This is a genomic window from Parcubacteria group bacterium (genome assembly GCA_016181765.1).
In the GTDB taxonomy this organism is placed as follows: Bacteria; Patescibacteriota; Patescibacteriia; order UBA2169; family UBA2169; genus CG10-46-32.
The window spans coordinates 281,725-334,869 of the sequence record JACOYR010000001.1 but is presented as its reverse complement, the minus strand read 5'-3'; the positions used below and the strand labels follow the sequence as shown (position 1 = coordinate 334,869).

Below are 53,145 nucleotides of genomic sequence, written 5' to 3'. Positions count from 1 at the left end.
AATTGTTTTCATACAGTGTAATAATAGCCGGTTGGGTTGCGGGTTGTCAATTTTATATACCACCCCCTAACCCCCTCCTTGATCAAGGAGGGGGAATGTTTAGTCAAGCCTTCCTTAAATCAAGGAGGGGGGAACCACCTATTCCGCAAATCAAGGAGGGGGATCAGCTATTCAGCCGGTTTCGTGAACTTGCATTCCTTACTGGAACACTTGTAGGTTCCCTTGGGGCCGAACACGAGCTGGCTTTTGCAGTCCGGGCACTTCTCGTTAATTGGTTTTGCGAAGAACGCGGTCTTGCAGTTTGGGTACTGGTTGCAGGCGTAAAACGTCCTGCCGGCCTTTGAGCGCTTTTCCACGATTTCGCCTTTGCCGCACGCGGGGCAGGCAACGCCCGTGCCTTTTTCTATGTTTTTGATTCCCTTGCAGTCCGGGTATTTGGTGCACCCAAGGAATGTGCCGAACTTGCCGTGCTTGACCTGCATGGGGGCGCCGCACTTCTCGCATTTCTCATCCGTGGTTTCCGGGGCTTCGGGCTCGCCATTGCCGTTTATGGGCTTGGTATTCTTACAGTCCGGGTACCCGGTGCACGCGAGGAAGCGGCCGAAGCGCCCGGTTTTAATGATCATGGGCTTGCCGCACTTTTCGCACTTCTCATCCGTCTTCTCCTCGGTGAGGTCTTTCTTGGACAGGGTTTCGGTTTTTTCCATAAGGTTCTTTTTAAAAGGCTCATAAAATTCCCTGATTGCTTTTTCCCAGTCAAGCGTGCCCTCCGCGATTTCATCAAGCTCATCCTCCATGCGAGCCGTGAACTGGTAATCCGTGATATTTGGGAAGTGCTCAACCAGGATGTCGTTCACCAGGAAGGCGATGTCAGTCGGCTTCAGCCTGCGGTTTTCAATGCGCTCCACATACCCGCGGTCAATGATGGTTGAAATGGTCGGGGCGTAGGTTGATGGCCTGCCAATGCCGTACTCTTCAAGCGCCTTCACAATAGACGCATCGCTGTACCGCGCCGGAGGTTCGGTGAAGTGCTGGTTCGGGGCCAGGGACGCGCAGTTGATTTTTTCCTTTTCCGCAAGCTCGGGCAGCATGTCTTCCCTCTGGGATTCTGGATATATTTTAAGAAATCCGTCAAACGTGATGACCTGCCCTGTTGCGCGGAACGTATACTGCGCATCTGTTTTGGCGCCAACGTCCACGGACGTCGCGTCTAAAATCGCTTCGGGCATCTGCGAGGCAAGGGCCCGCCGCCAGATGAGGTCATAGAGCTTGCGCTGCTGGCCGTCCAGAGCATTCGCGAGCGCGCTCGGGTCATCGGCCGCCTCTGTGGGCCTGATTGCTTCGTGCGCTTCCTGCGCTGCCTTTGCCTTGGTCTTAAAGACGCGGGCTTTTGCCAGGGCATACTCTTTGCCGAATGTTTTGGCCAGATACTCGTGCGCGTCTCCCAGGAATTTTTCGGACAAGTTTACGGAATCCGTGCGCATGTACGTGATGTGCCCCTCTTCGTAGAGCATCTGCGCTACGCGCATGGTTTGCTTTGCGGAAAAGTTGAGCTTGCGGTTCGCTTCCTGCTGGAGTGTTGAGGTGGTAAACGGCGGAGCCGGATTCTTTTTGGTTTCCTTTTTTTCCACACGCGTTATGGCGTACGCCGCGTTTTTGAGGTCGCTCTCAAGTTCATGGGCGTGGGTGGTGTCCTTGATTTCAAACTTATCAAGCGCCTGGCCGTTAATGGCCGCGAGCTTTGCGCTGAAAAACCCTTGGGGCAGTTGCTTGGGGTCCAAGGCGGAAGCGTCGAGGCCGGCTGCGCCGTCCACGCCGCTCTTGTTAAAGATTGCATCAATGGTCCAGTACTCCTGCGCCTCAAACTGCAGGATTTCGGTTTCCCGCTCCACAATCAATCGCACAGCCACGGACTGCACGCGGCCAGCGGAAAGCCCTCGGGCCACCTTTTTCCAGAGGAACGGGGAGAGCTCGTATCCCACCAAACGGTCCAGGATCCTGCGCGCCTGCTGGGCGTCCACGCGGTGCAGGTCAATGGCGCGCGGGTGCTTGAAGGATTCTTCAATCGCGGCCTTGGTGATCTCGTGGAACGTGATGCGCTTGATTCTCTCCGGCTCGGGCTTCAAAAGCTCCGCGAGGTGCCAGGCAATGGCTTCGCCTTCGCGATCCTCGTCCGTTGCGAAGTAGATGTATTTGGATTTTTTTGCGGCTTTTTTGAGCGCTTCAACCACTTTCTTTTTTTCCGCGTCTTCCACCACGTACGTGGGCTCAAAGTTGTTGTTGACGTCAATGCCCATGTCCTTTTTGGGCAAGTCGCGGATGTGGCCGTAGGATGATTGCACTATAAAGCCCTTGTCCAGGAATTTGGAAATGGTTTTGGCTTTGGTGGGGGATTCTACGATAACGAGGTCAGGCATGGTTTCGCTTGGTTAGTACGGTTCGCTCGCTGATCCAGTGTGTGCGGATAGCTCCGGCCAAGTAGAACGAGCCGGTGACAAGGAGCGCATCCTGGGGCTTAAGCTTGATAAGGATTGATGAGAGGGCGCGCTTCGGGTTTTTCTGTACGCGCTTCGGCAGTTTCGCCATGGCTGCGAGTTTTTTTGGCTCATAGAACGTGTGCCCGCTGCCATGCGGTTTAGTGAATATGAACTCATTCGCCACTTTCGCAAGTTGCCGCACCATCCGTTGCGCGTCTTTTGCGGAACTGCAGCCAAACATAGTATACAGTGTAGCATATGTCAAATGTTTGATGTTGTGGACAACGTTTTTAATCTTCATTGGATTGTGCGCGCCGTCCAGGATCACGAGCGGCTTTGTTTGCACTATTTCAAACCTGCAGGGCAGGGATGTGTTGCTGATTGCTTGATTGATGATGTCATTGCGGATTTTGAGATGCCGGGCGATTGCAGCTGCTAATGATATGTTGGTGGCTGATGCCAGGGCCGCAGGTGCTCCCGATTCAGCAGAGCACCCCGCACCAGCCGAGCCGTAACTCGGCTGTGCGTTCCCTGGGTGAATCGGGAGCACCTGCGGCCCTGGCTTTATGATATGGAGCTTCGTGTTTCTTTCTCGGCAGATTTTTTTGAAAAGCTTCAAAATGCTGGGACGCTTTTCCGTGGTGAACACATGCGAATTTTTGCGGATGATGCCTGCTTTTTCTTTGGCGATTTTTGGGATGGTTTTTCCCAGGAGCTGGGTGTGGTCTAGCCCGATGTTGGTGATGGCCGCGATTGCTTTGGGGAATATCATGCCCGCGTCATATTTCCCGCCGCAGCCGACCTCCAATACGATCCAGTCGCACCGCATCTTTTGGAAATACAGTAGGCTCGCTGCGAAAAAAATTTCAAAGTAGCTGGGGCGGCCGTACTCATACTCTTTCGCCATGCGTTCAACCACCGGCTTGATTCGCCCAACCAGCGCCGCAAATACGTTCGGGCCAATCAGCAAATCATTCACCTTGATTTTTTCAATGGACGTGGTGGCGTACGGCGAGGTGAATGAGCCGACCCTATGGCTTGCCTTGTAGAGGATGTTATGGAGATATGCCGTAGTTGTTCCTTTGCCCGCGGTGCCGGCAACATGAATAACCCGAACGCCTTGGCATGGGTTGCCAAGGCGTTTTACGAGTTCGCGGGTGCGCTCTACATATTGCTCCGGATGGTCGTTGCGGTTGTGCATGTACGCCTGGTCATGCTTGGAGGCTGCCAGGCGCTCCAGGTACCTTACTGCGCTATAATACTGTTTAAAAGAAGCCATAGCGTGGTTGTCACAAGATCCTTCGACTTCACTCATCACGCTTCGCGTGATGAGTTCCGCTCAGGATGACGAGCAGAGCGCAACCATGCGACGAGCGCGTACACGACTGGCGTAGAGAGGAGCGAGTACGCTATTTTTAGGAGCCAGTAGGGGATGATGAGCGAGAACAGGAACGCAACGTCAAACTTGGGCGTTACCTGGTAGAAGGCGATGAACATGAAGAGCGTGGTGTCCACGAACTGGCTCAAAAAGGTGGAGAGGTTCGTCCGCAGCCACAGGAATCTGTTGTGCGTTTTGCCTTTGATCCAGGCGAAGGAAAAAATGTCGGTCCGCTGGCTCAAGAAGAACGCGGCGAGGGACGCGGCAATGATGCGCAGGGAGTTGCTGAAGATGGCTGTGTACGCTTCGTTGTTGCTGAACCGTCCGGCCGGGGGCAGGACGAGGGCAAGCGCAAGGACGACAAAGACCATGGCCTGGGCCGCAATGGCGGCGTTCACCATGTGTCGGCTTCGCTCCTTGCCGTAGACCTCGGTGATGGTGTCATTAATCAGGAACGTCAGGGGATAGGCGAAGATGCCCACAGACGTTGAGACGCCGAGGATGGTGATGATCTTTACGCCCAAGAGGTTTGCGGATATGAGCGCGCCCACAAACAGGGCGAAGAGAATGGCGAATTTTTGTTCTGATGATGCGTGCATAGTTATCGGGCTAATGCATACTTCATGGCGCCGAGGTTTTTGATTTTACCCTTCATTTCCATTATGGCCAATGTTGCATTTATAGCCCGAATGGGCAAATTCGTCAAGCGCGCCAATTCATCAACATGGATTGGTTCGTGCCCAAGGTGCGCAAGCACTGCTTCTTCCTCCGGATTTTCGGGAATGATTTTTTGGGCTTCCAGGTAGTTGGTTGCTTGCTTGAGATTCAGGCTCTCCAGAATCTCACTTGCATCGGTTACGGGCCGCGCTCCCTGCTTAATCAAATTATTGGTTCCGACCGAACTTTCGCTGGTTGCGTTGCCCGGAACCGCAAACACGTCCCTATTCTGTTCCACTGCGTGCTGGGCTGTGATGAGGGCGCCTGACTTCTCCGCCGCTTCAACCACCAGCACGCCCAAAGAGAGCCCTGCGATGATGCGGTTGCGGCGCGGAAAGTTGCTTTTGTAGGGCGGGGTTCCCGGAGGGAATTCGGAGATGATGCACCCGCCGCGTTCAATAATGCGCTCCCCGAGCATGCGGTTGGAGGCAGGATAGATGTTGGACCGTTCAATGCCGCATCCGAGCACGCCGATGGTTTTAGTGTTTGATTCAAGCGCGGTTTCGTGCGCGATTCCGTCAATCCCCAAAGCCAGGCCGCTCACAATGGTCAGTTTGTTTTGGGCGAGCCCGCTTACCAGGCGCTGGGCCATTTGCTTGCCGTAGATTGAATATTTCCGGGAGCCTACCACGGCAATCAAAAATTCTTCCGGAGCCGGGAGTACCCCGCGGCAGTAGAGCAAAAACGGGGGATAGTAAATTTCCTTGAGCAGTTTGGGGTATTCCTCATCATCAACCGTTATCACTGAAATGTTTTCTCGTGCGAGCTTCTCAAGCTCTGCATCAAGATTGATTTCCCTGCGCACGCGGATGAATTCAGAGAGCGCGTTTTCCGTAAATCCGACCTCTTCAAGTTTTGACAAGGGGGCGTTCCAGGCCTGCTCCAGAGAGGGGAATGCTTTCCGCAGTTTGGAAAACCGCGCTGGACCAATGTTCTGCAGGTAGGTGAATCCTACCCAGTATTTAAGGTCGTTTTTGGTTAAACTTGACATTTTTTGTGTTTGTGGTATAATATAGTGTTACCAGCAAAAACCGTTCATCCACCCGTCTGGGGAGGCCATATGCTTGAGGTAGCGAAGAGGAACAATCCAGCCAGGACTCGCTGGATTGACCGCGTCTGCCAGGCTGTCCGGGACGATTACGAACTTCGCAGGAACTTCGCCATCACGAACATGGTGGTGTTCAGAACGTTCGTGCGGAGACGAGCCTTCGGCGAGATTCGGGGAGCTGCCTTAGTGCTTGAAGCAGGCAGAATCCCGGCCCTGCTCTACCACTGGCAGGGCCGGCAGTCTGGCCGCAAGCACTCTGATGAGGCGCCCGCGCTTCCGCGCCCTGCCAAGGGGAGCGAACAGCCGGATGGGCAGCTGCACCTGCTGCCGTTCTGGGCCGGGGTCCGTGAGTTCAAGTTCTGAACTCACCTGTAGTATATCACGAGGGGCGTCTGCGATGCTGTGGACGCCCCTTTTCTTTTTGCAAAAAAAAGAGGGCCACAGGTTCCTTGCGGATACCCGTGGCCCGATCGTGGTGCATCGTGCGCCGAGATCAGTGTACTACTTGTCTCGGACGCTACTGCGCTACCCCAGCCCCGACGTTGTCAGTTGAAGGGGTTGGGGTAGTTGTCGACGGCGTCGACATTCTCGGCGCGAGCGACGACCGACCTCCAGGCGGTCATGGTGTTGTCACCGTAGGCGGTCTCGGTCCGGCTGGCCGTGGACGTCGTCTGCCGGACGATGATGGCGCCCGTGGCTTCGGCGCCGGCGATGGTGCCTTCGGAGTGCGTCTTGACGACAGCCATCTCGATAGCGGCGAGGTTGGCCGTCGTTGCCAGGGTCACCAGCTCGCTGCCCGGCGGGTCGTGCGTCATCGGCGCCGTGGTGATGATCTGGTCCGTGCCCGTTGTGGCCGGAGCCAGGGCGTCGGTCGGCGTTGCCATGAAGCTCGCGGTGACCACGAGTGCCAGAGCCGCGAACATGGCGACGCGAACGACGGGGCTGCGGATACGGAACCGCATCTTGTCCTCCGTAGGTGAAGGGGTACCCGCGTGGTGCGTTGCAACTCTCCTTTGCTACCTCCTTTCCGGAGATTGTGAAATGAACTGCAAAAAATCCTCCCTATTAATAGGGTACTAGTATTCTAGTTTTCTGTCAAGCTGGCAATGCTCTTTTCCAGCTTTTCCTTCCAGTCGCTTCCCAGATCAGCCTTTTTGGCGCGCAGCTCTTCCTCGCTGTACAGCCAGTGCGGAGACGCGCCCAGCATAGCCGCGAAGCGCTTTGGTTGAATGGGTTTTTCGGTTTTGAGTATAAAAATCTGTTCGGATGAGGAGGGGTTGGCAACTGCCGTATCAATGGCGCGGATGCCTGCAGCCCGGCCGAGGAGCTTTAATTTCAAAATATAAAACAAATCAGAGAGCGCCTGGGGCAGGGCGCCTTGCTTTTGCAGTTCATCGCGCGTTTTTGCCAATTCATCAAGGGAATCAATCAGCGCCCACTCGTGGTAGAGCTCAATGCGCTTTTCGCGGTTTGGCTCAAAGAACTGCGGGATGCGCGCTTCAACAGGCAGATCAACCGAGATGTCGGAGAGCGTTTCCTGGGGCTTGCCGGATTTGATTTCTTCCACTGCGCTCGCAAGCAAGCGCACGTAAAGCCCAAGCCCTATTGATTTGACGTGCCCGTGCTGGGCTTTTCCGAGCACATTCCCGACTCCGCGGATTTCCATGTCCCGCTGGGCCAGGTCAAATCCACTGCCTAAAGCGCGCGCCTCTTCCAGGGCTTGCAGCCTCTTTTCCGCCTCGCCCGTCAATTTTTGCCGCTTAAAGAAAAAGTATGCGTATGCCTGGCGGTTGCCGCGTCCGATCCTGCCGCGGATTTGGTGCAGCTGGGAGAGCCCGAACAGCACTGCATTATCAACAATCAGAGTGTTTACGTTCGGCAGGTCAAGCCCGTTCTCAATGATCGTGGAGCACACGAGCACGTCAATCTCACGCGCGTCAAATTGGTGCATGACTTTGGCAATGGCTTCCTCGGGCAGCTGTCCGTGCAGCATGCCGAATTTGACTTTGGGCATGAGTGATTGGAGCTCCTGCAGCTTGACTTGCATGGTTTCCACGTTGTTGTAGAGGTAGTACACCTGTCCCTTGCGTTTAAGTTCAGCCTCTATGGCGGCTTGCACGTGCTTTTGGTTGTGCGGTTCAATAATAGTTTCAATGGGCTTTCTGCCTTCCGGAGGAGTGGTGATGACCGAGACCGCGCGTATGCCCGAGAGCCCCAGGTGCAGGGTGCGGGGAATGGGGGTCGCGGTCAGGGTCAGCACGTGCGCCTGGCTGCGGAGCTTCTTCAGCTGTTCCTTGTGCGAAACGCCGAACCGCTGTTCTTCATCAATGATGATGAGCCCGAGATTATGGAACACCACGTCGCTGGAGAGCATGCGGTGCGTGCCGATCACAATGTCAATAATTCCCTTGGCAATTCCCTCAAGGGTCCGGGCCTGTTCCCGCGCCGTCTCAAACCGCGAGAGCCCGGCCAGGGTTATGGGAAAGCCTTTGAGCCGTTCGGTGAACGTATCCACGTGCTGCTGCGTCAAAATGGTGGTCGGCGAGAGCACGGCAACCTGGAAACCGGACAGCGCGGCCTTTGCCGCGGCCCGGATCGCCACCTCGGTTTTGCCGAATCCCACGTCCCCGCAGACAAGGCGGTCCATGGGAGTTTCCTGGGAGAGGTCCTGGTAGATGGCTTTGATGACTGCTTTTTGGTCTTCGGTTTCTTTGTACGGGAAGCTCTCGGCAAGTTCCTTTTGCACTTTGACGGCGTTGGGAATGCTCGGCGCGGCCGAGAGCTGGCGCTTGGCCTGCGTGTTCAAAAGCTCGCGCGCGTGCGCCAAGGTCTCCAGGCTCGCTTTCTGCAGGACTTTGCTCCACCCGGAGCCCGAGAGCCTCGTGAGGCCGGGGTTCTGGTCGCCGATGTACTTTTCCATTTTTTCCGCGGCAGTCACCGGCAGAAACAGGGTGTCGCCCTCGGCATACGAGAGCTTGAAGTACTCGCGCATGATGCCATCCATGTTGTGCTGGACCATGCCGGAAAACTTGGCAATGCCGTGGTCCAGGTGCACCACAAAATCATCCACCTGCAGTTTTTTCAGGAACGCAGGCTTTGGTTTTTTGGCTTCTTCCGCGGGGAGAATTTCGGCTGACAGTTCCTGTATGTCGCGGTTGGCGAAGGAAAACGTTGCGTCCGGATTGGCGGGGAATGCGTCAAACAGGATTTGCTTGAGGCCGGGATTATAGTCAAATAAGGTTGCGCGCGCCTCCCGGTGGGAGAGCGAATAGGGGATAATGCGGATTGATTTCACCGGTGTACCCGCGGTAATGGATTCTATGGTTTCGTCGTCAAAATCAATGCGCACAGGCTGGTTCTGGTCCGGAGGGTATATGTCAACAATGCTCCCGCGCGAAGCAACAAGGCCGTGGCTTGCTGCGGCGCGCTCCTTGGTGTAGCCCGCTTCAATGAGCTGTTTGAGCAGCGCTTCGCGCTTCAAGGTCTGCCCGGCCGAGAGCGTGATGCAGCGCTTCTTAAAATCGGAAGCAGAGGGGAGCAGGGTATTGAGGTGCTCCGTGGTGAGCACCAGGAGGCATGCCCGGTTTGCGAGCACGTCAGACAGGGCCGCAGACAGTGTGTCCGTGTGTATGGCCACCTTTGTTTTGTACCGCGCAAGCCACAGCCGGAGATTCTGCACCAGGTTCAGCTGGGCGAACGAATCGCGCGCCACGACCAACACCGGCGACTCGGGAACATCGCTCTCTTTGATGATGTGCGCAAGCACAAAGCTCTGTGAAACCGGGTTCGTGGGCGTTTTTATGACCACGAGTAGCTTGCTTTTGAGTTTTTCCGCAATACCGCTAACATCCCCCGGCGCTAGCCGGGGCTCTGCGTCCTGCTCCATAGATGAGAGGGCTTGAATGTGGATTACCGTTTACGCGCAGCCCTGTGCGATTCACAAGTGTATGGTAGCGCATTTGCAGAGCCTTGACAAGGGAAGTGCGGCATGTTAAGGTTCTCATCCGTTCTTCCCACTAGTCTGCTTGTAGTCCGTTTGCGGCGGGAACCCCTCCTAACCTGCCGCGGACATTCAAGTAAGGATTCGGTCCTTTTGGTCCGAACCCTTCGCTACAAGCAGGCTCGTGGGAAGAATTTTTTTATAGGCTGACCGTGGTGTTCATGGCGCCGCCAATCCAACTCTCAACCATCTCCGGCACGAGCGCAAGAGATTTTTTGATGACTGCTTCTGCAGTTTTGCTTGGTGGCTTGAGCACGTAGTTTTCGGATGAGACTTTTTGCTTGCCCCCGAATTTTTCCGCGATGCCGATTTTGAGGCGCGCTATACTGTCAGTTTTCAGTGACGAGAGCACTGACTGCATGCCTTGGTGCCCGCCGCTTGAACCGCTCGGCCTTAGGCGAAGTACGCCGGCCACGAGGTCAATATCGTCATAGATGACGAGGATGTCTTCTTTTTTTATTTTGTAGAACCGCGCAAGCTTGCCGGCTGCCTGGCCGGAGTTGTTCATGAATGTTTGGGGCTTGGCGAGCAGGATTTTGGCTTTGCCGATTTTCACTTCAGCGATTTCCGCGCTGAATTTATCAGCCATCTTCCACTTATTTTTGCCCGCTAAAACATCAACAGCCATACATCCCGAATTGTGGCGGGTTTTTTCGTACTGTTTTCCTGGGTTGCCCAGGCCGATGATGAGTTTCATAATTGCGACGATAAGATTGCTTCGTCGGCGAGTACGCCTCCTCGCAATGACATTTAGTAGTGGTGGGGCCTGTGGGTCATGCGCTTTTTGCGCGGGCGCTCATCCCTGCGTAATTTCGGCGAGATCCCTCCACTCGCCTTCGGCTCGGTCGGGATGACAGTTTGCACTGTCAGTTTAATGGGAACGCCTTCAAAGTCAAATTTTTCGCGCAAGCTGTTCGTCAAATACTTTTGGTACGACTGCGCCAGGTCAGTCTTGGTCGGAATCTCCAATACAAACGACGGGGGATTGTGGGAAACCTGCTTCAGCGAAAGCAGGCGCGGGCGCCTGGTCCCTTTTCCTATGGTCGGCTTGCGTTTGGCAACAATCATCTTCAAAAATTTTGACAAGGCATTGTCCGTGATGCTCCGGTCAAGATTTTCCTTGATGTCGGCCGCAAGGGAGAGCATTTCTTTGGTGCGCTTGCCGTCAACCGCAGAAGTAAAGATAATCGGCACCCACGAGAGGTTAGGCAGCTCGCTTGCGAGGTACTCGGTGTAGCGCGCTATGGTGGCGCTGTCTTTTTCCGGAATTTGGTCCCACTTGTTCGCCACAATGAAGAGGCCGCAGTGGGCGTCCTCAATCTCGCGCGCCAACCGGTGGTCCTGGGACGTCAATTTTTCCGAAATATCAACCACCAAAGCGGCCACGTCCGAGCGCTGGATGGCTGACATGGATTTGTTGATGGAGAGGCGCTCAACCGCATCGCCTTCGCCTGTTTTGCGGCGGATGCCCGCAGTGTCAATGACTGTGTAGGTTTTGCCGCCGTACGCAATTGCCACATCCTGCGAATCGCGCGTGGTGTGCGGGATTTCGGAAACAATCATGCGCTCAAAGCCTGCAATGCTGTTGAGGAGGCTTGACTTGCCCACATTGGGCTTGCCAATGAGCGCGAGCGTTACATCGCTCGGTGCGGCCGCATCACCTGATTCCGGTGATTCCGGAAGTTTTTCAACGACTGCATCAAGCAAGTCCCCGATGCCGGATCCGTTTGAAGCTGAAATTTGGAAGCTGGGAAGATTGAATCGGGCGAACGCTGCCGCGTGCCTGCGGCGCTGGGCGTTGTCGCACTTGTTGATGGCAAGCAGAACCGGAACTCCGAGCGTCCGCAGGCATTTGGCGATGCGCGCTTCCTCATCCATGGGCCCCACGGCTACGTCAACCAAAAAGAGAATCATAGCAGCCTGCTTTTGGGCGGCCAGGGAATGCGCGATGATTGCCTCGCGGTACGTATCGCGCTTGCCTGGGTCAAGCCCGCCCGTATCAACGAGCGTAAACGCCCTGCCGCGCCAATGCACCCGGGTTTCAAGCACGTCGCGGGTGGTGCCGGCCTCGGGCAGCACCAACGCGCGCTGTGCGCCCGCAACCGCGTTGAACAGCGTTGACTTGCCAACATTGCTGCGCCCCACAATGACCACACGCGGGAGTTCCATAGGCATTAGGTTGACGAGTCCCCGCCCACAATAATCAGGACATCAGCGTCAATTTCTTGCGCGAACTCCGGCAGAAGGGGGGCAACGTTCGCGTTAAGGGTTTGCCGGATGAATTGGACGTCCTCTTCCGTGGTTTTGTCCGAAAGCCGGTAGATGACCGTCCGTTCAAAATCCCGCTTGGACGCGTTTGCCACCTCGGTTATGGTGTAGGATAATGCCCGGAGCTTTTGGGATGTTTGCGTTGCCAATCCTTCGTGGAGCGTGCCGTTCTGGATGGCAATCCGCACCTCTCTGTTCTGGCGGTACTGGTCCGGGGGGAGCGGGGCATCGCGATCCAGGAGGGACTGGGCCAGGTTTTGTATTTCCGTAAAGTCGCCATCGCCCAGCCGAGGCCGCAAGAGGTACGAACCCTCAACGTTCGTGTCCGCAACCAGGAGGCCGCCCTCCTCATTGCTTAAGACCACCTGGGTTACGGTTTCCGGGCGTATGGATTTTCCGAGCTCGTAGAGCCGCACGAGCTGCCAGAGCTCCATGTCCGTTTCTATGTGCGTTCCCACGATGTCCGAGAGCGCGAGCAGCTTGTTGGGGTTTAAGAGCGTGGAGAGCGCGCTCGCCCGCGCGAGCAAGGCCTCAAGCACCTGTTGCTGGCGGTTCGCGCGCGCAAAGTCCGTGCCCTGCTCTGCGGTTCCGTGGCGGCTTCGGACGTACTTAAGCGCCCGCGCGCCGTCCAGGTTTTGCCAGCCCGCGTCAAAGCCCACGGGCTCGTAGCCGTAGTTCTCGTCGGGGTACTCGTAATCCGTGAATGCAACCGGGACGTTGACGCGCACTCCGCCGAGCGCATCTACGGTTTTGGTGAATCCTTCAAAATCAAGTTTTATGTAGTAATGCAGACCGAGCCCAATCACCTGTTCTACGGTTTGGCGCGCGAGTTTTGCCCCGGCGCCCTGCGTATCCGGCTCTCGCGCCGCGCCGTACGCGTGCGCCGCGTTTATCTTCTGCCACCCCACGCCTGGTATGGGCGCCACCAAATCCCGCGGGATGGAGAGGAGCGCGAGCTTGCGCCCGTCCGGATCAATGCTCGCGACAATCATGGTGTCCGTGAGCTGTCCGCCCTCGTGCTCAAGGCCGCCGATGCCGAGGAGCAGGATGTTGATCCGCCCCTCGGTTTCGCCCGCAAGCGGCCGGTCTCCGGCAGTTGCCAGGTGCGCAAGCTGTTCAAGCACGCTCGCGGACCCCAGTTGCTGGGCGAGGCCGTTGCTTGAGATGACCGCTCTGGTGGTGTACGCGAGCGAGAGGACGAGCAGGAAGGCGAGCGCGGTCGGGGCCGCAGTTTTCCATCTAAAAAATTTTCTCCGCTTTTCGGGGGAGGAAAATTCTCGCACCAGCTCGCGTGCGCCCAAAAAATCAATGTGGTTGCGTTTGTCCATGGATGTTGCTAGTATGTACTGGAATTTGCGCCTCGGCAATGGTAGTATTATACAAGATTGGAGTCGTTAAGTAAATGCGATATATCGCTTGGGCTCGTAGCTCAGTTGGTTAGAGCGTACGGTTCACATCCGTAAGGTCAGAGGTTCAACTCCTCTCGGGCCCACCAATTGCAAATTATCAAAGATCTGGTATAATCACGGGGTTATGGACAGGAATGATTCGGAAAACCAAGAGCTTTCGGAGATGGACAAGATGATGCGGGAGGATCGCCCCGAGCCGTCCGGAGGGGTGTTGGCGTTTGTCGGCGAGCTCATTAAAATTACCCTGATCGCGCTCGCCATTATCGTGCCGGTGCGGTACTTTCTCATCAAGCCGTTTTACGTGAACGGCGCTTCCATGGAGCCCACGTACTACAACCGCGAGTACCTCATTGTAGACGAGCTCTCGTACCGCCTGAACGCGCCCCAGCGCGGGGACGTGGTGGTGTTTAAGTACCCGCTTGACGAGAGCCAATTTTTTATTAAGCGCATTATCGGGCTGCCGGGGGAGCGGATCGTGGTCCGCGATGAGGCAGTCACCGTTTACAACGGCGCGAATCCGCTCGGCACGGTACTTTCCGAGCCGTACCTTTCCGAGGATGCGGTCACGACCGACACCTCGGACGCAACGCTTGGGCCGGACGAGTATTTTGTGATGGGGGACAACCGGATGGCGAGCCTTGATTCGCGCCGGTTCGGGCCCTTGAAGCGGGACGAAATCGTGGGGCGCGCGTGGCTGCGCGGCTGGCCGTTTGACCGGCTTGGCGTGCTGGAACATTACGAATTTGGTTTTTAGGCGTTATGGCAGAAGACAAGAAAAAAAAGCGGTCCCCCAAAACCCCAACGCTCCTGCGGGGGTTTAAAGATATTTTACCCGAGGAAGCTCCCTACTGGCAGCGCGTCCGCGCAACTGCCCTGCCGTTGCTTGCGGATTACGGGTACGGCGAAATCCAGCTGCCGCTCTTGGAGGCAACGCCGCTTTTTAAGCGGACCATTGGCGAGCACACGGACATTGTTTCAAAAGAAATGTTCACGTTTACCGACCAGGGCGGGGAGTCCGTTACCTTGCGGCCGGAATTTACAGCCAGCATGGCGCGCGCGTACATTGAGCACGGCATGTTCAACCGGCCGCAGCCGGTAAAGCTGTACAGCACCGGCCCCGCGTTTCGGTACGAGCGCCCGCAGTCGGGCAGGTACCGGCAGCACCACCAGCTCTCCATAGAGCTCTTCGGCAACGAGCATCCGGTTGCTGACGCTGAAATTATTTTCCTCTCGCACCTCGTGTGCACGCACCTGGGGCTTGCTGCCACCATCCACATCAACAGCCTGGGTTCGGGCGAATCCCGGGACGCGTACGTGCGGCTCCTTAAGGACTACGTAAAACCCAAGCGCAGCCTTTTGTGCGAGGATTGCAAGAATCGGTTTGCCAAAAATCCCCTGCGCATGCTTGATTGCAAAGAGGAGGGGTGCCGCACACTCCTCGGGGAAGCGCCGCTCTTGGTTGATAACCTTGATGAGGATTCCAAAAAGCATTTTGTGGCGGTGCTTGAGCACCTGGACGAGAGCGGCGTTCCCTACGAGCTGGATCCCTACATTGTCCGCGGCCTTGATTACTACAACCGGACTACGTTTGAAATTGTGGCGTCTGTTGAGCGGGAAGGCGAAGAAGAAGGCGCTTCTCGGGACATGGTCATCGGCGGGGGCGGGCGGTACGACGGCCTGGTTGAGCTTTTGGGAGGCAGGGCAACGCCGGGCGTTGGCATGGCATTCGGTTTGGAGCGGGTGATTTTGGCGCTTAAGAAATCCGGCGCGCCGATTCCCGCCGAAAAAGCGCCGCAGGTGCTCCTGGCCCAGCTGGGAGAAGAGGCAACCAAACACGCCTTTGTGCTGTTTGAGACGCTGCGGAGCGCAGGACTCCCGGTCCGCGCGAACTTCGCAAAGCTCGGCCTTAAAGCCCAGCTTGAGCACGCGGACAAGTTGGGCGTCGTGTATGCGGTTATTCTTGGCCAAAAAGAGCTGTTGGACCAAACGGTCATCATCCGCGACATGGAGAACGGGATTCAGGAAGTTGTTGACCTCGCGAAAATCGTTGATGAGATTAAAAAGCGCCTTATCAAGAACCACTAGAGCGATTGACAGCCAAAGAAGTATTGTGGTATCCTCATTGTACCTATGCCTATCACCATCAAACGGAGAGACAACGAATCCAACGAGCGCCTGATCCGCCGTTTTTCGCGGAGGATCCAAACAAGCGGTTTATTGCTCCGGACCAAGCGGAGGGCGCATTTTGAGCGTGAAAAAAACGAGAGCCAGCAGAAGAAAGACGCGCTCCGCAGGCTCGCGGTCCGCGCCAAGGAGGAGTACTTGCGCAAGATCGGCGAGCTCTCGGAAGATGTGTTTGGCCGCTCCCGATTTTCACGCGGGGGCCCCGGGGGCGCTAAGAAGCGCGGCAGCCCCCAAAAAAAGAGAGTATAAACGCATAGGCTATGCCCCTGCTTTCCGAGCAGCTTGATACTGACTTTAAACAAGCGCTGAAATCGCGCGATGCTGAAACGCTTTCCGTGCTTCGTTTGGTCCGTTCCGGCATCAAGAATTTTGAAATAGAGAAGCGCGGCGCTGCCTCGGACGAGGACATCATCGCAATTCTCCAGCGTGAAATCAAGCAGCACAAGGAGTCCATAGAAGCGAACGAGAAAGCGGGCCGCCCCGAGGAAGCGGCGCGCCTCCAAAAGGAAGTTGCGTTCTTGTCCGCTTATTTGCCCGCACCGCTTACGGGCCAAGAGCTCAAGGACGTGGTAAAAGCCGCGCTTGCCGAAACCGGCGCGGAAAGCTTGGCGGACTTGGGAAAAGTCATGGGCCGCATCATGCCGCAGGTCCGCGGGCGCGCGAGCGGGGATGAGGTCGGACAAATGGTCCGCGAGCTTTTGGGGAACGGATAGTTCCTGCATTTATGAGGTAATAAAAATAAACATGGGAAAGTCAGGGAAATTTTTAGCCGGCGCGCTCCTGGGCGCGGCTGCGGCGGCGCTCCTCACTCCGGTGGCCGGGAAAAAAGCGCGCAAAAAGGTTGCCGAGGGCCTGGAAAAGGCCGGAGTTGATCGCGAGATGGTTGAGGAAACCTTGCGTGCGGCAGCCAAAAAGGGCTCGGATCTTTTGAAGCAGGCCCGAAAAGAGGTTGCTGCATCCAAAACCAAAACGAAAAGCAAATAATTCCAGAATGCGCACACCAGGCTCTACTTTTATTGGATTCCAGTCCAAGGCGCGTTTTGCGCATATCATTTTAGCATGCCTCTTTGCGGCGGCTTTTTTGTTTGCGCCGTTGCCGGATGCGTTCGCGCAAATAGCTGATCCCCGCGCTGAACGGTTCGGGCTTGACTCGGGATTTACCGAGGTTGGGGTGCAGACCGACCGGGACGTCAAGTCAATTGCGGCAACCATCATCAATGTGGCGTTCGGATTTTTAGGTATTGTTGCGGTGATTGTCATCATGTATGCGGGGTACCTGTGGATGACCGCGTCCGGCAACGAGGAGCAGATTAGCCGCGCTAAAAGTATTTTGCGCAATGCCGTGATCGGGCTTGTGATCATCTTGTCGTCCTGGGCCATTGCCGCGTTCGTCATAAGCCGCTTGAGCGGGGCCACGGGCGGGGGAGGCGATGGCGATGGCGGGACGGGCGGGGTCCTGCCGCCGGGAGGAGGCGTTGCGGAGTTTGTGGTTGATTCGTTTGAAACGGCCCACAACAGCACTGACCAAAGCCAAGACGTGCAGTTGTGCTCCAGCATCCAGGCGCAGTTCAACCACTGGCTCAATGCCGAGCCGTTTGAAACGCTCAAGAACGGAGACACGCTCACCATCAAGCGGGATGCGGGCGGCGGCACGTTTGTTGATGAGGGGACCATTCAAATTGAGAAGCGCAACAACGTGATCTCTTTTAAGCGCGTTGGCGGCGACGGAGCCCGGCTGGACTGGACGCAGAACACAACATACGAGGTTCGTTTGGACAGAACATTGCGCGATGCGCGCGGATTGGAGCTCTCGGGATGCAGCGATTGCGGGGGTACGCGGGATGACGGGGACGGCGAGTACCACTATTGGTCATTCACCACGGGCACGACCAAGGATTCAGTTGCTCCGGTTTTGGCTGCCGCATACCCGGGCAACGGGGACACCAATGTTCCGCGCAGCGTGCTCTTCAGCCTGGAGTTTTCCGAATCCATTGACGTGCTAAGCGTCATTACCGCCGCAGGGGAGCTTGATGCCGCCAATATTATGCTTACGGCGGTTGATTCCGGATTTCTGTTTCCGGCAAATGTTTTTGACGCTACACTGCAGGGGAACAGGCTGATATTCTCGCTGAATGAGGGTTATGTTGCCGTGTATGACAGCCTGCCGTATCTGGAACCATACACCGAATACCGCCTTACCATTCAAAACATTGCTGATTTGTGCGGGAATGAGCTTGCGCCTCCGGTTGAAATCACCTTTACCACAGGCGCGGACGCGCCCGGGGTCTCGTTCGTGCGCCCGAGCAACGGGTATGGCTATGCGTGCCCGGCAACCCCCGCGTTTCTGAAATTCAATACGTCCATGTACAACGTGCGCACCGGCAGCTGCGGGGTGGACGCGAATGGCAACGCGGGTTTGGTGCTCGGCGGTGAACTCGCTCCGGCCGGCATTGCATTGCGCAGCGTGCCGGAGGACAACTTTGCCGGGAGCGGCAATCCGAATGATTTTTGCAAAGAGTACCATTTTAATTTGGACCCGAATGACGCGGCAGATGATTTGATTCCCGGGACCGCGTATAACGCATCAGTCAGTTTTATTGGACCCGGGGATGAGGTCGCGGATGCGGCGCCCCATGCGTGGTCATTCACTGCCGCAGAAGCGTCCGCGTGCGCGCAAGAGCCGTACATCAGCTACGTATCCGGCTTGCGGCGCAACCAGGGCCAGTGGGAGCAGTGCCTGACTGTTGCGGGAAGGTACTTTGGCGATCCCAAAGCAGCGCAAAGCCGCGCGTACACCGCGCTCTCGCTTGATTCGCCATTGAATACGCTGAATGGGCCCATAGCTCCCAATGTCCAAACCGCGTGGGAGAATCATGCTGGCATTGCCATTGCTGGCCAGTCATGGAGTGATTCCTCAATTGCGGGAGATTTCATCAGCCCGCCGCAAGAGCCGATTCCCGTCCAGCCGGATGTTGATTTTGATATTGCGGTTGAAGTTGACCACGGCGGAAGCATTGGCAAGCTTCCGAGCAACAAGGTGCGGTTTACGGTTGATACCACGCACACGTTCAACGGCCCGTGTTTGTATTCAATCAGCCCGACAGCCGGGTACTGGGGCGACTCTGTTGCGCTTACCGGCAGAAATCTCGGTGGCGCGGTTGCGGATCAATTGACGTTCTACGATCTTAAGACGCAGGCCGTTCCCAGTATTATCAACGACGGGGGCGCGTGGAGCGCAATCAGAATCGCGGCGAATGTTCCAAACCAAGCCCAGAACAATCCTGCGGACGGGGAAGTTCATGTTACTGTTGCAGGGGTCCAGTCAAACAAGCTTGAGTTCAATCTTCGGGCAGGAGCCGGACAGTCGTGTTCCGCAATCGCCAACGCGTGCTCTCCGGATCCCGGGCTGTGCTCGCCCGGGCTTGAGTGCGCGCCGTCATCATGCACGTGCCAGGTTCCGGACCAGTTCCGCATCCAAAACACGCAGCCTTCCGCGTGCACGGATTCATGCACTACTGCCGTCATCAGCTTTGAGGCGAACATGGATATTGGTGATATCACCGGCGATCGCGTACAGCTCAAAAAATGCGCGGGCGCAACGCAATGTTCATGGGATGATCCGGCAGCCGCATTAGTCAACACCATCACGGCGCTTGATGGAACACAGCGCGTTACCATTGCTCCTTTTCCCGCGGGAACCATGCTTGATCGTGATTCATGGTACCTGGTCCGCGCGCTCGGGGGTTCAGGCGGCCTGCTTTCAGCTGACAACAAGCAGATTGCCAATCTCAACGCCGATACGGGCGGGACGCCGGGTCCGGACTCGTACGCCTGGTCGTTCAAAACCGGCTCAAGCGCGTGCGCCGTAAACCGCATTGAATTGAACCAATCACGCATCAGTTTGTATGAAGACGAGAGCGCGGACCTCGCGGCGCGCGCGTACAGTATCGGGAATTCGTGCGCGCCGAGCGGCCAAGAAATCATTCCTCCGGATAATTTTACCTGGAGGGCGTGCGAGTACCAGGTCGGAGATATCGCAGTTGAGTGCAACTCCGCTTGCGGCGCTGCGGAACTTCCCGGCGGAGATCCTATCCTCTCGGTTGCGGCGTCTCCTTCCGCCCAAACTTCAACGACGGCGCAGAACGGGCGCGCGGACGGTTCCGCAAAAGCATTAGTGTGCGCGCGCTACGATGACGGCGGCGTTTCGGTTAACGATGGCGCTGTTGCAACCGTATACGCGGCTTGTAATACAGACGCGGACTGCCAGCAAGGCAGCGCGTGCCCCGGGTCAGTGTGCTTGAGAGCCGACCCCAATAAGGGCAGGTGCACGCCGGACATTACCGGGTTCAGCCCTTCAAGCGGGGTGGCCGGAACCTGGGTTACGATCAACGGGTGCTATTTTGGCAATAGCCGCGGCATGGTTGACATTGGCGTGGATCCGGGCGGACAGCCGGCCCGGGCAGTTGCCCCGGATGTAAGCTGGTGCGGAGCTACGTGGAGCGATACGCAGGTTATTGCGGAGGTTGCGCCGGATGCAATTAACCAGGGGCAGGTGCGCGTGGAAAGGCCCGGATTTGATGCGGTTGACTCAACCGGATTGCCGGGCGGAGGCGTGTACACCCCGAACAGCGATACCCACCCGGGCATCTGCCGCCTCTCGCCGGCCCAAGGCAGGCCGGATGACGTTGCCGCCATCCGCGGGCAGGGTTTTGGCGCGGTTCCGGGCTCGGTTGTGTTCACCGTAGGCGCGGCTGCTATTCCAAGCGCTGATGTGGTTGTCCGGGCAGTGCGTTCAAGCTGTCCGGCAGACGGCTGGGAGAACAACGAGCTGTGCATCCGCGTAGCCCAGGCGCCGGTGGGAACCGGAACCGTAAAAGTCGCGGCTGGCGTTTCCGAGAGCAACGCGGTTTCATTTAGGGTCCTCGGAACCATACCTCCGGGTTCGGGAAATCCGAATAACTTGTCAGTCAGGTCATACCAGCCCGGGGACGGGGCATATGCCTGCCTCAACATGGTTGTGGAGGTCGTGCTCCGCGGGGAGGTGGCGCCCGAAAGCGTGGGGTTTGCGCCCGGAACCCATCTGGATGCGGCGAATGTTGCGGGAGCGAACTTCTATGTGCGCAGGACCAGCGACGGTTCGGTCGTGGCCGGGGTTGCGGACGCAGTGACGCGGGGCAGCCAGACCACGTTGCGGTTGTATCCGGATCCTCCGGTTCCACCGAATCCCGGTGAGCTCGTCGTACGCAACAACGCGCCGCCTCCTGATTACCAGATCGTGCTCAAAGGGGGCGTATCCGGCTTGCGCAGCACCACCGGCGGCATTTTGGCGACTGACGCGGTCTGTGATGGGTTTCCTACGGACGCGGATTGCGTGATCAATTTTGATACGGTCAACAACGCGCAGGACGACCAGTGCCGGCTCTCGCACTTTGAGATTGAGCCGGTTGCGCCGGTGTTTACGTGCGCGGGCCGCGATAATTGCGAGGGAGATGCAGAACCCAGCGTGGCCGGCCACCAGCGCGTTTTTGAGGCGTTTCCGATCAACAGAGCCGGTCAATCAGCAGTTATTGCGTCACCGCTTGAGTGGTCATCAAGCAATACAAGCATCCTTTCGGAAGCGGCCGCTTTCAGCGTTCCAGTAACGCCTTCGCAACAGGAGTTTAACGTGGGACCAACCGACGGTTCTCCGGCAGTCAACGGCTCAACCATAATTACGGTGCGCGCAGACATTGCGGGCGCGGACATTTCCGGCTCCACCGAGGCGCGCGTGTTCTTGTGCGCAAACCCGTGGCCTCCGGAAATGGCAGAAGACGGCCTGCCGTTCCACGACAAGAGCGGAGACGATTCGTTCACGCAGGCGCCCATCAAAACGAATTTTTCCACGTTCTACTGCAGGGATAGGGGGGAAGCCGGGCCCACGGACGATCTTCCCGAGATTCCGAAGCGTTGTTTTGACCCGAGCGCAGTTGATCTCAATAGGGAACCGTGCACGACAAATGCGCAGTGCCAGACCGGAGAAACGTGCAAGTACATTGAGTTCGGGTACAATGATCCCGGCAGGTCAAACGAACAGCTGCTGGCCGGCGAGCAGCTGTTAAAGGAGATATTCCTTTCAGCCCCGGAGCTTGAGAGCACCATTATCATTCAATCCCTCACTAATCTGCAAAATAGTTCAGCGTCCGAGTGGTACAGCCGGCAGAGCTATCGCGGCGATCCAAAGCCCCTTAGCGCGCCGCTTGACGGGTTTGAGGCAATCCAGGACCAGCGCACCATCTACGTTGGCGCGCTCAATGATACGCGCGGCGATTTGCCTTCCATCCACAACAACATTTACCGGATTGTGGTAAGCGACCAGGCGCCCCCGGACCTTATCTCCATTTTTAGCCAACTGGTTTCCAACTGGAGGTTTTTGGTGAACATTGGAGATGATGAACAAAAAGAAGCGCTTCGGCGGGACAGCCAGCGGATTAAGCATGCACACACACTGGCACGCTTGCTGGACGGCGCCAATCCGGCTCCAGCGCTTACCGATGGTTCGTTTTTATCGGGGTTAAGCTTGAGTACATGGCCCTCGTGGGATGACGCTCTTAAGTTTGATTTCGGAACATCGCTGCCGCGCGATCCAGATGAACGAATCCAGTGCGATGCCGCAGAGGGAGTGGTTGATTCGGGGACCTGCAGGACCGGAACCCCGAGTCCCGGGTATGTGTGCAATGCCGGAACAAACGCGTATATGTACGTCTACCGCAACCAGGGCGCTGGCGCGTCATTTTCCGTCAATTTGGAGTATGCGCCCCCAGCAAACTGGAACTGGCTTACGGGCGCTGCGTGGAACCTTGCTCCGGGCGAGGCCTGCATGGACAAAGGACTGCAGTACCGCAAGCCGTGATGCGGGCTTTTTCATCGCGCTGTTTTATGGTATACTTGGCACATGTTTGAAGGTCAACAGCAAAACCAAAATTTGACACAGTCCGCTCCCGTACAGCCCGCTCCTGCGGCGCCAGGCGGCGTTGAAGACATTTTTGCCTCAACGGACGAGACCTCGGCAAGCGCTTTGCGGGCTCAATCGGGAGCCCCATCCGCGCCAATCATACCCGGCCCGCCGACCGCGCTTGCGGGCGGCAAGCTCAAACCGCTTGCGGAGAGCGCGGCCGGCATTCCCGCGGGCCAGGCATCAAGCGCCGCTGGCGCCGGATTTCCGTTCAAGAAGCTGTCTATCATCGTGTTCGTAAGCCTGGGCATTATCGGCCTTGCCGCGGTCGCGTTTGCGGTACTGCAGGGACGGGCGAACGTTGCGGTTCCAGTACCCCAACCGGGCGCGCCCGAGGAGGCTGCTGCTCCGGATGCATCTTCGGCTTCGGCGGTTTCGGGGAATGCCGAGGATGCTGACCGCGCCGATGGCGTTGGCGCGCCGCCGGATACCGGCGGTATTTTGAGAAGTTTTCAGCAGGGCAGCATTGACCGCGCGCTGAACCCCATTCCCCAGGACCCGGCATCCATTGATACGGACCAGGATGGGCTCTCCGACGCGCAGGAGTTCGGCAACGGCACCAATCCGCGGCTGGTTGACTCTGACTCCGACGGCCTCTCGGATTGGGAAGAAATAGCCATTTTCGGGACTGATCCCCTGAACCGCGATTCTGATGCTGATTCGTACGCGGACGGGGAGGAGGTCCAGAACGGGTATAACCCCCTGGGGCAGGGAAAGCTTCTCAATGTTGAACAAACTAACCAGGGAGTGCAGTAATTATGTTTGGATTCGGAAAAAAGAAATCCGAAGAAAAGCAGAATGCGCCTGTCGGGCAGCCCGTGCCTGCGGCCGCGATTCCGGATGACAGATTCGTGGTCATGCCGGAGCAGTTTGTTCCGCGCGCCACCCGGACCCCGGGGGCGGGCATAAACAAAAAAGTACTGCTCCTTGCGCTTGGCGCGCTCCTTTTCCTTGGCGCGTTCGGCGCGGTGCTGTACACAGTGTTCCTTTCTCCGGAGGATGCTGTCCCGCAACCAGTCGCCGAGCAACCTGGCGGAGAGTCCGGCGAGGACGGGGCGCCGGTTGCCCCGGAGACTGCCGCACCCCCGGCACCAACCGAAACAATCGTCCAAGCACAGGCGTTTGACGCCCAAAGCCTGCTCATCGGCTCGCTTGCGGCGACTATTCCCGCGACCGTAGCACAACAATACGGGTCAGGGATCGGCATAACCGTGCTTGCGGAGAGTGACTTGGCCCTGCCCTCCGAGGGGACTGTGCTCGGGGGCCTGTACTCACTGTATCCCGCAGGCATTACGTTTGAGGAGCCGCTCTCCATTGAGCTTTCGGTTGCGGACATTCCTGATGCATATGACCCGGCAGACGTTTATCCCGCCTACTTGCGCGGCGTGCGGTGGGAAGAGTTTCCGGATTACCAGGTAACGCCCGCCGGATTCAGCACCGCGCTTGAAAAGATTCCGAGCGGGCCCATTGCGGCCATCTGGAGCCCCCGGGCGGAACCGGCGGCCGGAGAAGGGCTTTCGTTTACCCGCGCACTTCCCACGGTTGATACGGATACTGACGGCCTGACCGATGCCGAGGAAATGCTGTTTGGCACGAGCAGCGCTTCTCCGGATACGGACGGCGATTCATATCTTGATCTGGAGGAGATTGAGAACGGCTACAGCCCGCTTGCTGCCGATGTCCGGCTTTCGGAATCAGGGCTGTTCGGCACATACACCAACGCGACCTACGGGTACCGCGTGGAGTACCCCTCGCGCTGGCTTGCCGACAGCCTGGACCAGACCAACAAGCAGGTCCTCTTTATTTCCTCAACTGAAGAATTTTTTGAGATCCTCATCGTAGAGAATCCGCTCAATACGCCGATTGCGGACTGGTTTCGGGCGCAGTCTCCGTCGCTTGCCAACGCGGAGCTTGAGGTTCTCGTCATTGACGGCGCGCCTTCGGTGTGGAGCCCGGATGGGCTTACCCTGTACACCTCCTCCGGGGGGCTCATCTATGTCATCACCTACAACAACGGCACCAGCGATGAGATTAATTGGCCCAACGTGTTTAAGCGCTTCTACTCAAGCTTTGCGTTCGGGGAGACGAGTGCGGCGGGTGTACCCGCCCCCGCGCCAGAAGCCGGAGCCGCCCGCTAGTGGTATGGAACTCGTGTTCACTAATCAGGTTCCGCGCACTGCCCGGATTCCCCGGGCAGCGCTTTTGCGCGCAGCCCGGAGGGCGCAAACATTGTTCGGCCGCGAGCTTGGGAACCGTACTGTCGGCGTTGTGTTCGTAAGCCGCGCTGCGTCCAAAAAATTGAACCGCGCGTACCGCGGGAAGAACAAGCCAACCAACGTGCTCTCGTTTCCAGCCCGAGCGCCGGGCGAACTCGGGGACATCATCATCGCTCCGGAGATCGCCCGTGCGGAGTCCCGGGAACAGGATTCGGGGTTCAGCGCATACGTGGCATTCCTGTTTGCGCACGGCCTTTTGCACCTCTTGGGGCACACCCACGAGTCCGAGCGGGCCGAACGAATCATGGAGCATAGTACCGCGCAAATACTGAACACAAAATAGATACAGGCCGCGGGGTACCTGTACACAAAATTTGTTCAATCTGTGGACAAGTTAAACCATTGCCAAAGCAAGGTTTTTTTTGTATACTTGCTCATATGGCCCATGCAGAATTCATTACCGGCGTTGATATCGGGACGAGCACGATTCGGATTGCCGTGGGCGAACTCGCTCCCGAGTCCGACCAGCTCTCCATTATCGGCCTTGCGGAAGGCGACTCGCGTGGCGTGGCCCGCGGGACCATTCGCAGCATAGAAGAGGTTGTCGCTTCCATTACCGCGGTCAAAGCCCGTGCGGAAAAGATGGTGGGTACCTCGCTCGGGAGCGCGGTTGCCGCGATTTCCGGAAGCCACATCACAGCCCAGGAGTCCAAGGGCGTGATTGCGGTTGCGCGGCCAGACGGCGAGATCAGGGAAGATGACGTGGAGCGCGTGCTGGAAGCGGCGCAGGCCGTCTCCGTGCCGCCGAATTATGAAATCATCCACGTGCTGCCCCGGTCTTTCAGCATTGACAACCAGACCGAGATCCGCGACCCCATTGGCATGAACGGCGTGCGGCTGGAGGTGGAGGCGCAGATTATTGAGGGGCAGACGAGCCACATAAAAAATCTCACCAAGGCAGTGGCGCTCTCGGGTTTCGCCATTGACGATCTGGTGCTCTCGTCCCTTGCTTCCTCGGAAGCCGTGCTCTCGGAGCGGCAGAAAGACCTGGGTGCGGCGCTGGTGAACATCGGAGCAGCCACCACCAGCGTCCTCGTGTTTGAGGAGGGGGACATTAAGCTTGTCCGCGTGCTGCCGGTGGGCGCTTCGCACATCACGAACGACATTGCCATTGGGTTGCGGACCAACATTGATACCGCGGAAGCGATCAAAATCCAGTATGGCGGAACGCTCTCGGCTGTGGGGGGCAGCGCGGACCACGTGCAGATCTCGGAATTGGACGAACGCGAAGAAGGGGCGTTTTCGCGGAAGTACCTTGCCGAGATTATAGAGGCGCGCGTGGAAGAGATGTTCGGCATGGTGGACAAGGAACTCCGCTCAATCGGGCGTTCCGGCAAGCTGCCCGCGGGCGTGATCCTGTCGGGCGGCGGCGCGCAGCTGCCGGGATTGGTTGAGGCCGCAAAGCGCGTGTTCCGGCTTCCGGCCGCAGTGGGCGTGCCCACGGGCGTGCGGTCCGCCATTGACAAACTCTCAAACCCCGCGTATACCACTGCCGTGGGATTGGTGCTGTGGGGATACGCGAACCAAGAGGCGAGTGTGTGGTCGCGCGGCCGCACGGGCATGAAGGGGTGGACTGGCTTTTCCGCCATTACGGAGCAGATGCGGTCCATCATTAAAATTTTTAAATCATAGCGCGGACGGCGCGCGGTAAAATAAAATTCGGCACGCATTAACGAGGAATCTATGGAGATCAAACCAGAAATTGAAACCTTCGCAAAAATCAAAGTGATTGGCGTGGGGGGAGGAGGGAGTTCTGCCGTGAACCGGATGATTGAGGAGCGCATCCGCGGGGTTGAGTTTATTGCCGTGAACACGGACGCGCAGGCCTTGCACCACAACAAGGCGCAGACCAAGCTGCACATCGGCCAAACCGTGACGCGGGGCCTTGGGGCGGGCATGAATCCGGATCTCGGCCGCAAGAGCGCGGAAGAGACGCAGGACGAAATCAAGGACATCCTCAAAGACACGGACATGGTATTCATCACGTGCGGGCTCGGCGGAGGCACGGGCACGGGCGCCGCACCCGTGGTCGCGGACATTGCCCGGGACCTGGGCGCGCTTACGGTCGCCATCGTCACCAAGCCCTTTATGTTTGAGGGGCAGCAGCGCCGCTCAATCGCGGAAGCGGGCCTGGAAGAGCTGGTTGCAAAAGTGGATACCATCATCACCATCCCGAACGACCGCCTGCTCGCGGTGATTGACAAGAAGACGTCTTTAATAGATGCGTTCAGGGTGGTTGATGACGTGCTCCGGCAGGGCGTGCAGGGCATTTCCGAGCTCATCACCGTGCCGGGCTTGATTAACGTTGACTTTGCGGACGTCAAAGCAATCATGAGCGGGTCAGGCTCCGCGCTGATGGGCATTGGCCGGGGATCGGGCGAGAACCGCGCCATTGACGCGGCAAAGGCGGCCATTGACAGCCCGCTTTTGGAAATGTCCATAGACGGCGCGCGCGGCATCCTGTTTACAGTCACCGGCTCTTCGGACTTGGGCATGTATGAGATCAACGAGGCCGCGAAGATTATCACCGGCGCCGCGGACGAAGATGCCAAGGTCATCTTTGGAGCGGTCATCAACGACGACTTGAAAGATGAGGTTAAAATTACCGTGGTGGCAACCGGATTTGAGGGAGCGGGCCGCGCGAGCGTGAGAGCGCAGAGCGCGCTCGCGCATGAGAACTATGCCGACCGCGCGCAGGTTGAACGGGTGGAAGAGCTGGACCGAAAGCGCGCTGTCTTTTTTGAGCGGGAGCGCGAGCCGATCGGGGATGCAGGAGGCGCGGGAGGCCGGCCGGGAGTTGGCGCGCGCGATTCTCTTGAAGATGACCAGGAGGAGCTTGAGATTCCGGCGTTCATTCGCAAGAAGATGCACTAATGTGCTGCCATGAAATGCCCTTCGTGCGACCACGAGGAAACGCGCGTATTGGATTCCAGGCTTTCCGAGCAGGATAATACCGTCCGCAGGCGGCGCGAGTGCGGGCAGTGCGGATTCAGGTTTTCCACCCGCGAAGAAACGGAGATATTGAACCTTTCGGTGATCAAGCGGGACGGCAGGGTGGAAGCGTACTCGCGCGACAAGCTCGCCGCGGGCCTTGCCCGCGCCCTTGAGAAGCGGCCCGTGGCAAGCCAGGAGTTCAGGACCCTGGTTGCCGCGATTGAGCGCGACATCTACGTGCTCAATCGGAGCGAGATCAAGGCGTCCCAGATTGGGGACATTGCCATGCGGCGCTTGAAGCGGCTTGACAAAGTTGCATACATCCGTTTCGCGTCTGTGTACCGCGAGTTCAGGGACGTGCACACGTTTTACGATGAAATTAACAAGCTTGTCGGCAAGGCCCGGATTCATAAAACCAAAAAATCACCATCCCATGCCAGACGAAAAAATAAATCCAGGAACTAATGCCTCGTTCCCCGGGGACGAAGGCCTAACCCTAGAGGAGCTCGTGCGGGAAAACTTAAAGCTCTCGCGCGAGATCATTGAGCACACCCGAAAAACGAGGCAGTACATTTTATTCGGGCAGGTGCTTTCTATCGTTAAAGTGGTGTTGATTGCCGGCCCCATCATCATCGCCATCATCTACCTGCCGCCCCTGCTTCAACAGTGGTTCGGCGCGTACACCGATCTTTTGGGCGGCGGAACCGGGCAGACTATGTTAGAGGGGAACAGTTTTGTGAACCAGCTTTTCGGCCGGAATCTTTCAAAGTAATGCATTAAAACCGTATGATGGGAAAACTTCCGCCTTCAATTAAGCGCCTGTTCGTGGTTGGCATTGCCCTTTCTGCGCTCGCGGGCGGGCTCGCGGGAGCGGTGCTCGGCGTGGTGGCATCCGGGCTCGCGGGCCAGAACGTGTGGCCGTTTGTGGCGCAGTCGCTCGGCATTGGATCAGACGCCGGCGGGAGTGCCGCGGGTACACTCGGGCAAAAGCCGCAGGTGGTGGTGGAGGATTCTGCGACCGTTGAGGTGGTTGCCAACGCCACGCGGTCCGTGGTGAGTATTGTGGTGACGCAAGACCTTTCCAAATTATACAACCAGACCGGGCCGCTCTTCCCTTTTGATGACCCGTTCTTTTTTCCGTTTGGCGCGCCGCGCCCTCCGCAGGGACAGCAGGAGATAGGGGGTGGAACCGGCTTTATCGTGACCACGGACGGCCTCATCGTCACCAACCGGCACGTGGTGGACCAAGCCGGCGCGGAATACACGGTGATTATGAATGGCGGCGAGCGCTGGACCGCAGAGGTGCTCGCGCGCGACACCCTGAATGATATTGCGATCCTCAAGATCCAGGCTGATAACCTCCCGGTCCTTGATGTGGGAGATTCGGATGCCGTGCGGATCGGGCAGTCCGTGATTGCCATCGGCAACTCTCTGGGCGAGTTCTCCAACACCGTCACCAAGGGCGTGGTGTCGGGCATCAACCGCAGGGTGGTTGCCGGAGATTCATCCGGCAGTTCAGAGGTGATTGACGGAGCCATCCAGACTGACGCGGCCATCAACCCGGGCAACTCGGGCGGGCCGCTCTTGGACCTGTTCGGAAAAGTGATCGGCGTCAACACCGCGGTCTCGCGCGAAGGCCAGCTCATCGGGTTTGCGATTCCCATCAATGAGGCCAAGAGCGCCATTGAGAGCGTGCGCGAATTTGGCCGCATCGTGCGGCCGTTCCTCGGGGTGCGGTACATTCTCATCTCGCCCGAGTTTGCGGAGGCGAACCAGATAACGGGCGTTGACCACGGCGCGCTCATTGTACGCGGGGACGCGCGAAGCGAGCTTGCGGTGATTCCTGGCTCTCCGGCCGACAAAGCGGGCTTGGTTGAGAATGACATCATCCTTGCGGTTGACGGAGAGGCCGTGACCCAGGATGCGGGCCTCGCCAAGCTGCTTGCCCGCGCGAAGCCCGGAGACACGGTGTCCCTGACCGTGTACCGCACGGGAGAAGAAAGAGAGGTGAGTGTTGTTCTCGCCGAGCAGGAGTAACCACAGCGTCATTCCATCCGCCGCCAAGTATTGGAGTTTATAATTTTATGCCCAAACAGAAGAAAAAAAGCGCGCACGATGTTTTTGATAAATATATTGCTCCAAAAATCGTTGGAGACACTAGTCAGCAAACCATAGAGATTTTTTGTGAGTTGGATTACAATAATTTTTATGATTTAGCCAAGAAGTACAGGTTGGAAGAGAGGCAGGTCTCGTCTCTGATAGGCTTTAAGGATGAGTTTTTGGTCTTGGTTCTTATAACCCAGATTATTGAAGAGGACAATTTAGAAGATTCGTTTTATTGCAAAAAAGTCACTGCAAATGAAAAAAGCGGACTATCCGCTCGGACAATAAAGATTGATGATAAAGATGTGATTCTGACTATTGGTGGGGATTGCGTGATTTTTAGAAAGTCGGATAACAAGCCGCTGATGATCATTGAGTGTAAAGAATATATAGACATGATCCGAATGAAGGAGCTCATCGGCGAATCGCGCGTTATTAAAGACGAAATTTCCAATTCGGTCAATTTATTAGATGACGTGACATTTTGCGTTTTTTCTGAGGTTTTGGAATTGACGGAGGGCTGGGCTCAACTTTTTCACCATTCGGATTTGAAGCATAACATTGACGAAATATTCGTCATACGGGACGGCAAAAGAAAAGACAAAAGACAGAAGCCGGTCAAAGAAAATTTAGAACGATTCAAGGAATACATCCGTGACTTTTTGGCGGTTGCTACACGAAAGATTCCACTATCTTAATTTCGTTGGATGTAAGCTTGTAAAGTTCATAAACCGATTGGTCGATGTGCCTGTCAGTTTTACTGAACTCCGCTTTGTTTTTGGATTTTAATATTTTTTCAACCAGAGCGACAATATCAGATTGTTGTTTTTTTGTTGGTTCGGCAATAGGCAAGCTCTGCAGATATCCAATAAGATAATGCAGATACCCGCCGGCAACGTGCGTGCCTTTATAGATATTGGCGTAGTAGTAGTGGAGAAGCTTTGAGTTTAGTAATGCCAGGAAGAATTTTAAGTCAAAATCACTGCGTGCATTGTCGTTCAATCGGGCAACAAAGAATGTGTCTTTGCAGTAAAATTTTTTGTCGTCATACGCAGCCCGCAATCTCAGAGAATTTTGGCATATGATTAACTTCTCCTGTTCAAATAGGCTCTTTGGGGGCAGTTGATTTTTATGCTTCTTGGCAAGTTCCTCGTTATAATCTATCCACCAGCCGCCCCACTGCAACTGGTATCTGTTGATATCATTGTTGCCCGCAAAAGACTTTCCCCCGATCAGTTTTTTAGCATTTTTTGAATTTGGTTTTTCGGGGAATAAGAATTTTTCCCGCAGACCGGAAGCGTGAAATGAAATGGTCCATTTTATAGTGAGGTGGTTGTCTAATGTTTTATACTGGTCGCTAAGCAGTTTGGCAAGCAGTGAATTTTGTTTTTTGTCGCTTGGGAGTATAAAAAATATTAGGTCGTCTCTTTTGTATGCGTTTTGCTTTATTGGGCTGGTAACGAAATTTTTGTCTTCCAGCTCTTTGGTGCTGGCGATTTTTTCCGCGGTTATGATTACGTTATTGATCGGTTTTTTATTTTCAACAATTAAGATGACAGGATATACGGATACGTTTTCAAAAACTTCACACTCGGAAATGTCAATAATCTCTTTTATGGAATAATTATTTAGTAATTCTTCCCGCATGTTTTTCGCGTAGTTGGCTATGAGAAATTTGTTCGGAAAGATATAGCCAAATTTTCCATTATCTTTCAGCAGACGCAAGCCCTTATCAATAAAACATACGAATAAGTCAAAAGCGCCCTTTGCCGTACCTGGGCACGTCTCCGCGCACAGCTGCTTTGTTTTTTTGTCCATTTTTTTAGCTTCCAGATAAGGCGGATTGCCGACTACAAAATCAAAGCCGTTTTCAAATTTTCCGCATTTATTTTTTATGTCTTTTATTTCCTGCTTCTCGTTGCTCAATAGCGCTGGCGTTTCCATCGTGTTCGTCTGAAATATTTTTATTTTTGGTATTTTGTAGTTTGGGTTTTCTTTTTTTATTTCAACAATCAGATCCAACAACTGTATCAGTATGTTTGTTTCAGCCAGATAACACGCAAAAGGATTAACATCCAGCCCGTAAACATTGTCAATGACTTTCTCAACGATTGTTGTTGTATCGTTTTTTTCTTTTAACGCGTCTATTAATCTTTTTGTCGCGCGAGTTACGAAACCTCCGGATCCGCACGCCGGGTCAATTATTTTTTTATCCTCAATATCGGCGGTGTAGCCGATTTGGTCCAGTATGTAATCAATCACTGGTTCGGGAGTATAGAATTGTCCGAGCCGTTTTCTTTCTTCGCGAGTTATGAATTGCTCGTAGAGCTTCCCGAGTATATCCCTGTCTATGCGCGAGAAGTCGTATCTATTGAACGAGTTGGTTATTTCTCGAAGCAAAAAAGCGCTGGGGTTGTACCAGTCAAAAATGTTTTTTGTAAAAATGTGAGAGTAAATTTTTTGGGCGGCCTGTTTTAATTCAGTCAGTTGCAGGTTGTTTTCTATAACTTCAAAATCAATGAGTTCTTTGTCTTTACATACCCAGAGCAGAAGCAGCTCATTGAGAAACGTGTATGCTGTTTCAAGACTGAATTTATCTTGATCCGGTTTTGTTTCGGTTTTTTGCCAAATCTCAAATTCGTCATTCGGTTTGAATTCATTTTTTATTTCTTTTTGCGTTTTTGCGATAAGTCGGCTTAGTTCATCTGTAAAAACAAACAGATTGATCCTTTCGCTGAGTGCGTGCCGCACTTCATAGCTTCGCATGACCGACACCACTTTGCCTTGCACCACGAGCTGTTTCACCATAAGGGCCGGTATTTCCGGATTTGCAGGCTGCAGTTTAAAGCCGCCCGATACTCGGTATATCTTTTTGAGGGTTGCTTCGTTGTCGTTTATAAGCGCAACGACCGTTTCTCCATTTTCGGCGGTATTCTGTTTTCGGATTATAACGGTATCACCGTCAAAAATACCCTCTTGCAGCATACTATTGCCTCTTATTCTCAGGGCGAAATGCTCTCCTGATTTGGATAAAAGATTTTTAGGGATGGTTATCGTCTCGTATTTTTCCAGGGCTTCAATTGGCGCTCCTGCCGCGATTGTGCCCCTTAACGACACTGAGACTAATTCGCCCTTTTTTTGTATTTCTATTCCGCGCGCATTATACCTGTTTTTTGAGATCACTCCTTTTTTGACTAGGTTGTTAATGTGTTCCTGCACGCCAGAAAGCGCGGAATACCCAAAATGACCTCTGATTTCTTCAAAGGTGGGGGAGTACCCCTTTCTTTCTATGTATTTTTTTAGGTAGTCGTAGATTTGTTTTTGTTTTTTGGTGAGCGCGGGCATAGTGTGTATTGACAAACGGATTTGAGGAAGTACAATTACAGTATACCGTACATTTCCCGTAGATTAAATAGGTAGTTTTCCACAGGCGCTGCAAAGAAAAGCAATTACTGGATTTATTTGATTAGTTATTGTATGATTTGCGTAACGCGTAAGTCCTACATGACGATAACATATGCACGAGACCATTACACAATTACACGAGCTCTCGGAAAAAGTTTCCGAAACAGCGGGGTTGCTTTGACCTTGCCAAAAAGCGCGTCCGCATTTCAGAGTTAGAGAGCGCCGTGCAGGATCCTGGGCTGTGGCAGAATCGGGAGCGCGGCCGCGAGCTTTCCACGCAGCTTGCGGCGCTTGAAGGCGAAGTAGGGCAGTGGGAGGGCCTCGCGGCAGACGTTGCCGCAACGCTTGAGCTTACCCGGGAGCTGGAACGCGAGCGCGACAGCGAGCTGGAAGCCGAGGTTGCGAAAAAAGCAAAGGAGCTTCTCGCCCAATTCAAAAAATTGGAGCTGGGCGCGTTTTTGACGGGTATATTTGATGAGCGCGGAGCCATTGTTTCTATAAGCGCGGGAGCAGGGGGAACCGATGCCCAGGACTGGGCCGAGATGCTTTTGCGCATGCTGATCCGGTTCTGCGAGCGCCGCGGTTTTAAGGTGGCCATCGTGGACCAGCAAGGGGGCCAGGAAGCGGGCATAAAGAGCGCGACTTTTGAGGTTGCGGGCAGATACGCGTACGGGTGGCTGAAGGGCGAAGCAGGCGTGCACCGCTTGGTGCGCATCAGCCCGTTTGACGCGGAGGCCATGCGGCACACGTCATTTGCGCTGATTGACATCATTCCGGATTTGGGTGATTTGTCGGATATAGAAATCAAGGACGAAGACATCCGGGTGGACGTGTTCCGCGCGTCCGGCCATGGCGGGCAAAGCGTGAATACCACGGACTCGGCCGTCAGAGTCGTGCACATTCCGACCGGCATCACGGTTTCGGTTCAGAACGAGCGGAGCCAGCAGCAGAACAAGGCAACCGCGTTTAAGATTTTGAAATCCAGGCTCTCTTTGCGGCAGTCCCAGGAGCGGGAGAGAGAGGAGCGGAAAATCCGCGGTTCGGTCAAATCCGCGGAGTGGGGTTCGCAGATTAGGTCATACGTCCTGCATCCGTACAAGCTTGTGAAAGACCATAGGACCGGATTGGAGACGAGCGGCGTGGATGCGGTGCTCTCGGGTGAGCTTGACGAGTTTGCGGAAAGTTATGTAAGATGGCTGGCTACCGAGAAGAGGTAAATCGTTGTTTCCACATTTCACGGAGGGAATGCCATGAGCATCGGTGCAGGCCCGGCAGGCCAGGCAGTCACGCTCGGTTTGCAGGCGCGGGATCTGGAAGACGCCCAGAGGATTCTCACGGCCCTGCTTGAGCATCACAAGCGGAATCTGCTTGAGCGCCCTCTGGACGAGGACCAGCGGGACCGGATGGCGCAGGACCTCGCGAACATCCTCACACTATGGAAGAGCCCCAGCGGGCTCCAGACCATCAAGCTGGACATCAGCTTTGCCCGAGGGCGCGGGATTCGGTGATGCTGGCTGGGATGTCCGCCGCCGCGCGTGAGGCTTTGGATCCAAGGATGGATTCAAAGCCTCGTTTTTTTGCGCTACAATCAATGCATGCGGCTGTCGCAGTCAAAAATATTTTTGGTGTGCTTGCTTGCGTTTGTTGCGGGCGTGGGTGTTGCGTCATTCGCCAGTATCGCATTTGTGTACGCGTATGGCACTCTGCTGGTGACGGCGGTGCTCGTGGTCATCTTCTGGTCAAAACGTCAATATAGAATAATGGCCCTATGGGGGATCTTTTTTGTTTTGGGCGCAATCCGGTTTAGCCTTGCCCAGCCACAGGTGAGCGACCCTTGGCACATCGCATACTACAACGGGCAGGATGTCGTCATCCAGGGAGTGGTTGGGCAAGAGCCGGATGTGCGCTTAGACCACCAGAAACTCACCTTACGCGCGCGTCGTGTTGGTCAATCGGACGTCAAGGGCAGGCTCCTCATCAAAACCGAACTGTATCCGGAATATGAGTACGGAGATTTAGTTGAAGTCAAATGTCAAATAGAAGCACCGGAGCAGATTGAAGATTTCGCGTATGACAAATACTTGGCGCGGTACGACATTTACAGCGTGTGCTGGAGAGGTACTATCACCAAAGTTGAATCAGGACAGGGCAACTTGGCAATGGCAGGCATCTTGTTCGTCAAAACGCGTTTCATGGACTCAATCAATTCCATCATCAGCGAGCCGCATGCGGCGTTCCTTTCCGGGCTTTTGGTGGGCGCTCGGCGCGGGATTCCGGAGTATCTCCTGGAAGCGTTTGCCCGGACCGGCACCACACACATCATTGCGATTTCCGGCTCCAACATCACCATCATTGCCGCGGTCATCATCGGATTCATGCAGTTTTTGGGAGTTTCGCGCAAACGCGCGTTCTGGTGGATTAGCGGGGCAATCGCCATTTTCGTCATTATGACCGGGGCCACCGCATCCGTGGTCAGGGCCGGCATCATGGGCATATTCGTCTTGCTCGCGCGCCAGCTCGGCCGGCCGTCCCGGGCCACGAACGCGCTCGTGTTCACCGCATTCCTCATGCTCCTCGTCAATCCCAAAATCCTCATATTTGATGCGGGGTTCCAATTGTCATTCCTTGCAACAGTCGGGCTCGTGTACATCAACCCCATCCTTCAGAAGCATGCGGAGCGCATGCCGGAATTATTCGGAGTAAAAGAGGCTCTGGTCACGACCATCTCTGCTATGGTTACCACCACGCCGCTCATCTTGTACCAGTTCGGCAGGCTTTCAATCGTGGCGCCTTTGGCGAACATACTCATCATTCCGGGCCTGGCCCGCGTGGCTCTTGCTGGAGTACATGATGCGCGTTGCAGAGGGCTTGTCATCACTGCGATTTGCGGCGTTTGAGCTTGGAGAGTTTCACTGGATGCTGATGCTCGCCCTGTACGGCCTCGTCTGGTGGATGGTGTGGCGGTATAATAGAAAACCACCCCCTGGCCCCCTCCTCATTAGAGGAGGGGGAAGTTAGTTGTATATGACCATCAAGCGGTTCAGGCACATCATTGGCCTTACGGCGGCGGCTGCGTCAGTTTCGCTTGTGCTGGCCGTCATCCTGTTCGCCCAGACGCACGCGCGCTCGCAGGAGACCGAGGTCATTTTTCTTGATATTGGCCAGGGGGACAGCGTGCTCATTAAAACGCGCTACAGCCAGAACATCCTCATAGACGGGGGACGGGACAACCGCGTGCTGGACCGGCTCGGCCGCAATCTGGCGTTTTTTGACCGGACTTTGGATATGGTGATTGCAACGCACCCTGACTCGGACCACATCGCGGGATTGGTTCCGGTTTTGGAGCGGTATGATGTTGCGCTTGTGCTTGATCCCGGGGTACATTGAAGACAACAATGCCGCGTCAATCGTGGTTAAGTTCAGCGACGGGGATATTGATTACATCTTAACCGGAGACGCGCCCGCAGAAGTGGAGGACGCGCTGGTTGCGTCATACGGAGATTTTCTGGACGCGGAAGTGCTCAAAGCAGGGCACCACGGCAGCAACACCTCGTCATCTGATTTATTTTTAGATACAGTCACCCCGGAGGTTGCGGTCATCCAGGTCGGGGCTGACAACCGGTACGGGCATCCCAACTTCCGGGTGCTCAAGCGTCTTGAAGCGCGCCACATTCCAGTCCTGCGGAATGATGAGCTCGGCGACATCCGCATGGTGAGCGATGGGGAGGTTGTTGAGTGGCGGTGATAGTCATTTGCGGTTTTTCTTTTTTGTAGTATACTGTCGGCATATGGACAAGCCACGCATCAAGCTTAAAACCGAGTTTTTTGAGGAAGATGGCAACATTGTGGGCCTTGCTCCGCAGATTAATGTGAGCAGTTTTGGGGATACCCTGCCTGATGCGCGCCGCTCTCTGCAGGAGGCCATTGATCTCTGGATTGAGGGATGCATGGAGATGGGGACATTGGAGCAGGTCTTGGAGGAAGATGGTTTTGAGCGTTTAAGCGACGGAACGTGGGCGCATCGGTTGAGCCTTGCGCAGGAGGACATGACAATCGCCATTCCCGAGAAGTCGTTTGCATAGTTTTTGCTATGCAAAAAATGACGCCAGTCCATTACGCAACACTGGTGCGTCTTTTTGCGTACTTTGGGTTTGTTGTCGCGCGGTACCGCGGCGACCACATTATGATGACCAAACCCGGAATTCTCCGGCCAGTCGTCATTAAGATGAGCCCAAAAAAGGTGTCTGTTGCGCACATCAGCACGAACCTGACCACTGCGGGCATTAGCCGCGAGCAGTACTTTGACGCGCTCGCGCGGCTCTAGCGGGCGATATCCGGCCTGGTGAGCGACGGGGTGTTTGTGGAGTGGCGTAAGGAAATGACTCAACCGGTTGAGTCATTTAGGGGTGATGGGGGAGGGGCGTTTTTGGTTGACCAAAGGGGTTAAATGGCATACAGTTTATTCAGTTATGAAGTTATCATTTGATGAAAAACTCGCGGCAAACTACAAAAGCCCGTCGCAGAAAATTCGCGTGATGACCGAGGGATGGGTTCATAGCTCCCTCTTTTGTCCGAACTGCGGCCGCGCTTCTCTGGAGAAGTATGGCAACAGCAAGCCGGTTGCGGATTTTTATTGCGATAACTGCTTGGAGGATTATGAGCTTAAAAGCCAAAAGTCAGGGATTGGAAAGAAAATTGTTGATGGCGCGTACAAGACAATGATTGAGCGATTGTTGGGCAGTAATAACCCGAATTTCTTTTTGCTCAATTACCACCCATCGCGCTACGAAGTTCGTAATTTGTTCGTGGTGCCAAAGCACTTTTTTGTTCCGCGGATTATTGAAAAACGCAAACCGCTCGGGCCGACCGCAGAACGGCATGGTTGGGTTGGCTGCAATATTCTACTCACCCATATTCCAGAAACCGGCAAGATATTTTTTGTCCGAGATGCCAGAAAGGAACCAAAGGGCAAGGTGCTTGATGCATGGCAAAAGACGCTCTTTCTTCGGGAAGAGAAAGAGATTAGCGCAAAAGGATGGCTTTTAGATGTGATGAGTTGCGTGGATAACGTCGGCAAAAAAGATTTCACTTTGGATGACGTGTATATGTTTGCGGATGAGCTCGGTACGTTGCACCCGGATAATAAGCATGTCAAAGACAAAATCCGACAACAATTACAAGTTTTGCGCGACAAGGGCTACATAACTTTTGTTTCGCGCGGGCGCTATCGATTATCATAATATAAAGAGTATGAAGCTAATAGATTTTATAAAAAAACTAAACCATATCGCCGAAGAGTATGGAGGTGATGCGGAAGTCATCATGGCAGATGAATTGCCTGTTGTTGATCCTGTCTTTTCTGATAAATATTCTGTCGGTAAGAGCGTGGTAATAACAGATCAATGACATAGTAAAAAATGGGTCATGTCCCCATTTCCTCCCATTTCCTACCCCATTAAATATAATTATGAATCAGGAAAATAAGGATGACTTTTTTGTGAAGTCTCAAATACTCTCAAACATTTCTTCTGTAAGAAAATTATTAGAAACGGATATTTTTAGCGATCAGTCTTTACGTCTTTTTCGGGAGCCGGTTTTTGTTTCAATCGTTCTAAAGTTAAATGATTTACTTCAAAAATATAATCAATTAGATCAGCGTATTACTTTCACTAATGATGTTTCTTCTGGAGATGTTACTGATTTAATCAATAAAATTAGAAACGCTATTTGTCATCTCGATTCACCAGAAAATCTTCTAGATAAAAAATCACGGGTAAAGTTTGTTTTTTGTATGGTAACAGGGAAAGGAAGTTTAGGTACAATTAATGATAATGTGGTGGCAAATTCAGATTATGAAGATGATATAGCTTTTTTCTACGGTGAGTACCGTATTTATTTAAGGCGACATCTCTATAAGGTTTTAACTGAAGCTATTAAGATAGCTCATGAATTATATCCAAGAGAGATTTATATATAACCAAAAGAATCATTTGCATGAGTTATTAGAAACACACCACATCAGCCAAAAGCCGATTTTTTGGTATACTGAAATCATATGAGTCCCGAAGAAACAACCACCAATCCACCCCCGTCCGTGCCAGAGGAGAGCGCTCCGTCAACTGCGCCAGAGGCTGTTCCATCAGAGCCGGTTGTTGCCCCAACAGAACCCGCCGCACCTGCACTTGTTGAAGCTGCGCCAGTTCCGGCATCCGAACCCATCACCCCGTCTACCCCAGCTCCAACATCTCCTCCACCTCCTGCGCCAGCCGCTCCATCTTCAGCAGAACCCACATCACCACCCCCTAGCCCCCTCCTGAATACAGGAGGGGGAACCACTATCCGCGAGCTTCTTTCCAGAGCCAAGGCCAAAATCCAGTTCCGCAAGGCCGCGAAGCTGGAAAGAATCATGGTCCGCGCCCGCGAAAAAGGGAGCATTGGCAATGATGAGGCGCAAGCCCTTCTGCGGGTCTCGGATGCCACGGCCACGCGCTACCTGGCCGAGTTAGTCAAAACCGGGCGGCTGCGGGCTACCGGGCGCACCAGCGGCCGCCGCTACCAGCCGGTCCCATAGGTCGGCTCAATTAGGGGGCCTCTATGAGCCGCCGGATCGGCTCACATGGTGTAAATGAGCCGACTGGCTGTTTGGAAAAATGAGTCATATCCCCGTTTCCCTTGGCGCCAATTTCCCTTGCGGTTTTGGCTGGTTTTGGTACAATACATTGCATCATGGAACAGACCCAAACCCAGGCAATTGGCCCAAAAATCCTCCTCATTGAGGATGAGGAAATGCTTGCCACCATGTACAAAACCAAGTTTGAGAAAGAGGGCATGGAGATTGACGTGGCAAGCGACGGGGAGGCGGGATTGGCCATGGCGCAGGCGCAAACCTATGGCGTTGTGCTGGTTGACATCATCATGCCCAAGCTGGACGGGTTTTCGGTGCTCAAAAAATTGCGGGAGATGCCGCAGTACCAGGCGACTCCCATCATCATGCTCACGAACCTGGGGCAGGAAGAGGACATTGCCAAGGGGAAGCAGTTTGGCGCAACCGACTACCTGATTAAGGCGAACTTCACCCCGGGCCAGGTGTTGGAAAAGATTCAAAGCGTTTCATCACCTAAGCAGTAACTACGAGTATGGCAAAACATCCACGGGAAGAGATTACGTTTTTGATGGTAAAGCCGGACGCGGTCCAGCGCGGCATCACCGGAGAGATCATCCGCCGCATTGAGCAGGTGGGCCTCAAAATTATAGGCTTGCGCATGTTCAAGCCCACGCACCAGCAGATTGACGAGCACTACCCGAAAGATCCGGCATGGATTACCCGGCTCGGGGAGAAGACCTTGGCCACGTACGCGAAATTCGGGTACGACGCTGTTGCGGAGCTCGGAACTGACAAGGCCGAGAAAATCGGGCCCATGGTCCGGAAATGGCTCATCACGTTTATGGATTCCGGCCCGGTGGTGGCCATGGTCATCAAGGGCGTGCACGCAGTCGGCATGACCCGCAAGCTCGCGGGCTCAACCATGCCGTCTGACTCCGAGCTCGGCACCATCCGCGGCGATTTTTCCGTGGATTCAGCAGCAGCCGCAAACCGCGACAAGCGGGCCGTGTACAACCTAGTGCACGCGTCCGAAACCGAGGCAGAGGCCGACCACGAGATCAACCATTGGTTCGGCAAGGCGGAGGCGCTTTCGGACTACGAGCGCAGCGATGAGATGGTCATGTATCCTTCCGCACGCTAGTATGCAGAGAGCCAAAGTACTGGTCCTAAAACTCAACAGCATCCTCGGCATCGTAAATACGCTGTTAGTAGTCGTGATTGTGGTGCTTGCGGCGTTCGTTCTGCCGAGTTTAATCGGCTAGCGAGCCTGCCTCTTGGGCGGGCCTCCGTGCACAACTTGTTGATAAAGTACGCCCTAGTTTGCTAGGTTTAGCCAAAGGGGTGATGCCTTGAAAAGAGGCATTTTTTGCGCTATACTAGAAGCAGCTCTTTGCTCATAGGTTTCCGACAACTTGAGCCTATTGGGAGTCTAAATTGCCCCTGCCCGTGGGTAGGGGCTGCGGACACCCAGGGCACTACCGAGGTTTGCGTACCACCACACCGCAGGAGTTTCTTGCGTGCGGGTATACGCAGCCCATGCCCATTTCAACCAGGGAAACACTATGGCAGAGAGTGGTCCGTTTGGGAACCGTGGTGTAGTCACGGCACACGCGGACTAACCATGAGGAAAGGAGATGCATGATGTCTACTGACGTAGATTCCTCACACACATAGCCCCGCTTGTAAAAGCGGGGTTTGTGTTTTATACTAGCGGTGGTTTGCTCTTTGTGTATTTTTGGCATCGGGCTGTGGCGCAGTTGGTAGCGCGCAAGGCTGGGGGTCTTGAGGTCGCGGGTTCGAGCCCCGCCAGCCCGACCATTTGGAGTGCCATACCTGACATGATATAATTTACGTATAGTTATTAGCAGCGCGCGCCTATGGAGATTTTACCCAACAGCAACGGGCAGTTTGAGCTTCCAAAGCTTCCGTATGAGTACAACGCTTTGGAGGCCGCGATTGACGCGCGCACCATGGAGATCCACTACGCCAAGCACCACCAGGGGTACGTGGACAAGCTCAATGCGGCGCTTTCCGGCCATGCGGATGCGGCGGGCATGTCGCTTGACAAGCTTCTCATCAGTGTGGATACGCTGCCGAAGGATATCAGAACCGCGGTCCAAAACCACGGAGGCGGCCACTACAATCATTCGCTCTTCTGGCAGGTTATGTCCCCTGACGGAGGGGGCGAACCGTCCGGCGAGATTGGTGATGCGATCACCGAAACATTCGGGTCGTTTGGCGCGTTCAAAGAGCAGTTCACTAATGCCGCGCTCGCGCGGTTCGGGAGCGGCTGGGCCTGGCTTTTTATCAGAGGCGACGGGAATCTTGTTGTTTCATCAACCCCGAATCAGGACAGTCCGCTTATGGAGGGATCGGTTCCGATTCTCGGGCTTGACGTGTGGGAGCACGCATATTACCTGCGGTACCAGAACAAGCGGCCCGAATACATTGAAGCCTGGTGGAATGTTGTTAATTGGGACGCGGTCAACAAGCTTTTTATCACTAACCAGTAGATTAAGCCTATGGCAGAAGAGCAAGGCGCGCAGCCCGAAATACAGGGCCAACCTATGGAGGAGCCAAAAGGGGGAAAAACAAAAGCTACGGTCGCGGCGGCGGTTATCATTGTTGCGCTTGTCGCTGTCGCTGTGTACGCCCAGCAGGGGGGTTTTGGAGGCGGTGTTTCGGAAGAGCAGAGTACGCCAATGGAGGAAGAGATTGTGGGAGAGGAGGCCACGGAGTCCGGTGAGGAGGCCATGGCGGAGGAATCAACGGGCGGAACCGTGATAGATGATGGCGCGGGTTTTGCGGTGGATGCTCCGGAAGGGCAGGCGCAGTCATTTGACCTGACTGCCAAGAATTTTGAGTTTTCACTCAAAGAGATCCGCGTCAAGAAGGGCGATACTGTGGCCATCAATGTTACGAGCGCTGAAGGGTTCCACGATTGGACCGTGGATGCGTTTGATGCGGCCACGGAGCGTGTGAACGCGGGCCAGTCCTCAAGCGTCGTCTTTGTCGCAGACCAGGCCGGTGAGTTTGAGTACTACTGCTCCGTAGGCTCGCACCGGAGCCTTGGCATGGTCGGTATGTTAATTGTTGAAGAATAATTTTGTCATTCCGAGCGATCGCGAGGAATCTCGTCAATGCCGCTCCAGGGTGCACCAACGAGATCTTTCGCTTCGCTCAAGATGACACCTTATAGTATGTTTCTCATACGTCTTGCGCTCGCGTTCAGCTTTGCGTACGTAGGCATATCGTCATTTACGAACCCGGACCTATGGGCCGGGTTCGTGCCTCGGTTCGTGCAGGCCATTGTTCCGGTTGCGCTGTTCCTCAAGATCCACGGGACCACTGAAGTCATTCTGGCCTTGTGGCTGCTCTCGGGCAAAGCCCAAGCGGTTGCGGGCCTGATTGCGGCGCTCGCCCTGTTCAGCATTGCGCTCTTTAACCTCTCTGCCTGGGACATTGTGTTTCGGGACGTTTCACTCGGAATTGCATCGTTGGCGCTGGTGTTCAGTAATAGGAAAGCGCATGTCTAGAGATGACGCGCTTAAATTGCTCCACGAGCATGTGGGGTCTGATTCGTTGCGCACGCACTGCTTGGCGGTTGAGGCTGCCATGGCTGCATACGCCCAAAAGTACGGAGAAGATCCGGAGCTCTGGGGCATCTGCGGGCTTATTCATGATTTTGACTACGAGAAACATCCGGACAAGCATCCTTTTTTCGGCGTTGAACTTTTGAAAGAAAAAGGATACCCGGATGAAATCATCCAGGCTATTCTCGGCCATGCCGTGTATTCGGGCGTTGAACGAAAGTCGTACATGGCAAAGTGTTTGTTTGCGGTTGATGAGCTGTGCGGATTCATTGTTGCGTGCGCGCTGGTGCGCCCAGAGCGTTTGAACGGTCTTACGCCGAAGTCAGTCAAAAAACGGCTCAAGACCAAAGCATTTGCCGCCAAGGTGAACCGCGAGGAAATCACACAGGGCATCCAAGAACTCGGTGTTTCCGAAGACGAGCATATCGCATTCGTTATCAGGGCGTTACAGGGTGTTTCAAATGAATTGGGGCTATAGTGTGTGCTCAAAAATACATCGTTGAGCCATAGATTTCTTGCGCTGGCCTCATATTTTTGCTAGACTGACAGAACCTATGTTTAAGCCAACCAAAAAAGATTTACAGCAACCCGTCACCGTGGGAGATTTTGTTGAGTTTACCGATTTTGTGATTGGAAATGTTGCCATGAAAACGGATTTAGCGCAGGTTGAATCCAGGCTTACAGACAAAATATATACCAGTCAAGACAAAGTTATGAAAAAGCTGGACATAGTACTCACTGAACTGTCGGCAACCAGCGGCAATGCGGATCAGTATCGGGATGAAGTAAAAGACCACGAAGAGAGAATTAAACACCTTGAGGCGCATTCAGGGATTGCCTAGTATGCCTGACTTTTCAAAAAAAGTGCTTGCTGTTGTCTCGCAGATCCAAAGGGGGTCTGTTTTGACGTATGCGGAGGTAGCACGCCGGGCCGGCCATGCGCAGGCTGTGCGCGCGGTCGGGAACATTTTGAATAAAAATTATGACGCATCGGTTCCGTGCCACCGCGTGATACGGTCCGATGGAAAACCGGGCGGGTATAACCGCGGCACGGCGCAAAAAGTCAAAAAGTTAAAGCAAGAAGGCGCGCTATGAGAGTCTGTACCCTGGTCATCATCAACGACGGGGAGCGCGTGCTCCTCGGCATGAAGAAGCGGGGGTTCGGGCAGGGCAGGTGGAACGGGTTCGGCGGCAAGGTTGAGCCTGATGAAACCATTGACGAAGCGGCCGCCAGAGAGCTGCGCGAGGAAGCGGGCCTCATTCCTGTTGGCCTGCGCAAGGCGGGCACGTTTGAATTTTTGTTTGATGACGACACCGAGGACACCCAAGTGCACCTGTTCTGCGCATCTTCTTTCATGGGCGAGCCAGGAGAGACCGAAGAAATGCGGCCCCAGTGGTTTCCGCATTCCGAAATTCCGTTCAAGGACATGTGGCCGGACGACGAGTATTGGTTTCCGCATTTTCTCGCCGGAAATTTTTTTCACGGCACGTTCCGGTTCAAGGACACTGATACCTTGCTTGAGCACGACATCCGCGTCTTGTAGCGTCCGCTGGCGTCGCGGCCGCTTTCAGCGTCCGCGCCCCCATCATCGCAATGGCATTAAAAAAGAGGCTTACGCCTCTTTTTGCATCATTCGTTCAGGCTTGTTCATGGTGCGCTTGCACCGCGTGCAGGCGAGCACGGTCAAATGCCCTATTTTAAGCTTCTGCAGATTCGGTTTCTGCAGGCGCTTGGTTGCGATATTGGATTTGGAGCGGGAGTTGGCGTTGTTGGCGCCTTTGCCGCAAAAACCGCACATACGAGCCATAGGGGGTTTGTGTCGTAAGGTATAATTCGCGTATTGTAGCACATTGTTTTTATCGCGTCAATGGTGTATACTATGCGGGTATGATTATCTCGCTTTTATTCAGTGAACCAACCTTGTTTTTCCTGTGGCTCTTGGCAATCGTGTACGGCATCACGGTGCACGAGTTTTCGCATGTTTTGGCGGCCTATCTGCAGGGGGATGATACGGGCCGTTTGATGGGCCGCCTGACGCTCAATCCTGCCGCGCACATTGAGCCGTTCGGCATGCTGCTTCTGCTTGTCGTGGGGTTTGGGTGGGGCAGGCCCGCGCCGTTCAATCCGCATAACCTCAAGTACCGCCGCTGGGGCGAAGTTGCGGTTGCGCTTGCGGGACCCGCATCAAACCTCGCAAGCGTTGCCGTCTTTATGGTTGCGGTGAATATCCTTGCCCCGGTTCTGGGGCCGTTTAATTTGCTCATCCAGCTGCTCGGATTCCTGATCCTCATCAACATTGTGCTCTTGGCGTTTAACCTCATTCCCATTCCTCCGCTTGACGGCTCCACGCTCTTGTTTGAGCTCTTGCCGGACCGGTACGCCCGGTTTAAGGCGATGCTCGCCCGGAACGGGCCCTGGATTCTCTTGATGTTGATTTTTGCGGATAATTTTTTGGGAATCAATATTTTTGGGCGCGTTTTCGGGGTTTTTTTCAGGCTCGCGGGTTTAGTCTGAATGAGGCTTGACTCAAGGGGGGGATTTTGTTAGTGTATGTCAATATGGCAACGGTAAATCAACTATTGCGAAAAGGGCGCACGCCCCGGGTGAAGAAGAGCAAGACGCCTGCATTGCGGTCCGTGTACAATCCGGCTGTCCGCAAGCGCACTGAACTTCCCAAGGGCTCCAGTTTTAAGCGCGGTGTCTGCGTGCGCGTTACCACCACCACTCCGAAAAAGCCGAACTCCGCGCTTCGCAAGATTGCGCGCGTGCGGCTCTCAAACGGCATGGAGGTGACTGCCTACATTCCGGGCATGGGCCACAACTTGCAGGAGCACTCAATCGTGCTCATCCGCGGGGGCAGGGTTAAGGATTTGCCCGGCGTGCGCTACCACATTGTGCGCGGCGTGTACGATACGCAAGGCGTCCAGGGGCGCAAGCAGGGCCGCAGTTTGTACGGAGCCAAGCGGGAGAAGAGCAAGGCGTAATGGCGTAATAATGCATTTATATTGACGACATGAGAGGTAAGAAAGCGCCTCGGCGCGTGATCGCGCCGGACCAAAAATTCAATTCCACGAGCATCGCAAAGTTCATCAACTACGTGATGCAGCGCGGCAAAAAGTCCACGGCCACGGGCATCGTGTACCGCATGCTTGACGTGGTTTCCGAAAAAGCAAAACAGGACCCTCTGGCCGTGTACGAGCAGGCAATCAAGAACGTGTCCCCCCAGCTGGAAGTGCGCTCCAAGCGCGTGGGCGGGGCCAACTACCAGATTCCGATTGAGGTGCGGGGAGACCGCAAGTACACGCTCGCGTGCCGCTGGATCCTCTCGGCCGCGAAAGCCCGGAAAGGTAAAGCCATGCACCAGAAGCTTGCGGACGAGATTCTGGCCGCGGCAAGCGGGGAGGGAGCCGCCATCAAAAAGAAAGAGGACATGGTGCGCATGGCAGAGGCGAACCGCGCATTCGCGCACTTTGGATAGTATGCCCAGAGACTACGCGCTGGAAAAAATCCGCAACATCGGCATTATCGCTCACATTGACGCGGGCAAAACCACGACAACCGAGCGAATTTTGTTTTACACGGGCAAGAAGCACAAGATAGGGGAGGTGCACGAGGGCGAGGCTGAAATGGACTGGATGGAGCAGGAGCGGGAGCGCGGCATCACCATTACCGCGGCCGCGACCACGTGCTTCTGGCAGGACTGCCGCATCAACATCATTGATACGCCCGGGCACGTGGACTTTACCGCGGAGGTGGAGCGTAGCTTGCGCGTGCTGGACGGAGGCGTGACCGTGTTTGACGGGGTTGCGGGCGTTGAATCCCAGTCCGAGACCGTGTGGCACCAGGCGGACAAATACCACGTGCCGCGCATCTGCTTCATCAACAAACTGGACCGCACGGGCGCTGATTTTTACAAAGACCTTGAATCCATCCACCGCAGGCTCACCAAAAAAGCATACCCCATCCAGCTTCCCATAGGCACGGAAGAGAATTTCAAAGGCATTGTTGATGTGCTCACCCAGAAAGCCTACATCTACAAGGATGATTTGGGCAAGGATGTTGAGGAGATTGAGATTCCCGAGGACCTGAAAGGCAAGGCCGACGAGTACCGCAAAAAGCTTTTTGAGGCAATCGCGGAAAACGACGAGGCAGTGATGGAAAAGTATTTGGGCGGGCACGAGGTGAGCATGGATGAGTGGAAAGCCGCCCTGCGCAAAGCCGTGATCACGGCTGACTTTTTCCCGGTCATGTGCGGCAGCGCGCTCAAGAACAAGGGCGTGCAGAGGCTTTTGGATGCGGTGTGCGACTACCTCCCGTCTCCCCTGGATGTGCCGGACATCCAGGGCTTTGACCCGTCTGATCCGGAAACCAAGCTGGTGCGCAAGGCTTCGGACAGCGAGCCGTTTAGCGCACTCGCGTTCAAAGTCGCGGCTGACCCGTTCGTGGGCAAGCTCGTGTTTTTCCGCGTGTACTCGGGCATGCTCAACGCGGGCTCGTACGTGCTCAATACCTCAAGCGGAAGCCGCGAGCGCCTGGGGCGCATCGTGCGTTTGCACGCGAACCACCGCGAGGACGTGAGCGAGGTGTACGCCGGAGAGATTGCCGCGGCCGTGGGACTCAAAGACACGGTGACCGGAAACACGATTTGCGATCCCGAATCCCCGATTGTGCTTGAGTCCATCACGTTCCCGGAGCCGGTCATCAGCGTTGCCATTGAGCCCAAGACCAAGGCGGACCAGGAAAAGATGGGCATGGCTTTGAGCCGGCTCGCGGAAGAGGACCCCACGTTCCGCGTCAAGGGTGATGAGGAAACCGGGCAGACCATCATTTCCGGCATGGGCGAATTGCATTTGGAAATCATTGTGGACCGCATGAAGCGGGAATTCAAAGTGGAGGCAACCGTGGGCAGGCCCCAGGTCGCGTACCGCGAAACCATCCGCAGAACCGCGGAAGCGGAAGGCAAATACATCAAACAGTCCGGCGGGCGCGGCCAGTACGGCCACTGCTGGTTGCGCCTTGAACCCGCGGAAGAGGGTGCCGGGTTTGAGTTTATCAACGAAATCAAGGGAGCGACCATTCCGAACGAGTATATTCCGGCCATAGGCAAGGGCGTCAAGGAAGCGCTTGATTCGGGCGTGGTTGCCGGGTACCCGGTGGTTGACGTAAAAGCCACGGTGTACGACGGCTCGTACCACGAGGTTGACTCATCCGAAATCGCGTTCAAGATCGCGGGCATGCAGGCGTTCAAAGCCGCGGCCAAGCTCGCGAACCCCGTGCTCTTGGAGCCGGTCATGAAAGTTGAGGCCGTGACCCCGGAGGAGTTCATGGGCGACGTGGTCGGCGACTTAAACTCCAAGCGCGCCAAAATCCTTGAGATGAACGACCGCATCAACATGAAGGTCATCCTCGCGGAGGTGCCTCTGTCCGAAATGTTCGGGTATGCCACTTCCTTGCGGTCAATGACGCAGGGCCGGGCATCCTATTCCATGGAATTTTTGAACTACCAGGAAGTGCCGCGCAACGTGGCTGCCGAGATTGTTGAGAAGCGGGTTGGGGGAACGGAGAAGGGGAAGAAGTAATCTTCAATTTCTCCCCCTGATCGGCTCAAATGGTGTAATTGAGCCGACTTGTGGTTGCGCTTGAGCCGACCTGGCAGGACGATTTTGATATTTTCGAGTTAATGGTCAATTTGAGTTGATAAAAATGTCGGCGACAAATACCTACAGGTAGTATACGAAGATGTAGACCATACCCGCAGGATTATCACCACGATCTGGAAATCCAACCTATGAACATCTCATACGACAACCAAGCGGACGCAATGTACATAAAGCTCAAGGAGGGCGCATTCGGCAGCAACGAGGAAGTCTCCGAGGGTGTTATTTTGGATTTGTCGGACATCGGTGATTTGCTCGGCATTGAGATTCTGGACGCAAGCAAGCGTTTTGATTTGGTTCGCGAGTCCGGCCGCGTCGCCATGGACATGCCCAGGGGAATTTCACAACACGTTTCCAAGGAAAAGGTTGCGGTATAAATAATGGGTCCTGTCCCCATTTATTCCACAGAAGGAGTCCACAATGCTCTTCTTGTTGTTTTTCCTGCTCGTTGAGGCAGTGCTGCTCGCGGCCGCGGCTCTGCAGCCCCGCTGGGCGGCGCTGTATGTCCTCGCGGGAGCGGTCGTTCTTTACTGGTTTGCTGTTTGTTTTCGCAACCCAAGGAGGTCGACCACTCGCGGTGTGTTGCGGTTTCAGTTGGTGCCTTTTGTTCACAGGGCATTCCGGAACCGCGGGGGCCGGGTCGCAAGTGCGATTCGGCTCCTTTTCTTTTTGCCTAAAAATAGGTACAATTCAAGGCATGAAAGTCATCATCACCAAAAACTACGATGAGATGAGCGATAGCGCCAGCCGGTTCGTTCTGGCGCACCTGTGGCGCAAGCCGGATTTGGTACTCGGGCTTCCGACCGGCGAGACGCCCATAGGCATGTACGAGCGCCTTGTTTTGGCCCGCAAAAAAGGCAGGGCGGATTTTTCGCGCGCCAGCACGTTCAATTTGGACGAGTACGCGGGGCTTTCGGAAAAGGACGCTGATTCGTTCCACCACTTCATGGACCGCCATTTGTTCAACCATGTAAACATCAAAAAGAAAAACATATACCTGCCCAACGGCCGCGCGCGGGATCTCAACGCCGAATGCGAGCAGTACGAGTCAGCCATCAAAGACGCGGGCAGGATTGATCTGCAGGTTCTTGGGATCGCGCCGAACGGGCACATCGGATTCAATGAGCCAGGCACCCCGTTTGCGGCGCGGACCCACGTTGCGCAGCTGTCAGAGCATACGCGCAAAAAGAACGCAAAGCACTTTAAGGAGGGCAGGGTGCCGGAGCAGGCAATCACCATGGGCCTGGGCACCATCATGGACGCCAAAAAAATAGCGCTCATCGCATCAGGTTCGGCAAAAGCGGACGCAGTCAAAGCAACGGTTGAGGGCCGCGTCAGCAAGGACGTGCCTGCATCGCTCTTGCAGTGGCATCCGGATGTTACGCTCATTATTGATGAGGCAGCCGCTTCCAAACTGGAACGCGACTACGCATCACCCCTGCTCTTTGGAGAAGGGGACGTTGAGGTGCTCACGGAGCAGGATATCCCGAGTGGCAAGTATATCACCGTTGTTTCCCCGCACCCGGATGATGCGTCCATTTCCATGGGCGGCCTCATTGCCGCGCTCGCAAAGCGCAACCGCGTGCACATCGTGATCGCAACCACAGGCTACCGCAGCGTGGTGGACGGGGCCAAGCCCGAGGAAGTCATAAAAATCCGGGAAAAGGAAGCGCGCGAAGAATCCAAAATCCTGGGTGCGATTCCTGTTTTCCTGCGCGCGGAGTTTTATGACGCAAAAAACGAACGCGAAGCGCTTGTCCGCGACACGGAAAAGCTCGCAGCCATATTCAACCGCACCAAGCCGGACCTGCTCTTTGTGCCGCACGAGCTTGACCGGCACCCCACGCACGCAAAGAGCCGCAGCATTGCGCTTCTCGCGCTCGCAAAGCACCAGGCGCAGAAGAAGCGCGACATTTTGGTGTACAACTACGAGGGCTTGTGGTCGCTCTTCTCGGAGGGGGAGTTCAACACCGTGTTCGCGTACGATGAGTCGCTCATGAAGAAAAAACTCAAAGCAATCACCGCGCAAAAATCTCAACTCGCGCGCCTGCGCTTTGACGTTGCCGCAAAATCACTCGCGCGTTTGCGCGCGGAAGTGGTGCCGGAGCTCTCACTGGTGGGATACGGCGCCCGCGCGCCGCGATTAGGTAAGTACTTTGAACTCTTTCACGTCACCCAAATGTAATTAACATTACACATATGCATGACGCACTCAACAGAGTATTCAGCCTCATCAACAAAACCGGAGACCGGTGCATTGTGCTGTCGCAAAGTAAGGATGAAGCGTACGTGGTGATGTCCTTGGCCGAATACGAGCGCATGGCCGTGCGCCAGGCCGATGTTTCCGAGCTCTCAGAGGATGAACTGCTTGACAAAATCAACCGGGATATAGCGGTGTGGAAAAGCCAGCAGGATGAGAGTCGGCACACCAGCGCCCAGCTCAATGCCGAGCACGTCCAAGATGAACCCGATTTTGACCCGTATACTGATAATTTGGCTGATACTAGCCAAAATTTTGGCGAATATGATGATTTTGATGATGATCTTGACGAGCAGGAAGAGCCCTTTTATTTTGAGAAAGTAGGCTAGCCCCTTGCATTATTTTTGTTTTTTGCTATACTTTTTAGGTTACAATTTAAGCATCATAAATCTATATGGCAGACAAATTTGACCGATCCAAGCCGCACGTCAACGTCGGCACCATTGGGCACGTTGACCACGGCAAAACCACCCTCACCGCGGCTATCCTTAAGGTGCAGCACGCCCGCGGCTTAGCCGCGTCCGAGAAGAGCGTTGACCAGATTGACAACTCTCCGGAAGAGCGCGAGCGCGGCATTACCATTGCAACGTCGCACGTTGAGTACCAGACCGAAAAGCGCCACTACGCGCACGTTGACTGTCCCGGGCACGCGGACTACGTCAAGAACATGATCACTGGCGCGGCACAGATGGACGGCGCCATTTTAGTGGTGTCCGCGACAGACGGCCCCATGCCCCAGACCCGCGAGCACATTCTGCTCGCGCGCCAGGTCGGTGTGCCGTACATCATTGTATTCATCAACAAAGTTGACCAGGTGAGCGATCCGGAGCTCGTTGATTTGGTTGAAGAGGAGATCCGCGATTTGCTCAAGAAGTACGAGTTCCCGGGCGCTGAAACTCCGATCATCCGCGGCAGCGCCCTGAAAGCGCTGGAGAACTCAAGCGACGAGGCGGCCACCAAGCCGATTGTTGACTTGCTTGCCGCGCTTGACGAAAAGATCCCCGAACCGGTCCGGGACATTGAAAAGCCGTTCTTGATGCCCATTGAAGACATCTTTTCCATTGAAGGCCGCGGCACCGTGGTAACGGGCCGCATTGAGCGCGGCATGGTCAAGGTCAACGAGGAAGTTGAAATCGTGGGCATCCACGAGACGCAGAAGACCGTGGTGACGGGAATTGAAATGTTCAACAAGCAGCTGGATGAGGGCCGCGCCGGCGACAATGCGGGCCTGCTCCTGCGCGGCACCAAGAAAGAAGATGTTGAGCGCGGGCAGGTGCTGGCCAAGCCGGGTTCCATTACTCCGCACACCGAGTTTGACACCGAGATTTACGTGCTGTCCAAAGAGGAAGGCGGCCGCCACACCCCGTTCTTCAAGGGCTACAAGCCGCAGTTCTATATTGGCACCACGGACGTGACCGGCGAGATTGAGCTTCCGGAAGGCACGGAAATGGTGATGCCCGGAGACACGATTTCACTCAAGGTCAAGCTTGGCGCCCCGATTGCGCTGGAAGAGCAGCAGCGCTTTGCCATCCGCGAGGGCGGCAAGACTGTTGGCGCCGGAGTGGTTACCAAGATCAACAAGTAATGTCAGAATCGCAGAGGCGCCCCGGAACCGGGGCGTCTCTGCGAGTTTTCAACCCAAATGGCAGAAAAGAAGGCAAGCCCCGGCGAAAAACCCGGGGGCAAACAAAACGCAGGAGAGCAGAACAACGCGGCGCGCCAGCGGATCCGTATCAAAATCCGCGCGTACGACTCAAAGATCATTGACCAGTCCACGCGCACGATTATTGATACTGCGGAGCGGAGCGGCGCCGAGATTTCCGGCCCCATTCCTCTGCCG

55 protein-coding genes, 2 tRNA genes and 1 pseudogene (1 of these 58 only partly in view) are annotated in these 53,145 nt (G+C 55.2%); 47 read left to right on the top strand and 11 right to left on the bottom strand.

Annotated elements, in window-relative coordinates; all coding sequences use genetic code 11:
• Positions 1–167: 167 nt before the first annotated feature.
• Genes topA through dprA form a run of 4 tightly spaced genes read right to left on the bottom strand, consistent with a single transcriptional unit; the run spans position 168 to position 5,563 of the window.
• Positions 168–2,417 carry a type I DNA topoisomerase gene (gene topA / locus HYT31_01820; protein ID MBI2050522.1) on the bottom strand — a complete coding sequence of 750 codons (2,250 nt, stop codon included), beginning with the start codon at positions 2,415–2,417 and terminating at the stop codon, positions 168–170.
• On the bottom strand, positions 2,410–3,756 hold the full coding sequence (locus HYT31_01815) for a hypothetical protein (protein MBI2050521.1): 1,347 nt from the start codon (positions 3,754–3,756) through the stop codon (positions 2,410–2,412). Before HYT31_01815 ends, topA begins: the two co-directional genes overlap by 8 nt.
• Positions 3,757–3,791: 35 nt before the next feature.
• On the bottom strand, positions 3,792–4,454 hold the full coding sequence (locus tag HYT31_01810) for a queuosine precursor transporter (protein MBI2050520.1): 663 nt from the start codon (positions 4,452–4,454) through the stop codon (positions 3,792–3,794).
• A 2-nt stretch (positions 4,455–4,456) separates the two neighbouring features.
• On the bottom strand, positions 4,457–5,563 hold the full coding sequence (dprA, locus tag HYT31_01805) for a DNA-protecting protein DprA (protein ID MBI2050519.1): 1,107 nt from the start codon (positions 5,561–5,563) through the stop codon (positions 4,457–4,459).
• A gap of 69 nt (positions 5,564–5,632) precedes the next feature.
• Here dprA and HYT31_01800 point away from each other — a divergent pair, with 69 nt between their 5' ends.
• Positions 5,633–5,983 (top strand): hypothetical protein, encoded by a 351-nt coding sequence (locus HYT31_01800; GenBank protein MBI2050518.1) that lies wholly within the window; start codon positions 5,633–5,635, stop codon positions 5,981–5,983.
• A gap of 182 nt (positions 5,984–6,165) precedes the next feature.
• On the opposite strand, the gene HYT31_01795 is transcribed toward HYT31_01800, so the two are convergent.
• The 5 genes from HYT31_01795 to HYT31_01775 form a co-directional block, all read right to left on the bottom strand.
• Complete coding sequence (locus HYT31_01795) at positions 6,166–6,582, bottom strand: hypothetical protein (GenBank protein MBI2050517.1); 417 nt, start codon at positions 6,580–6,582, stop codon at positions 6,166–6,168.
• Between the two features lie 122 nt (positions 6,583–6,704).
• The gene (locus HYT31_01790; protein MBI2050516.1) at positions 6,705–9,506 is read right to left on the bottom strand and encodes a DEAD/DEAH box helicase; all 2,802 of its coding nucleotides are present in this window, start codon (positions 9,504–9,506) and stop codon (positions 6,705–6,707) included.
• A gap of 253 nt (positions 9,507–9,759) precedes the next feature.
• Positions 9,760–10,317: an aminoacyl-tRNA hydrolase gene (locus HYT31_01785; GenBank protein MBI2050515.1), complete on the bottom strand. Its 558-nt coding sequence runs from the start codon at positions 10,315–10,317 to the stop codon at positions 9,760–9,762.
• 53 nt (positions 10,318–10,370) lie between these two features.
• The gene (gene der / locus HYT31_01780) at positions 10,371–11,789 is read right to left on the bottom strand and encodes a ribosome biogenesis GTPase Der (protein MBI2050514.1); all 1,419 of its coding nucleotides are present in this window, start codon (positions 11,787–11,789) and stop codon (positions 10,371–10,373) included.
• A gap of 5 nt (positions 11,790–11,794) precedes the next feature.
• Positions 11,795–13,216 (bottom strand): LCP family protein, encoded by a 1,422-nt coding sequence (locus tag HYT31_01775; GenBank protein MBI2050513.1) that lies wholly within the window; start codon positions 13,214–13,216, stop codon positions 11,795–11,797.
• Positions 13,217–13,306: 90 nt separating this feature from the next.
• On the opposite strand from HYT31_01775, the gene HYT31_01770 reads away from it, so the two are divergent.
• The 16 genes and pseudogenes from HYT31_01770 to HYT31_01695 all read left to right on the top strand — a co-directional run bounded on the left by HYT31_01770 (position 13,307) and on the right by HYT31_01695 (position 30,483).
• Positions 13,307–13,383, top strand: a tRNA-Val gene (locus HYT31_01770).
• A 38-nt stretch (positions 13,384–13,421) separates the two neighbouring features.
• On the top strand, positions 13,422–14,051 hold the full coding sequence (gene lepB / locus HYT31_01765) for a signal peptidase I (GenBank protein ID MBI2050512.1): 630 nt from the start codon (positions 13,422–13,424) through the stop codon (positions 14,049–14,051).
• A gap of 5 nt (positions 14,052–14,056) precedes the next feature.
• Positions 14,057–15,382, top strand: a complete 1,326-nt coding sequence (locus HYT31_01760) for a histidine--tRNA ligase (protein MBI2050511.1) — start codon at positions 14,057–14,059, stop codon at positions 15,380–15,382.
• Positions 15,383–15,427: 45 nt separating this feature from the next.
• On the top strand, positions 15,428–15,730 hold the full coding sequence (locus HYT31_01755) for a hypothetical protein (protein MBI2050510.1): 303 nt from the start codon (positions 15,428–15,430) through the stop codon (positions 15,728–15,730).
• Positions 15,731–15,741: 11 nt separating this feature from the next.
• The gene (locus tag HYT31_01750; protein MBI2050509.1) at positions 15,742–16,194 is read left to right on the top strand and encodes a GatB/YqeY domain-containing protein; all 453 of its coding nucleotides are present in this window, start codon (positions 15,742–15,744) and stop codon (positions 16,192–16,194) included.
• A gap of 31 nt (positions 16,195–16,225) precedes the next feature.
• The gene (locus tag HYT31_01745; GenBank protein ID MBI2050508.1) at positions 16,226–16,465 is read left to right on the top strand and encodes a YtxH domain-containing protein; all 240 of its coding nucleotides are present in this window, start codon (positions 16,226–16,228) and stop codon (positions 16,463–16,465) included.
• A 7-nt stretch (positions 16,466–16,472) separates the two neighbouring features.
• Complete coding sequence (locus HYT31_01740) at positions 16,473–22,370, top strand: Ig-like domain-containing protein (protein MBI2050507.1); 5,898 nt, start codon at positions 16,473–16,475, stop codon at positions 22,368–22,370.
• 42 nt (positions 22,371–22,412) lie between these two features.
• Positions 22,413–23,228: a hypothetical protein gene (locus HYT31_01735; protein MBI2050506.1), complete on the top strand. Its 816-nt coding sequence runs from the start codon at positions 22,413–22,415 to the stop codon at positions 23,226–23,228.
• An 806-nt stretch (positions 23,229–24,034) separates the two neighbouring features.
• Positions 24,035–24,142 (top strand): annotated as a pseudogene (locus HYT31_01730) (calcium-binding protein).
• Positions 24,143–24,614: 472 nt separating this feature from the next.
• Positions 24,615–25,031: an rRNA maturation RNase YbeY gene (ybeY, locus tag HYT31_01725; GenBank protein ID MBI2050505.1), complete on the top strand. Its 417-nt coding sequence runs from the start codon at positions 24,615–24,617 to the stop codon at positions 25,029–25,031.
• 95 nt (positions 25,032–25,126) lie between these two features.
• Positions 25,127–26,380, top strand: coding sequence for a cell division protein FtsA (ftsA, locus tag HYT31_01720; GenBank protein MBI2050504.1), 1,254 nt, complete (start codon positions 25,127–25,129; stop codon positions 26,378–26,380).
• Positions 26,381–26,431: 51 nt separating this feature from the next.
• Positions 26,432–27,622 (top strand): cell division protein FtsZ, encoded by a 1,191-nt coding sequence (gene ftsZ / locus HYT31_01715; GenBank protein MBI2050503.1) that lies wholly within the window; start codon positions 26,432–26,434, stop codon positions 27,620–27,622.
• Positions 27,623–27,631: 9 nt separating this feature from the next.
• Positions 27,632–28,147, top strand: coding sequence for a transcriptional repressor NrdR (gene nrdR, locus HYT31_01710; protein MBI2050502.1), 516 nt, complete (start codon positions 27,632–27,634; stop codon positions 28,145–28,147).
• Positions 28,116–28,454 carry a hypothetical protein gene (locus HYT31_01705; GenBank protein MBI2050501.1) on the top strand — a complete coding sequence of 113 codons (339 nt, stop codon included), beginning with the start codon at positions 28,116–28,118 and terminating at the stop codon, positions 28,452–28,454. The genes nrdR and HYT31_01705 overlap by 32 nt, the downstream gene beginning before the upstream one ends.
• Before the next feature lie 14 nt (positions 28,455–28,468).
• A complete protein-coding gene (locus HYT31_01700) occupies positions 28,469–29,719 on the top strand; it encodes a trypsin-like peptidase domain-containing protein (GenBank protein MBI2050500.1) in 1,251 nt (416 codons plus the stop codon).
• Positions 29,720–29,766: 47 nt separating this feature from the next.
• Positions 29,767–30,483: a hypothetical protein gene (locus HYT31_01695; protein ID MBI2050499.1), complete on the top strand. Its 717-nt coding sequence runs from the start codon at positions 29,767–29,769 to the stop codon at positions 30,481–30,483.
• Here HYT31_01695 and lexA read toward each other — a convergent pair.
• Entirely contained in the window at positions 30,458–33,130 is a 2,673-nt protein-coding gene (lexA, locus tag HYT31_01690) for a transcriptional repressor LexA (GenBank protein ID MBI2050498.1), read from the bottom strand. The two genes, HYT31_01695 and lexA, sit on opposite strands and share 26 nt — an antisense overlap.
• 170 nt (positions 33,131–33,300) lie before the next feature.
• Here lexA and prfB point away from each other — a divergent pair, with 170 nt between their 5' ends.
• From prfB to HYT31_01585, 21 genes are all read left to right on the top strand, one after another.
• Entirely contained in the window at positions 33,301–34,407 is a 1,107-nt protein-coding gene (gene prfB / locus HYT31_01685) for a peptide chain release factor 2 (protein MBI2050497.1), read from the top strand.
• A gap of 33 nt (positions 34,408–34,440) precedes the next feature.
• Positions 34,441–34,698, top strand: a complete 258-nt coding sequence (locus tag HYT31_01680; GenBank protein MBI2050496.1) for a hypothetical protein — start codon at positions 34,441–34,443, stop codon at positions 34,696–34,698.
• Positions 34,699–34,785: 87 nt separating this feature from the next.
• Positions 34,786–36,087 (top strand): ComEC/Rec2 family competence protein, encoded by a 1,302-nt coding sequence (locus HYT31_01675; protein ID MBI2050495.1) that lies wholly within the window; start codon positions 34,786–34,788, stop codon positions 36,085–36,087.
• Between the two features lie 127 nt (positions 36,088–36,214).
• Entirely contained in the window at positions 36,215–36,577 is a 363-nt protein-coding gene (locus HYT31_01670; protein ID MBI2050494.1) for an MBL fold metallo-hydrolase, read from the top strand.
• Positions 36,540–36,935 carry a hypothetical protein gene (locus HYT31_01665; protein MBI2050493.1) on the top strand — a complete coding sequence of 132 codons (396 nt, stop codon included), beginning with the start codon at positions 36,540–36,542 and terminating at the stop codon, positions 36,933–36,935. The genes HYT31_01670 and HYT31_01665 overlap by 38 nt, the downstream gene beginning before the upstream one ends.
• A gap of 43 nt (positions 36,936–36,978) precedes the next feature.
• The gene (locus HYT31_01660; protein ID MBI2050492.1) at positions 36,979–37,272 is read left to right on the top strand and encodes a type II toxin-antitoxin system HicB family antitoxin; all 294 of its coding nucleotides are present in this window, start codon (positions 36,979–36,981) and stop codon (positions 37,270–37,272) included.
• Positions 37,273–37,280: 8 nt separating this feature from the next.
• Positions 37,281–37,514, top strand: a complete 234-nt coding sequence (locus HYT31_01655) for a type II toxin-antitoxin system HicA family toxin (protein MBI2050491.1) — start codon at positions 37,281–37,283, stop codon at positions 37,512–37,514.
• Positions 37,515–37,659: 145 nt separating this feature from the next.
• On the top strand, positions 37,660–38,430 hold the full coding sequence (locus tag HYT31_01650; protein ID MBI2050490.1) for a restriction endonuclease: 771 nt from the start codon (positions 37,660–37,662) through the stop codon (positions 38,428–38,430).
• Positions 38,431–38,440: 10 nt separating this feature from the next.
• Positions 38,441–38,596, top strand: a complete 156-nt coding sequence (locus HYT31_01645) for a hypothetical protein (protein ID MBI2050489.1) — start codon at positions 38,441–38,443, stop codon at positions 38,594–38,596.
• Positions 38,597–38,657: 61 nt separating this feature from the next.
• Positions 38,658–39,167 (top strand): hypothetical protein, encoded by a 510-nt coding sequence (locus tag HYT31_01640; GenBank protein MBI2050488.1) that lies wholly within the window; start codon positions 38,658–38,660, stop codon positions 39,165–39,167.
• Between the two features lie 78 nt (positions 39,168–39,245).
• A complete protein-coding gene (locus HYT31_01635; GenBank protein MBI2050487.1) occupies positions 39,246–39,761 on the top strand; it encodes a hypothetical protein in 516 nt (171 codons plus the stop codon).
• 155 nt (positions 39,762–39,916) lie between these two features.
• Positions 39,917–40,318 (top strand): response regulator, encoded by a 402-nt coding sequence (locus HYT31_01630; GenBank protein ID MBI2050486.1) that lies wholly within the window; start codon positions 39,917–39,919, stop codon positions 40,316–40,318.
• 8 nt (positions 40,319–40,326) lie between these two features.
• The gene (locus HYT31_01625) at positions 40,327–40,935 is read left to right on the top strand and encodes a nucleoside-diphosphate kinase (GenBank protein ID MBI2050485.1); all 609 of its coding nucleotides are present in this window, start codon (positions 40,327–40,329) and stop codon (positions 40,933–40,935) included.
• Between the two features lie 601 nt (positions 40,936–41,536).
• Positions 41,537–41,612: transfer RNA gene (locus tag HYT31_01620), tRNA-Pro, on the top strand.
• A gap of 59 nt (positions 41,613–41,671) precedes the next feature.
• The gene (locus tag HYT31_01615; protein MBI2050484.1) at positions 41,672–42,307 is read left to right on the top strand and encodes a superoxide dismutase; all 636 of its coding nucleotides are present in this window, start codon (positions 41,672–41,674) and stop codon (positions 42,305–42,307) included.
• A gap of 9 nt (positions 42,308–42,316) precedes the next feature.
• A complete protein-coding gene (locus HYT31_01610; GenBank protein ID MBI2050483.1) occupies positions 42,317–42,898 on the top strand; it encodes a cupredoxin domain-containing protein in 582 nt (193 codons plus the stop codon).
• Positions 42,899–42,994: 96 nt separating this feature from the next.
• A complete protein-coding gene (locus HYT31_01605) occupies positions 42,995–43,330 on the top strand; it encodes a hypothetical protein (GenBank protein ID MBI2050482.1) in 336 nt (111 codons plus the stop codon).
• Entirely contained in the window at positions 43,323–43,865 is a 543-nt protein-coding gene (locus tag HYT31_01600) for an HDIG domain-containing protein (GenBank protein MBI2050481.1), read from the top strand. Before HYT31_01605 ends, HYT31_01600 begins: the two co-directional genes overlap by 8 nt.
• A 76-nt stretch (positions 43,866–43,941) precedes the next feature.
• Positions 43,942–44,229, top strand: a complete 288-nt coding sequence (locus HYT31_01595) for a hypothetical protein (GenBank protein MBI2050480.1) — start codon at positions 43,942–43,944, stop codon at positions 44,227–44,229.
• Between the two features lies 1 nt (position 44,230).
• On the top strand, positions 44,231–44,482 hold the full coding sequence (locus HYT31_01590; protein MBI2050479.1) for an MGMT family protein: 252 nt from the start codon (positions 44,231–44,233) through the stop codon (positions 44,480–44,482).
• Positions 44,479–44,931, top strand: coding sequence for an 8-oxo-dGTP diphosphatase (locus HYT31_01585; protein MBI2050478.1), 453 nt, complete (start codon positions 44,479–44,481; stop codon positions 44,929–44,931). Before HYT31_01590 ends, HYT31_01585 begins: the two co-directional genes overlap by 4 nt.
• 69 nt (positions 44,932–45,000) lie before the next feature.
• Here the strand turns inward: HYT31_01585 and HYT31_01580 are convergent, their stop codons facing one another.
• The gene (locus tag HYT31_01580) at positions 45,001–45,195 is read right to left on the bottom strand and encodes a 50S ribosomal protein L28 (GenBank protein MBI2050477.1); all 195 of its coding nucleotides are present in this window, start codon (positions 45,193–45,195) and stop codon (positions 45,001–45,003) included.
• Positions 45,196–45,275: 80 nt separating this feature from the next.
• On the opposite strand from HYT31_01580, the gene HYT31_01575 reads away from it, so the two are divergent.
• From HYT31_01575 to rpsJ, 9 genes are all read left to right on the top strand, one after another.
• Complete coding sequence (locus tag HYT31_01575) at positions 45,276–45,902, top strand: site-2 protease family protein (GenBank protein MBI2050476.1); 627 nt, start codon at positions 45,276–45,278, stop codon at positions 45,900–45,902.
• A 44-nt stretch (positions 45,903–45,946) separates the two neighbouring features.
• A complete protein-coding gene (gene rpsL, locus HYT31_01570) occupies positions 45,947–46,372 on the top strand; it encodes a 30S ribosomal protein S12 (GenBank protein ID MBI2050475.1) in 426 nt (141 codons plus the stop codon).
• 29 nt (positions 46,373–46,401) lie between these two features.
• Complete coding sequence (rpsG, locus tag HYT31_01565; GenBank protein ID MBI2050474.1) at positions 46,402–46,866, top strand: 30S ribosomal protein S7; 465 nt, start codon at positions 46,402–46,404, stop codon at positions 46,864–46,866.
• Between the two features lies 1 nt (position 46,867).
• A complete protein-coding gene (gene fusA, locus HYT31_01560; protein MBI2050473.1) occupies positions 46,868–48,967 on the top strand; it encodes an elongation factor G in 2,100 nt (699 codons plus the stop codon).
• A gap of 209 nt (positions 48,968–49,176) precedes the next feature.
• A complete protein-coding gene (locus tag HYT31_01555) occupies positions 49,177–49,422 on the top strand; it encodes a DUF2283 domain-containing protein (GenBank protein ID MBI2050472.1) in 246 nt (81 codons plus the stop codon).
• A 320-nt stretch (positions 49,423–49,742) separates the two neighbouring features.
• Positions 49,743–51,230: a glucosamine-6-phosphate deaminase gene (nagB, locus tag HYT31_01550; protein ID MBI2050471.1), complete on the top strand. Its 1,488-nt coding sequence runs from the start codon at positions 49,743–49,745 to the stop codon at positions 51,228–51,230.
• Positions 51,231–51,244: 14 nt separating this feature from the next.
• Entirely contained in the window at positions 51,245–51,634 is a 390-nt protein-coding gene (locus HYT31_01545) for a hypothetical protein (protein ID MBI2050470.1), read from the top strand.
• 65 nt (positions 51,635–51,699) lie between these two features.
• Positions 51,700–52,890 (top strand): elongation factor Tu, encoded by a 1,191-nt coding sequence (gene tuf / locus HYT31_01540; protein ID MBI2050469.1) that lies wholly within the window; start codon positions 51,700–51,702, stop codon positions 52,888–52,890.
• A gap of 57 nt (positions 52,891–52,947) precedes the next feature.
• Positions 52,948–53,145: the 5' portion of a 30S ribosomal protein S10 gene (rpsJ, locus tag HYT31_01535; GenBank protein ID MBI2050468.1), read on the top strand. The gene runs 180 nt beyond the window's last position; only the first 198 of its 378 coding nucleotides appear in the window; the start codon lies at positions 52,948–52,950; its stop codon lies beyond the right edge, outside the window.

Excerpts from the sequence above, each read along its gene's own strand:
- HYT31_01635 (MBI2050487.1), top strand. The coding sequence starts at position 39,246 with ATGAGTCCCGAAGAAACAACCACCAATCCACCCCCGTCCGTGCCAGAG.
- HYT31_01755 (MBI2050510.1), top strand. The coding sequence starts at position 15,428 with ATGCCTATCACCATCAAACGGAGAGACAACGAATCCAACGAGCGCCTG.
- HYT31_01590 (MBI2050479.1), top strand. The coding sequence starts at position 44,231 with ATGCCTGACTTTTCAAAAAAAGTGCTTGCTGTTGTCTCGCAGATCCAA.
- HYT31_01555 (MBI2050472.1), top strand. The coding sequence starts at position 49,177 with ATGAACATCTCATACGACAACCAAGCGGACGCAATGTACATAAAGCTC.
- HYT31_01750 (MBI2050509.1), top strand. The coding sequence starts at position 15,742 with ATGCCCCTGCTTTCCGAGCAGCTTGATACTGACTTTAAACAAGCGCTG.
- HYT31_01660 (MBI2050492.1), top strand. The coding sequence starts at position 36,979 with ATGGACAAGCCACGCATCAAGCTTAAAACCGAGTTTTTTGAGGAAGAT.
- HYT31_01680 (MBI2050496.1), top strand. The coding sequence starts at position 34,441 with ATGAGCATCGGTGCAGGCCCGGCAGGCCAGGCAGTCACGCTCGGTTTG.
- HYT31_01655 (MBI2050491.1), top strand. The coding sequence starts at position 37,281 with ATGCAAAAAATGACGCCAGTCCATTACGCAACACTGGTGCGTCTTTTT.
- HYT31_01615 (MBI2050484.1), top strand. The coding sequence starts at position 41,672 with ATGGAGATTTTACCCAACAGCAACGGGCAGTTTGAGCTTCCAAAGCTT.
- HYT31_01600 (MBI2050481.1), top strand. The coding sequence starts at position 43,323 with ATGTCTAGAGATGACGCGCTTAAATTGCTCCACGAGCATGTGGGGTCT.
- HYT31_01605 (MBI2050482.1), top strand. The coding sequence starts at position 42,995 with ATGTTTCTCATACGTCTTGCGCTCGCGTTCAGCTTTGCGTACGTAGGC.
- nagB (MBI2050471.1), top strand. The coding sequence starts at position 49,743 with ATGAAAGTCATCATCACCAAAAACTACGATGAGATGAGCGATAGCGCC.
- HYT31_01575 (MBI2050476.1), top strand. The coding sequence starts at position 45,276 with ATGATTATCTCGCTTTTATTCAGTGAACCAACCTTGTTTTTCCTGTGG.
- HYT31_01740 (MBI2050507.1), top strand. The coding sequence starts at position 16,473 with ATGCGCACACCAGGCTCTACTTTTATTGGATTCCAGTCCAAGGCGCGT.
- HYT31_01815 (MBI2050521.1), bottom strand. The coding sequence starts at position 3,756 with ATGGCTTCTTTTAAACAGTATTATAGCGCAGTAAGGTACCTGGAGCGC.
- HYT31_01610 (MBI2050483.1), top strand. The coding sequence starts at position 42,317 with ATGGCAGAAGAGCAAGGCGCGCAGCCCGAAATACAGGGCCAACCTATG.
- nrdR (MBI2050502.1), top strand. The coding sequence starts at position 27,632 with ATGAAATGCCCTTCGTGCGACCACGAGGAAACGCGCGTATTGGATTCC.
- HYT31_01630 (MBI2050486.1), top strand. The coding sequence starts at position 39,917 with ATGGAACAGACCCAAACCCAGGCAATTGGCCCAAAAATCCTCCTCATT.
- HYT31_01585 (MBI2050478.1), top strand. The coding sequence starts at position 44,479 with ATGAGAGTCTGTACCCTGGTCATCATCAACGACGGGGAGCGCGTGCTC.
- HYT31_01705 (MBI2050501.1), top strand. The coding sequence starts at position 28,116 with ATGCCAGACGAAAAAATAAATCCAGGAACTAATGCCTCGTTCCCCGGG.
- tuf (MBI2050469.1), top strand. The coding sequence starts at position 51,700 with ATGGCAGACAAATTTGACCGATCCAAGCCGCACGTCAACGTCGGCACC.
- HYT31_01545 (MBI2050470.1), top strand. The coding sequence starts at position 51,245 with ATGCATGACGCACTCAACAGAGTATTCAGCCTCATCAACAAAACCGGA.
- rpsG (MBI2050474.1), top strand. The coding sequence starts at position 46,402 with ATGAGAGGTAAGAAAGCGCCTCGGCGCGTGATCGCGCCGGACCAAAAA.
- HYT31_01580 (MBI2050477.1), bottom strand. The coding sequence starts at position 45,195 with ATGGCTCGTATGTGCGGTTTTTGCGGCAAAGGCGCCAACAACGCCAAC.
- ftsZ (MBI2050503.1), top strand. The coding sequence starts at position 26,432 with ATGGAGATCAAACCAGAAATTGAAACCTTCGCAAAAATCAAAGTGATT.
- HYT31_01665 (MBI2050493.1), top strand. The coding sequence starts at position 36,540 with ATGATGTTGCGCTTGTGCTTGATCCCGGGGTACATTGAAGACAACAAT.
- HYT31_01670 (MBI2050494.1), top strand. The coding sequence starts at position 36,215 with ATGACCATCAAGCGGTTCAGGCACATCATTGGCCTTACGGCGGCGGCT.
- HYT31_01735 (MBI2050506.1), top strand. The coding sequence starts at position 22,413 with ATGTTTGAAGGTCAACAGCAAAACCAAAATTTGACACAGTCCGCTCCC.
- rpsL (MBI2050475.1), top strand. The coding sequence starts at position 45,947 with ATGGCAACGGTAAATCAACTATTGCGAAAAGGGCGCACGCCCCGGGTG.
- HYT31_01775 (MBI2050513.1), bottom strand. The coding sequence starts at position 13,216 with ATGGACAAACGCAACCACATTGATTTTTTGGGCGCACGCGAGCTGGTG.
- topA (MBI2050522.1), bottom strand. The coding sequence starts at position 2,417 with ATGCCTGACCTCGTTATCGTAGAATCCCCCACCAAAGCCAAAACCATT.
- dprA (MBI2050519.1), bottom strand. The coding sequence starts at position 5,563 with ATGTCAAGTTTAACCAAAAACGACCTTAAATACTGGGTAGGATTCACC.
- HYT31_01640 (MBI2050488.1), top strand. The coding sequence starts at position 38,658 with ATGAATCAGGAAAATAAGGATGACTTTTTTGTGAAGTCTCAAATACTC.
- lexA (MBI2050498.1), bottom strand. The coding sequence starts at position 33,130 with ATGCCCGCGCTCACCAAAAAACAAAAACAAATCTACGACTACCTAAAA.
- der (MBI2050514.1), bottom strand. The coding sequence starts at position 11,789 with ATGGAACTCCCGCGTGTGGTCATTGTGGGGCGCAGCAATGTTGGCAAG.
- HYT31_01595 (MBI2050480.1), top strand. The coding sequence starts at position 43,942 with ATGTTTAAGCCAACCAAAAAAGATTTACAGCAACCCGTCACCGTGGGA.
- HYT31_01700 (MBI2050500.1), top strand. The coding sequence starts at position 28,469 with ATGATGGGAAAACTTCCGCCTTCAATTAAGCGCCTGTTCGTGGTTGGC.
- HYT31_01625 (MBI2050485.1), top strand. The coding sequence starts at position 40,327 with ATGGCAAAACATCCACGGGAAGAGATTACGTTTTTGATGGTAAAGCCG.
- HYT31_01790 (MBI2050516.1), bottom strand. The coding sequence starts at position 9,506 with ATGGAGCAGGACGCAGAGCCCCGGCTAGCGCCGGGGGATGTTAGCGGT.
- HYT31_01645 (MBI2050489.1), top strand. The coding sequence starts at position 38,441 with ATGAAGCTAATAGATTTTATAAAAAAACTAAACCATATCGCCGAAGAG.
- HYT31_01785 (MBI2050515.1), bottom strand. The coding sequence starts at position 10,317 with ATGAAACTCATCATCGGCCTGGGCAACCCAGGAAAACAGTACGAAAAA.
- HYT31_01650 (MBI2050490.1), top strand. The coding sequence starts at position 37,660 with ATGAAGTTATCATTTGATGAAAAACTCGCGGCAAACTACAAAAGCCCG.
- HYT31_01695 (MBI2050499.1), top strand. The coding sequence starts at position 29,767 with ATGCCCAAACAGAAGAAAAAAAGCGCGCACGATGTTTTTGATAAATAT.
- HYT31_01800 (MBI2050518.1), top strand. The coding sequence starts at position 5,633 with ATGCTTGAGGTAGCGAAGAGGAACAATCCAGCCAGGACTCGCTGGATT.
- ftsA (MBI2050504.1), top strand. The coding sequence starts at position 25,127 with ATGGCCCATGCAGAATTCATTACCGGCGTTGATATCGGGACGAGCACG.
- HYT31_01745 (MBI2050508.1), top strand. The coding sequence starts at position 16,226 with ATGGGAAAGTCAGGGAAATTTTTAGCCGGCGCGCTCCTGGGCGCGGCT.
- HYT31_01675 (MBI2050495.1), top strand. The coding sequence starts at position 34,786 with ATGCGGCTGTCGCAGTCAAAAATATTTTTGGTGTGCTTGCTTGCGTTT.
- fusA (MBI2050473.1), top strand. The coding sequence starts at position 46,868 with ATGCCCAGAGACTACGCGCTGGAAAAAATCCGCAACATCGGCATTATC.
- HYT31_01760 (MBI2050511.1), top strand. The coding sequence starts at position 14,057 with ATGGCAGAAGACAAGAAAAAAAAGCGGTCCCCCAAAACCCCAACGCTC.
- ybeY (MBI2050505.1), top strand. The coding sequence starts at position 24,615 with ATGGAACTCGTGTTCACTAATCAGGTTCCGCGCACTGCCCGGATTCCC.
- HYT31_01795 (MBI2050517.1), bottom strand. The coding sequence starts at position 6,582 with ATGCGGTTCCGTATCCGCAGCCCCGTCGTTCGCGTCGCCATGTTCGCG.
- lepB (MBI2050512.1), top strand. The coding sequence starts at position 13,422 with ATGGACAGGAATGATTCGGAAAACCAAGAGCTTTCGGAGATGGACAAG.
- HYT31_01810 (MBI2050520.1), bottom strand. The coding sequence starts at position 4,454 with ATGCACGCATCATCAGAACAAAAATTCGCCATTCTCTTCGCCCTGTTT.